The sequence below is a fragment of the Streptomyces sp. MS191 genome, assembly GCF_008042125.1.
In the GTDB taxonomy this organism is placed as follows: Bacteria; Actinomycetota; Actinomycetes; order Streptomycetales; family Streptomycetaceae; genus Streptomyces.
Genome location: NZ_RDBI01000040.1, coordinates 1 through 46715 on the forward strand (window position 1 = coordinate 1; position 46715 = coordinate 46715).

The window sequence follows — 46715 nt, forward strand, 5'->3', positions numbered from 1 at the left end:
GAGCCAGGCGTCCGCCGCGTAGGAGCCGCTCGGCGTCCAGGCCCCGGCGACCTCCGTCGCCGTCTCGTCCTCGGAGGGCCGACCGGAGCTCCGGGCCGCGAGAGGGGGTGGTACCGGTACCCGTTCGGCCTGCGCGTTCTCGTCCAGTACGGCGGACAGCAGCAGCATCCGCCCCGCCACCCGTTCCCCGAGCCGGGTGAGGGCGGCGGCCACGGCCGGCTCCAGCGGCGGTACGGTGACGGGCCCCACGGGCACCTCCGCGGACGCGGGCGGCAGGAGGACGCGCTCCGCTCCCCACAGCGTGTGATGGCCGGCCAGCAGCGCGGCCTGCCAGTCGACGGCCCGCGCCGGATCCTCCCGGGCCCGGACGGATCGGGGCCGTGCCGCCGCGGGGGGCGCCGGTTCGCTCTGGAACTGCGCGAAGGCAGACTCCGACAGCACGAGCGAGTGCCGCAGCAGGCTGTTGAGCGGCGGCGCGGACGGGTCGCGCAGGCCGCCGGCCGCCAGCGCCGAGCTCGTCATGACGACGGCCTCGGCCGCGGACCTCAGGAGCACCGCGGTCGATCGCCGCACCTCGTCCTGCGCTCCGCGCGGCCACGCCAGCAGCCCGAAGACGGCGCCGATCGCGCTGCCGACCAGGACGTCCAGCAGCCGGACCTCGGCCAGCTGCCAGGTGGCGGGAGCCAGCTGGGCGAAGACGAGGGCGACCGTGATCGCGAACAGGGCCTGGGCCCAGCCGACGCCCTTCACCGGTCCCACGGTGAAGGTCAGCAGCAGCACGGGAATCAGGACGGCGGCGTAGATGGTGGTGTCCGAGCCGACGAGGGCGAGGATGCCTGCCGTGGCCAGGGCTCCGAGCAGGGTCCCGGTCACCGCCTGGCGGATTCCGGTCCGGGTGGCGACCAGGGTGGTACGGGTCAGGGACAGGGTCGCCAGCATCGCCCAGAATCCGTGGGGCAGTGTGTCGAGGCCGGCGACGGCGCGGGCGGCGGCCAGGGCCAGGCTGATGCGGACGGCGTTCTGGAAGAAGACCGACCGGCTGCCCGCGTTCCCCACGAGCCGCCGCCACCACAGCTGGGGCGCTCGCATCCGCGCGTACCAGAACCGGTCCAGGGGCACTCCGGACGCGGCCTCCCGTCCCCGTACGGCGAGACCGGAGGCGCGCGCCAGCGCCGACGCGGCGTCGGCGAGTTCGAGCAGGTCGGCGCGGCGGCGCAGGGCCGCCGGGCGCACGCCTCCGGTGGGCAGCGCGGCCAGCGCCGCGCGTTCGCGCCCCGGTGCGGTGTCCGGTCCTCCGGAGGGCGCGCCGCGCAGCAGCGCCGCGCTGTCCGCCGCCGAGCGCCCGACGGCGTGCAGCAGGTCCAGGCCGGACGTCGTGGGGGTGTGGTCCGGCGGCAGCGGGGGCAGGCGGACGAGCCGGTGCAGGAGGGTCCGTGCGGCGAGGCCGGCGTGGGCCAGGCCGCGGGCGCGGACGCCAGGGCCTGCCGGGCGCTCCGCCTCCGGCACGAGTGAGGGTCGAAGGGCCTCGGCCGCGGCGGCCGCGGCCGCCGCCGTCGCCGGGGACAGGACGAAGGGGGCCCGGGCCAGGTCGGCGGCGCAGCGTTCGGCGGCGAGGGCGGCCCGGGCGGCCAGCTCCCGGTACGAGACGGTCGGCGCCTCGGGGAACACGAAGGCCTCGGCGAGGACGAGGAGGAGGATCCCGGTGGTGGCGCCGACCAGCCGCTCGCCCAGTTGCTCCGGTGCGAACGGCGGGAAGGACGGCAGGATGTACAGCAGTTGGAGTCCCGGCGCGGCGCCGGCGGGACGTGGGCCGCCGACGGCGACGAACGCGAGGACGAAGCCGATGACGAGCATGCCGACGACCGCGCTCCAGGTCTGCACGGCGAGCAGGGTGCCGGCGGCGACGAGCAGCCAGGCGACCGGCAGGAGTCGCAGCAGCATGCCCGCGCGCTGGCGCCCGGTGCCGGGAATGCGGGAGAGACCGGCCAGGGAGACCGCCGCGAACAGCGCGTAGGTGGCGGCGACGGGCTGGTCGAGGCCGTACAGGAAGAAGTAGAACGTGATCCCGGCGGCGAGTGTCACCCGCAGCGAGCGGCGGGCCGCGGCGACGTAGGCATCAGGCACCCGGCGCCGGCGTCCTGCCCGGCCGGTGGCCTCGGCGCCCCTGGTGTCCTCGGCGTCGGCACCGTTGGCACTCATGTCACCAGGATCGGCCACCGACGGCACCCCGTCACCCGCGGGCGCGGACGGTCACCCGCGGGCGCGGACGCTCGGTGTCTCCCGCTCGCCGGAACGGCGCAGGCACGAGGCGACGACCACGAAGGGCCAGACGGCCTGGAGGCAGGTCACGAAGCGTTCGGCGACGCCGGCGGGCCCGTGCCCCTGTGTCGCGAACAGGTACCAGGCGGCGCCGAGGGCCATCAGGGCGGAGGCCGTGACGGCGGGCACGAGGCGTAGCCCCCAGGGGGCGCGGCTTTCGCGGCGGGCGGCCAGTACCGGCCAGGCGGCCAGCAGGGCGAAGCCGACCGCGGCGACCGAGCCGTGACGGAGGGAGCCGCCGCTGCTGGGTGCCGGAACGAGTGCCACCGCCAGGGCCGCGACTCCCCCGCAGGCCAGTGCCACCCGTCCGGCGGTCGCGGCGGGGCGGAGCCCCCAGGCGGTGAGGAGGTGGCAGACGCCCAGGGCGAAGAGAGACGTCGTCATCACCCAGAACCCCGCGGCGCCGTAGGCCGCGAGCACGCTGATCGTCTGACTGACGGGATCGTAGGTGGGTCCCTCCAGCGCGGCGGCGACCGTCCAGCCTCCGATGAGCAGGACGGGGGCACAACCCGACGAGATCAGGGACCATCTCGGCACAGATCGCATCGAACCACCGTAGGACGCGCATCGCCCACCGGGGCGGAGGCGGCCCCTGTCCGAGGAACATGAGCCGCCCCCGGACGCCCGGAGGGCGAGCGGTCCTCGACCTGTCCCTCGGTCTGTCGCTCGGCCTGCCCTTCGACCTGTCCCTCGGTCTCCCCTTCGACCTGTCCTCCGGCCGGTGCGCCGGTCAGGACTCCGGGCACAGGGGGCGAGTGGCGGGGCCCGGAGGCACTTCGTCCCGCCAGCGGTCGGCGGTGAAGGCCCCCCGCGCCCATCGGCAGAGGAAACGCACCGGGTCCACCGTGGCTTCGACGTTCCACAGCAGCGCGGTGCCGTCCTCGCTCCAGCTGGTCAGGGTTCGGCCGCCGGGGTCGAAGGCCACACCGGCGACGCCGGCGGTATGCCCTTCGAGCGGATCGGCGATCTGACGCCCGGTGGCGCGGTCCCAGAGCCGGACCGTCTGGTCCATGCTGCCGGTGGCGAGCGTTCTCCCGTCGGGACTGAACACCACGGACGTGACCCCGCTGCGGTGGCCGACCAGCGCGTGCCCGATCTGCTCGCGGGTGGCCGCGTCCCACACCCGGACGGTGCTGTCCCGGCTCGCGGAGGCGAGGGTCTTGCCGTCCGGACTGAACGCGACGGACGAGATGTGCGCCGTGTGATGGGCCGGGGTCTCACCGATGCGCCGTCCCGCACCGTGACGATTCCCTCCGGCCCCGGACGCGGCGTGTACGAATCCCCCAGCGGGGCGGCGGTAGCCGTGGTGCGGTCTCTCAACCCGCACGTCAACCCGAACCGCAACGGGTGGTCGTTCTGGACCGTCACGGCCACGGGGGCGCTCCTGCAAAGCATCCGGTGACGGAGGGCAGCCACGGCTGTGCACGTTGTCTGCCGCTCGCCTGCGTCAGACATCTCCGTCTCCAGTCCGCACCACGTCGGCGGCCTGTCCGAGGAGACTCAACCGCACCCGCCGCTCCGCATTGTCGACGTTCGTGTCCACCGATCTCCGCAAGGACAACCCTCAACGTACGTGTCTTCCTCTCGTGGACCGTCGAGCAGTGCCAGCTCACGGGGCCTCCGCACCCTCGGGCGCGGTCCCGCAGAACGCTCAGCCCTGCAGGCTGAGCGCCGGACGGAAGCTGTGGACCTCTTCGGGGAACCGGCTCCACAGGATGTCCGAGCGCAGTTCACCCGAGAGGACCCGAGACAGGAACTGCGTTGCCGTCATCGCATACCTCTCCCATTCCTCGCCTCCCTCTTCGTTGATCATGAGGGTCCAGTCGTCCGGATTCTGACCGGGGCGCACGAGCCAGAACAGGTACTCGCCGTTGTCGGTGGTCGCCCAGGGGATCAGGCGGTTTCCGGGTTCTTCCATCTCGGCAGGCTTGTCCTCGTACTTCCAGAGTTCTTCGTACGCCTCGTCCCGTTCCTCGGCATGGCGAAGCACGTCGTACACGGAGTTGCCGCATCCGGGCTCCAGCAGCAGCAGGTAGTTGTCGATGAACCCCCCGCCGTACGTGGCCATCAGAGAGGTGTAGTCATGGGGTGGCCGGACGCCGAGCTCCCGCTCCACCGCCTCCCAGTCCTTTGCAGGCGGGGCGGTTTCGGGGCGGGGCAGGAGTTCCGTCAACCGGGCACGTGGCATGTTCGCTGTCGCATCCTATCGATGGGGGCCCGTCCGCCAGGGACGGCAGCCTCACAGAGGGAGATCACCGTTTAGGCACGTTCATGATGGTGACGATGTTGACGCCCGGCCCGCCGGATCCTCTCGGGGTGAACGTGAACCCGTTGTCCCCGTATGCCTCGATGGTGACTCCGAGCGGGATCTTGCTGCTGCTGTCCGCATAGATCGGGGTGACGCTGTACTGGATCATCTCTCCGCCCTTCGCCGCCTTCTTGACCTGGTTCTCGACGGAGCGCATGACCGGAGAGTTGGCGTACGCGTGCATGGTGATGAAATTCCGGGGGTCCTTGTTCGACCCGCCGAGCTGGGCTGCCAGGAGGTGCGTGCGGTTGCAGCCCTGACCGCTGACCCGGCCCGCCGGGGCGACTCCGGGGTTGGTCTTGCCGCCGAGCATGTCCTTGGTGATAGTGGCGTGCATGGCGGCGGCCCGGCTGTGCGGGCCGGGCTTTCCGTATTGGACTCTCCCGTCCCAGCTCGGGCTGGTCTCGTCGCACGGGGAGAGACCGAGCGGATCGGTCTACGCCTGCGGATTGTCGACGTAGGCGGTGGGGTTCGGTGCGGGAGCCAGGCCGAGTGGATCGAGAGTGAGGTACCGGGCTGTTTCGGGGTCGTAGTACCGGAAGTAGTTGTGGTGGAGCCCGGTTTCCCGGTCGAAGTACGGACCGGGGAAGCGCAGAGGGGTGTAGGCGATCGCGTCCCGGTTCCACGTCGTTGCGCCCCACAGGGTGGTGCGTGCCTGCCAGCTGATGTCGCCGTGCTCGTCGATGAGTTCCGTCGGCGTGCCGAGTTGGTCCGTCACCATGGCGAAGAAGCTTGGGTCGACGAGGTCCTGCGGAACGCCGGCCAGTGCCTTGCTCTCCGTCTGGGACAGAGGCGTGTATCCCTCGTGGTCCTACGTCAGCGTCAGGACTTCCGGAGTGCCCGCGAGGGACGTGCTCTGCTCGACGAGGGCGCTGCCGTCCCAGGTGAAGCGGGTGTCCTCCAGGACACGGTCGTCGGTTCCCGGCGTTGCTTGGCGATCCTGCGGCCCAAGGGGTCGTACAGGTAGCGCCATGATGTGCCGTCCGGCGTGACGACGGATACGAGACGATCCTCCGCGTCCTAGGAGAAGCGCCAGGTGTCCGGCTTACGGGAGAGCCGAGTGCGCTGACGCAGGATGACGCGGCCTTGCTGGTCGTACTAGTAGCGGACCCGTCCGGCAGGGGTGATACGGGCCCCCGTGTAAACGCGCTCGCCGCGGGCGTCGGCGCCCGGAAGACTCTCGGGCCATTCGCCCCGCGTCTGGTTACCGGCCTCGTCGTAGGAGTAGGTCTCGCTCCAGCCCCGGGCCGCGTCGACACGGGTGACCCGGCCGGCTGCGTCGAGTTCGTAGCGGCGGTGGCCACCGCGTATGTCGGACGCACCGATCGGCCGGCCGTCGGAGCGATAGGCGTAGGTGCGTCGCTGAAGTGCTTGTGGCGAGTGCCGCGAGGTGAGGACCTGGTCGGTGATGCGCCCGGCGCGATCGTGCTCGTGGGACAGCAGGAACGTCCGGCCCAGACGGCGTTCGACCTCACGTCCGGCGTCGTCGTACCCGAAGGAGAGCGACCGTCCGGCGGTCTCGACCGTCACTCGGTTCCCCGTGCTGTCGTAGCAGTAGGAACTGGCCACACCCGAGGGCGTGGTGCGCCCTGTGCGCCGTCCGGCGGCGTCGCAGGACGTCGTGAGCATACGGCCGTCGACGGCTTCCGCGACGACACGTCCGAGGCGGTCGTACCGGTAGGTGAGGATGCCGTCGAGGCCGGTGGCGCGGAGCAGGCGGCCGCACGGGTCGCTCTCGAAGTTGATGAGCCGATCACCGACGGAGGGCGCCGACAGAGTCATAGCGGTAGCCGACTGTCTGCCCCGCCGCGTTGGTGCGTCGTGCGAGGCGGCCGACGGCGTCGTAGGCGTAGGTGACCGTGTGACCGTCGAAGTCGCGCTCGTGACTGCCCGGGTGGGTGTCCACACGGGGCGCTCGGTACGGACAGACCTCCCGCCCCAAGGTCCCGTGCCGGCGGCCACCGCTACCCGAGGAACGTGAGCCGCACCTGGCGCTCCGGGTTGTCCTTGTTCGTGTCGACCAGGCAGATCGACTGCCATGTGCCCAGTTGCACGCGGCCGGCCACCACCGGGACCGTCGCGTGCGGCGGGACCAGGGCAGGCAGGACGTGGTCGCGGCCGTGGCCGGGGGTGCCGTGGCGGTGCTGCCAGCGGTCGTCGGCCGGCAGGAGGAGGTGGAGGGCGGTGAGCAGGTCCCGGTCGCTGCCCGCGCCCGTCTCGAGGATCGCCAGGCCCGCCGTGGCATGGGGGACGAAGAGGTTGAGGAGGCCGTCGAGGCCCGGGGCCGTCTCGGTGAGGAAGTCGGCGCAGGCGGACGTCAGGTCGGTGACCGTCTCGTTCGTGCCGGTGGTCAGGGTGAGGACGCGGGTCGCGAAAGTGGACATAGGGCCATCCTGCCGTTCGTACCGCAAGATCGCGCATCCACACTCCGAGACACCGTTGACCGCGACCGGAACAGGCCGCTACGTTCGCGCCATGTTGCGTTCAGCCCTGCTCACCACGCGCGGTCACATCGACCTGCTGCGGGTGGCCTCCGCCGCCTGTCGTCGCGGCTGCTGACGCCTTCTCATCTCCTGACGCAGTGACCACCGTGGTCGCGCGGACCTTCCGCGCCCACGGGCGCTGACGCGTACCCCTTTCTCCTCCCTCTCCCGGAGCGCCCCATGACGGTCGGCCACGCCCCGCCCGAATCACCGCCGGACATATCCCCTATTTCAGAGGATCGACCTCTGCCCTCCACCGATCTGGAGGAGCTGACACCCGATCACCGACCCGGCCGCCGCACCGCCGTGCCGCGCTGGCTCCGTCGCGCCGTCGGGCCGCTGCTGCTGCTCGTGCTCTGGCAGGTCTTCAGTTCGACCGGCGTCCTGCCCGCCGACGTGCTCGCCTCGCCCGGCACCATCGCCCGGGCCGCCGGGGAGCTCGTCGGCGACGGGACACTCCCCCACGCGATGGGCGTCTCCCTCCAACGCGTAGCGGTCGGGCTGCTGTTGGGCGGCACGATCGGTGTGTCCCTGGCACTCGTCTCCGGCCTGTCCCGGCTGGGCGAGGATCTGGTGGACGCGAGCGTGCAGATGCTGCGGACCGTGCCCTGGGTCGGCCTGATCCCGCTGTTCATCATCTGGCTGGGCATCGGCGAGGCTCCCAAGGTGGCGCTCATCGCGCTGGGGGTGGCGTTCCACCTGTATCTCAACGTGTACGCCGGAATCCGCGGGGTGGACGCCCAACTCGTCGAGGCGGGCGAGTCGCTGGGGCTCGGACGGTGGGGGCTGATCCGGCACGTCGTGCTGCCCGGCGCGCTGCCGGGCGCCATGACAGGCCTGCGGTACTCGCTCGCCACCGCGTGGCTGGCCCTCGTCTTCGGCGAGTCCATCAACGCCGACGCCGGCATCGGCTTCCTGATGAACCAGGCGCGGGAGTTCTTCCGTACCGACGTCATCGTCGTCTGCCTCGTCGTCTACGCCTTCCTCGGCCTGCTGGCCGACGCCGTCGTCCGCACTCTCGAAAGGCTGCTGCTCCAATGGCGACCGACCTTCACCGGGCAGTGACCCTCAAGGGGCTGACCCGCTCCTTCGACGGCCGTCCCGTCATCGACGACCTCGATCTGACCCTGAACGCGGGTGAGTTCACGGCGCTCCTCGGACACAGCGGCTGCGGCAAGTCCACGCTGCTGCGGGTCCTGGCCGGCCTCGACCGGGACATCTCCGGCACCGTCCTCGTCCCCAAGCGCCGGGCCGTCGCGTTCCAGGCCCCCCGCCTCATGCCCTGGAAGCGGGTGTGGCGCAACGTCCTGCTCGGTCTCCCCGGCAGGCCCGACCGGGCCGTGGCCGAGCGGGCCCTGGAGGAGGTCGGGCTGGCCCACCGGACCGGCGCGTGGCCCAAGACGCTGTCCGGCGGAGAGGCCCAACGTGCCTCACTCGCACGTGCGTTGGTCCGCGAGCCGGATCTGCTGCTGCTCGACGAGCCGTTCGGCGCCCTCGACGCCCTCACCCGCATCAAGGCCCAGCGACTCGTCGCCGACCTGTGGCAGCGGCGCGGCTGCGCGGTCCTGCTCGTCACGCACGACGTCGACGAGGCCCTGCTGCTCGCGGACCGGGCGCTGGTGATGCGTGACGGCGTCATCGCGTACGACACCCCCGTCGCGCTCGACCGGCCCCGCGCCACCGGCGACCCCGCGTTCGCCGCCCTCCGCACCCGCCTGCTCGCCGAACTCGGCGTCGACGAGGACGCCGCCGACGGCGACGCCCTCCGTCCCGCCGCCTGAACACGAAGGAACACACCGTGAAGCGTTCTCTCCTGCCCGCCGCCCTGCTGCTCCCGCTGGCCCTGCTCGCCTCCGCCTGCACCACCGCCTCCGTCGCCGACTCCGCGTCGAATTCCGACGGGAAGGGGTCGCTCGTCCTCAACGTCGGCGACCAGAAGGGCGGCTCCGAAGCCGTCCTGCGCGCCGCCGGAGAACTCGACGACCTCGGCTACCGCATCAAGTGGTCGACCTTCGCCTCCGGACCACCCCTCCTGGAGGCGGTGAACGCCAAGGCGGTCGACATCGGCTCGGTCGGCAACACCCCGCCCGTCTTCGCCGCCGGCGCGAACTCGAAGATCACCGTGGTCGCGGCGACCCACGGGGACTCGGCGGGCGAGACGATCCTGGTCCCCTCCGACTCCCCGCTGCGCAAACCCGAGGATCTGAAGGGCAGGACGGTCGCCGTCGCCCAGGGCAGCTCCGCCCACTTCCAGCTGATCGCCTCGCTGAAGCGGGCCGGGCTCTCGCTCGCCGACGTCAAGGTGACCCTGCTTCAGCCGGCCGACGCACTGGCCGCGTTCACCAGCGGGAAGGTCGACGCCTGGGCCGTCTGGGATCCGTACACCTCGCAGGTCCTGCAGAGCGGCAAGGGCCGCGTGCTGACCGACGGCCGCGGCGTGGTCAACGGGCTCGGCTTCCAGGTCGCCTCGCCGTCGGCGCTCGCCGACAAGGAGAAGGCTGCCGCGATCGGCGACCTCATCGAGCGACTGCGCCGGGCCCAGGACTGGGTCTACAAGCACCCGGAGGCGTGGGCCAAGGTCTGGGCGAAGGAGACGGGGCTGCCGTACGAGGTGGCGCTCGCCGCGGTGAAGCGCAGCAACGGGACCCGTATCCCGGTCGCCCTGGACCAGGCCGCCATCGACTCGGAACAGAAGATCGCGGACACCTTCGCCGAACTGGGCCTGATTCCCCGGCGGTTCGAATTCGCCGATTACGTCGACGCCCGCTTCGACAAGAACCTGCCGCCGTCCACCACCCCGGCGCGGCTCTACGGAAAGGGCAACTCCTGATGACCGTCCATCTGCACTGGTTCCTGCCGACGGGCGGCGACGGCCGCACCCTGGTGGACCGGCACGCCTACACCGACGGCGGGATCACCCGGCCCCGTACGGTCAGCGGGGTCCGGGCGCCCGACATCGAGTACCTCGCGCAGATCGCCAAGGCGGCGGAGCGGCTGGGCTTCGAAGCCGTGCTGACGCCCACCGGGACGTGGTGCGAGGACGCCTGGCTGACGACCGTGGCGCTCGCGCAGCACACCGAACGCCTCAAGTTCCTCGTCGCCTTCCGCCCGGGCGTCATCTCTCCGGTGCTGGCCGCGCAGATGGCGTCGACCTACCAGCGGATCACCCGGGGCCGGCTGCTGCTGAACGTGGTGACCGGCGGCGACTCGATCGAGCAGCGCCGCTTCGGCGACCACCTCGACCACGACCGGCGGTACGCCCGCACCGCCGAGTTCCTCTCGGTCGTGCGGGGCGTGTGGGCCGGGAAGCCGTACGACTTCGAGGGCGAGCACTACCAGGTGGAGGGCGGACTCACGGCGCTGCCGCCGGACCCGCTGCCGGAGATCTTCTTCGGCGGTTCGTCCGAGGCGGCCGGCCCGGTCGCGGCCGAGCACGCGGACGTCTACCTGACCTGGGGCGAACCGCCGTGGCAGGTCAAGGAGAAGATCGACTGGATCCGCCGGCTCGCCGAGGAGCGCGGCCGCACGGTGCGGTTCGGCATCCGGCTGCACACGATCTCGCGTGACTCGTCGCGCGAGGCGTGGGCGACGGCGGACCGGCTGCTCTCCGACCTCGATCCGGAGACGGTGGCGGCGGCACAGCAGACGCTCGGCCGTAGCGAGTCGGTCGGCCAGCAGCGGATGCTCGCGCTGCACCGCGGCGGTTCGCTGGAGCGCGACAAGCTGGAGATCGCACCGAACCTGTGGGCGGGCGTGGGACTCGTACGGGGCGGCGCCGGCACGGCGCTGGTGGGCAGCCACGCGGACGTCGCCGACCGGATCGAGGAGTACCACGACCTGGGCGTGGAGCACTTCGTCCTGTCGGGCTACCCGCACCTGGAGGAGGCGTACTGGTTCGGCGAGGGCGTGACTCCCGAGCTCGCTGCGCGCGGCCTGCTGTCGACCGTCCCGGCGTCGCCGCTGCTCGGTGTCCCCGCGTCCAACGGCAGGCCGGCCTCCGCTCCGGGCGGAGCGCCGCTGCTGGTCGCGGGCGGAAGGTAGGCGGACCGGCCAGGCGGCGCGGGCGCCCGCCCGCGATGCCGGCCGACGAGCGGGCGCCGTACGGGGGCGCCCGGGAGGGCGCCCCGCGCATCCCTGTTCCCGGGGAGCGCGGGGCGCCGCCCGGTCCGGGAAGATCCTCGCGCGCACCACGGTTAGTGGAATCGTGAACGATTTCGAGGCGAAGACGACGGTACGGGACATCGACGTGGTCGTGATCGGTGCCGGTCAGGCGGGCCTCTCGGCCGCCTACCACCTGCGGCGCACCGGCCTGCGGCCCGACCGGGACTTCGTCGTCCTCGACCACGCCCCGCGCCCCGGCGGCGCCTGGCAGTTCCGCTGGCCGTCCCTGACCTACGGCAAGGTGCACGGCATGCACGCGCTGCCGGGGATGGAGCTGACCGGCGCCGACGCGAGCCGTCCCTCGTCGGAGGTGATCGGGGCCTACTTCACCGCGTACGAGGAGCGCTTCGACCTGCGGGTCCACCGGCCCGTGGAGGTGTCCGCGGTGCGCGACGCCGGTGCCGCCCCCGCGTCGGACTCGGCCTCCGGCGTCACGGGGGCACCCGGTCGGCTGCTGGTCGAAACGTCGGAGGGCACGTACCGCGCCCGGGCGCTCATCAACGCCACCGGCACCTGGGACCGCCCGTTCTGGCCGCGCTACCAGGGGCAGGAGACCTTTCGCGGGCGTCAGCTGCACACCGCGGACTACCCCGGCCCGGAGGCGTTCGCGGGCCTGCGGGTGATCGTGGTCGGCGGCGGCGCCTCCGGTACCCAGCACCTGATGGAGATCGCCGAGGTCGCGGCGCGGACCACCTGGGTGACCCGGCGCGAACCGGTCTACCGCGAGGGCCCGTTCGGCGAGATGGAGGGCCGGGCGGCGGTCGCCCTGGTCGAGGAGCGGGTGCGGCGGGGGCTGCCGCCGCAGAGCGTCGTCTCCGTCACCGGACTCCCGCTCAACGACGCGATCAAGCGGGCCCGGGAGCAGGGCGTCCTGGACCGCAACCCCATGTTCGACCGCATCACGCCCACCGGAGTGGCCTGGGACGACGGCCGCACCGTGGACGCCGACGTGATCCTCTGGGCGACCGGGTTCCGCGCCGCCATCGACCACCTGGCACCGCTGAGGCTGCGCGAGCCCGGCGGCGGGATCCGGGTGGACGGCACGCGCGCGGTCCGGGACGAGCGCGTCCACCTGGTCGGCTACGGGCCGTCCGCCTCGACCATCGGCGCCAACCGGGCGGGGCGGGCGGCCGTCGGCGAGATCCGGCGCCTGCTGCGGCGCGAGGAGCAGGAGGAGCACGGGGAGCGCGGGGAGCGCGATCCGGGTGGGGCGCCGGAGCAGGGCCGGGCGCAGGTGCCGGAGGAGAAGCGGGCACAGGTGCCGGAGGAGAAGCGGGCGCAGGTGCCGGAGCAGGCCGGCGGGCCGTTGCGGGAGCGGGCGGAGGCGCGGGGCACGGCGGCGGTCGCCGGCCGCTGACGCGGGTGTCGTCCGCCCCCCGGCCGTCCGGCCTCCGGCCGGGGAGGCCGCCGGTCCGTCAGTCCGCCGTCGCCGCGCGCCGCTGCGCGTTGAAGTCGGCGACATTGGCCTGGTGTTCCGCGTAGTCCGCGGTGAACCGGGTGTCACCCGGCTTCACGGTCACGAAGTAGAGCCAGTCCCCCTTGGCGGGGGCGATCGCGGCCGCCATGGCCTCCTCCCCCGGGTTCCCGATCGGCGTCGGCGGCAGCCCCGCCCGGGTGTAGGTGTTGTACGGGCCGGAGATCCGGGTGTCCGCTCGGGTGACGTCCACGGTCGAGCGTCCGAGGGCGTAGTTCAGGGTCGAGTCCATCTGGAGCGCCATGCCGCGGGCGAGGCGGTTGTGGACGACCCGGGACACCTTGGCCATGTCCCGCGCGCTGTCCGCCTCGGCCTGCACGATGCTCGCCACGATCACGGCCTGGTACACGCTCAGGCCGTTGCGGCGGGCGCCGGCGGCGAACCGGTCGGCGGCGAACCGCTTCTTGGCCGTGTCCACCATGTAGCGCAGCAGGGTCCGCGGCGTCGTCCCGGCCGGCACGGGATAGGTCGCCGGGAACAGATAGCCCTCCGGGTTGCCCGCGGCGGCGGCCGGGAGCCCGAGCGCGGTGCCGTCCCGGCCCGCGGCGCCGCGGGTCGCTCCCGCCGCGAGGCCGAGGGAACGGTCGACGGCCGCGTACACCTGGCCGGCACGCCAGCCCTCGGGGATCAGCAGGGTTCGCGGCTTCGGCACCGCGGGCTCGTCCCGTGTCAGCAGCAGGGGCAGGGTGACCGCGGCGGCCACGGCGACCACGAGCGTGACGAGCAACGTCAGCCGGCCGCGGCGGGTCAGCCGGGTGCGGCGGCGGCGTGCGGGCTGCCAGGACCGGTGCGTCATGCGCGCACGCTAACCCGGTGTCCGGGCGAATCCGCGGAGCCGCACACGCGGCGGCGCCGTCGGCCCCCTGGGACGGGGGGCCGACGGCGCCGTGGCACTGCGATCGTCAGACGAGCCAGCCCAGGAAGTGGAGGACGCCGGCGAGCAGGTTGGTGATCACGTTCATGGTGGTGCTTCTCCTCGTACAGGTGCATCAGTGGGACTGCGCAGTCACGGTCTGCAGCCCGTCGCTTGCGCACCGTCATCATCATGCGACGCACGGGAGTGGGGCAACGGAAAGCGGAACGATCACACGTTCTGGGGAACAACCGCTCCCGCGTTCGTCTGTTCGCTTCCGGAGTCCGGGGCCGCACCGGCTCCGGCCCCTTCGGCGCCTCCACCGGCCCCGGCGCCCCCGGCCCCCGAGGCGCCCGCCGCGGCTCCGACGGTGGCGGATTCCGCGTCCCGGCGCACGAGGCCGGCGTAACGACCGTCCTGTGCGAGGAGCTGCTCGTGCGTGCCGCGCTCGGCAATCCGGCCGGACTCGAGGACGACGATCTGGTCGGCGTCGCGGACGGTGGAGAGCCGGTGCGCGATGGTGATCGTGGTCCGCCCGGCGGAGAGCGCGTCGATGGCCTGCTGCACGGCGTGTTCGGTGCGGGTGTCCAGCGCGCTGGTCGCCTCGTCCAGGATCAGCACGGGCGGGTCGCGCAGGATCGTCCGGGCGATCGCCAGCCGCTGCTTCTCGCCGCCCGAGAAGCGGTAGCCCCGTTCGCCGACGAGGGTGTCGTAGCCGTCCGGCAGGGAGTCGATGTGGTCGTGGATCTGCGCGGCGCGCGCGGCGGCCTCGATCTCCTCGTCCGTGGCGTCGGGCTTGGCGAAGCGCAGGTTGTCGGCGACCGAGGCGTGGAAGAGGTAGGTCTCCTGGGAGACGACGCCGACGGCCCGGGCGAGGGTGTCGAAGTCCAGGTCGCGCACGTCGACCCCGTCGAGCAGCACGCGGCCGCCGGTCACGTCGTACAGCCGGGGCACGAGGTAGCTGAGGGTGGACTTCCCGGAGCCGGTGGCGCCGACGACGGCGAGGCTGCCGCCGGCCGGGACGGCCAGGTCGATGCCGCCGAGCGTCGCCGCGCCGGACGCCTCGCGATCGTAGTGGAAGTCGACGCCCTCGAAGGCCACCTCGCCGCTGATCTTCTCCAGCCGGACGGGCTCCTCCGGCTCCGTGATGTCGACGGGCAGGTCGAGGTACTCGAAGATGCGCTGGAAGAGGGCCAGGGACGTCTGCATCTGCACGCCGGTGGACAGCAGGCTCACGGCGGGCCGGAAGAGGCCCTGCTGGAGCGAGACGAAGGCGACCAGGGTGCCCAGCGATATGGCGGGCCCGCCGGACTGGAGGGCCAGCCCCGCGGCCCAGTAGATGAGGGCGGGCATGGCGGCCATCACGATGCCGATCGTCGACATCCGCCACCGGCCGGCCATGGAGGAGCGCACTTCGAGGTCGACGAGGCGCTCGGACTCCTCGGCGAAGGACGTGGTCAGCGAGTCGGCGCGGCCCATGGTCCGGCCGAGCAGGATGCCGCTGACGGAGAGGGACTCGGTGACGGTGGCGGCCATCGCGGCCATCTGCTTCTGGCGCTGTGTGGTGATCTTCTTGCGCTCGCGGCCGACCCGGCGGCTGATCCAGACGAACACCGGCAGCAGGAGGAGCGAGACGACCGTGAGCCGCCAGTCGAGCGCGAGCATGGCGACGACGGTGGCGACGACGGCGGTGAGGTTGGAGACCAGGGAGGTGGCGGTCGAGGTGACCGTCGCCTGCATGCCGCCGATGTCGTTGGCGATCCGGGACTGGACCTCGCCGGTACGCGTCCGGGTGAAGAAGGCCAGCGGCATCCGCTGGAGCTGGGCGTAGACCGCGGTCCGCAGGTCGTGCATCACCCGCTGTCCGACGGTGGTGGAGATCAGGGTCTGCAGCACGCCGAAGACGCTGGTGACGACGGCCGTCGCGATCATGCCCAGGGCGAGCAGGCTGAGCAGCCCGGTGCGCCCCTGGGGGATGGCGGTGTCGAGGATCTCCTTGAGGAGGAAGGGCGAGGCGACCGAGACCAGCGACGAGGCGCCGACCAGCAGGCCGACGACGGCGAGGCGACCGCGATAGGGCCGGAAGAGGCGCAGGATGCGCCGCACCTGCGCCGGCTCCTTGGGCTCGGCGGGATCGTCTCGGGGAGGTGTCCAGGTGGACTGATCGTGGGGGTGCATGGGCTCCTACGCGAGGTGAGACAGTACGACGGATGAGAGCATAGCTCACTGTTACCTATACTCACAATGAACGTGGTCCTGATATTGTTCCGGGCATGAGCACCCCGGTTCCCGGCATGAATACCCCGGACGCCCCGAGCCTCCCGCAGGGCGCGGAGCTCCCTGGGCCCCGAGGTCAGCAGCGGCGCTCCGGCCCGGGGTCGACCAGAGCGGACAGCAGACCTCCGAGCTCCTCGCGCTGATCGACGGTCAATGGAGCAAGGATGTCCTCTGCGGCGGCCCGGCGCGCGCCCCCCGGCGGCCACCGGCCCGACCGGCGGCACCACCGACGGCAGCGACGGCAGCGGCGGCACCACCGACGGCACCGTCCGCACGGGCGGCACCGACGCCGACGGACTGCTGGCCGAGCAGCTGCTCCGCCTCACCCGCCGCCTGCACCGCATCCAGAAGCGGCACCTGGAACCGGTGGGCATCACCCCCGCCCAGTCCCGGCTGCTGCGCACCGTCGCGCACTACGACCGTCCGCCCCGGATGGCCGATCTCGCCGCCCGCCTGGAGGTCGTCCCGAGGGCCGTGACCAGCCTCGTCGACGGACTCGAGGCCGCCGGCCGGGTGCGCCGGGTCGCCGACCCGACCAACCGCCGGGTGGTGCTGATCGAACTGACCGACGCGGGACGCGCCACGCTGCGGGCCCTGCGCAGCGCGCGCCGGGCCGCCGCAGAGGACATCCTTGCTCCATTGACCGTCGATCAGCGCGAGGAGCTCGGAGGTCTGCTGTCCGCTCTGGTCGACCCCGGGCCGGAGCGCCGCTGCTGACCTCGGGGCCCAGGGAGCGCCGAGGGGAGCCGTGCCATGCCGCTGCTGGAGCCGAACCCGCAGGCCCTGCGTCCCGGTGGGCGGCGCAGACCGGCTCCCGACCGCGTCCCCGACCTCCAGTCCCAGGGCACACCCCGGCACCTGCGGGAGGAGCTGGCCGCGGTCCTCGGCGCGGACAAGGTGCTCGCGACGGTCTCCGACCTGGTGCGGTACGCCTCCGACGCCAGCCCCTACCGGTTCGTCCCGCAGGTCGTGGTGGTCCCGGAGGACATCGACGACGTCTCCGCCGTGCTCTCCTACGCGCACGGCAAGGGCCGCGAGGTGGTCTTCCGGGCGGCCGGCACCAGCCTGAACGGCCAGGCTCAGGGCGAGGACATCCTGGTGGACGTGCGCCGGCACTGGGTGGGCGTCGAGGTCCTGGACGACGGCGCCCGGGCCAGGATCCGGCCGGGCACCACCGTCGTGCGCGCCAACGCCGCCCTCGCCCCGTACGGCCGGGTCCTCGGCCCCGACCCGGCCAGCGCGGTCGCCTGCACGATCGGCGGCGTCGTCGCCAACAACGCCTCGGGCATGACGGCCGGGACCACCCGGAACTCGTACCGGACCGTCTCCTCCCTCACGTTCGTCCTGCCGAGCGGCACCGTCGTCGACACGGCGGACCCGGACGCCGACGAGGAGCTGTCCCGCGCCGAGCCGCGCCTGTGCGCCGGACTGCTGGCGCTGAAGGCCGAGATCGAGGCCGACCCGGAGCTCACGGCCCGGATCCGCGCCAAGCACACCATCAAGAACACCAACGGCTACCGGCTGGACGCCTTCCTGGACGGCGCCACCCCGGTGGAGATCCTGCGCGGGCTGATGGTCGGCTCGGAGGGCACCTTCGGCTTCATCGCCGAGGTGGTCTTCGACACCCTGCCGCTGGACCGCAAGGTGTCGACGGCGCTGCTCTTCTTCCCCTCGCTGCCGGCCGCGGCCGCGGCCGTGCCGCACTTCAACGACGCCGGGGCGGTCGCGGTCGAGCTGATGGACGGCAACACGCTGCGGGCCTCGGTCAGCGTGGCCGGGGTGCCGGCCGACTGGGCGGGACTGCCGCGGGAGACGGCTGCGCTGCTGGTGGAGTTCCGCGCCCCGGACCTCGCGGCCCTGGAGGCGTGCGAGGAGAGGGCGGCGGGTGTCCTGGAGCGGCTGGAGCTGGTCGCTCCGGTCGCCTCGCTCGACAACGCCTTCACCCGCGACGCGAGGACGATCGCCGGGTACTGGAAGGCGCGCAAGGCGTTCGTGACCGCGGTCGGCGGTTCGCGGCCGGCCGGGACGACGCTGATCACCGAGGACTTCGCGGTGCCGCCGGCCCGGCTCGCCGAGGCCTGTGCCGAACTGCTGGAACTGCAGGCCCGGCACGGCTTCGACGCGGCCGTCGCCGGGCACGCCGCGCACGGGAACCTGCACTTCCTCCTCGCCTTCGACGCCGGTGAACCGTCGGACGTCGAGCGGTACGCGGCGTTCATGGACGCGTTCTGCAAGCTGACCGTGGAACGCTTCGACGGCTCGCTGAAGGCGGAGCACGCCACCGGGCGCAACATCGCGCCGTACCTGGAGCTGGAGTGGGGGCCCCGGGCGACGGAGCTCATGTGGCGCACGAAGGAGCTGATCGACCCGGACGGGGTGCTCGCGCCGCGGATCGTCCTGGACCGCGATCCGCACGCGCACCTGCGTGGCCTCAAGACGATTCCGAAGGTCGAGGCGATCGCCGACCCGTGCATCGAGTGCGGCTTCTGCGAACCGACCTGCCCCAGTGGCGACCTGACGACGACTCCGCGCCAGCGGATCGCGCTGCGCCGGGAGATGCTGCGGCAGCGCGACGGGTCCCCGGTCGAGACGCGCCTGCTCGAGGAGTACGGGTACGACGCCGTGGACACCTGCGCCGGTGACTCGACCTGCAAACTCGCCTGCCCGGTGGGGATCGACACCGGGGCGCTGATGAAGGAGTTCCGGCACGAGCGGCACTCCGCGCGCGAGGAGCGGATCGCCGCTCTGACCGCCCGCAACTTCCGTGCCGTGGAGGCGTCCGCGCGGCTCGCGGTCGCCGCGGCCGACCGGGCAGGCGACCGGTTCCTGGCGTCGGTGACCGCCCTGGCACGCAAGGCGGTACGGCCGGACCTCGTACCGGAGTGGCTGCCGGAGATCCCCGGCGCCGCGCGGCGGCGCCTCCCGCGCACCCACCGCCCGGCGGCGGTCGCCGTCTACTACCCGGCGTGTGTGAACCGGATCTTCGGCGGTCCCGCCGACCGGCGCGGCCCCTCGCTGCCCGAGGCGGTGGTGACGCTGTCGGCCCGGGCCGGAAGGCCGGTGTGGATCGCTCAGGACGTCGCCGGTACCTGCTGCGCGACGATCTGGCACTCCAAGGGGTACGTCCGCGGCAACGAGGTGATGGCGAACCGGATCGTCGAGGCCGCCTGGGGCTGGACGGCGGGCGGCCGGTTGCCGCTGGTGGTCGACGCCTCCTCGTGCGCCCTCGGCATCGCGCACGAGGTGGTGCCCTATCTGACCGCGGAGAACCGGGAGTTGCACGCCGAGCTGACCGTGGTCGACTCCCTCGTCTGGGCGGCGGACGAGCTGCTGCCCCGGCTGACGGTGCGCCGCAGGGTCGGCTCGGCGGTCGTCCATCCGACGTGTTCGATGCAGCACCTGGGCGACGAGGACAGGCTGACCGCGCTCGCCGCCGCCTGCGCCGACGAGGTCGTGGTGCCGGCGGACGCGGGCTGCTGCGCCTTCGCCGGCGACCGGGGCATGCTGCATCCCGAGCTGACGGCCTCCGCGACGGCGCGGGAGGCGGCGGAGGTGACGGCGCGGCCGTTCGACGCGCACCTGTCGGCCAACCGGATGTGCGAGATCGGGATGGACCGGGCGACCGGGCGGAGATACGAGTCGGTGCTGCTGGCGCTGGAGCGGGCGACGCGCCCCTGACCGGGGGCGGGTGGCGCCGGGGGGACCGGTACCGGCCCCGCGACCGGCGCGCGGTGAAGGGTCGGGGAGCCTCTGCCCCTGCCTCGCGCCGCGCGGCGGCCGGGGTGTTCAGCAGCGCCGGCGGTCCTCCGTGACCGTGCCCTGGACGGTCGTCAGGCTCCGGTCGTAGCAGCCGTCCGAGCCGTACACCCGGTAGCGCTCGGCCGTCGTCCCGACCGCGTGACGCTGGTCGCGCGGCACTCCGGTGGTGTAGGTGGCGTCGCCGCTGTAGGTGTCGTCGAGGTGCGAGAAGGACAGCGGCCTTCCGTCGCGCAGGACGACGGTGTCGGCTCGGTCCCCGAGGGTGAGGACGGTCCGCAGCCGGTCTCCGGCGCCGACGGTCGTCTCGCCGTCCATGGTGTAGGCGCGGTGGGTACGGGTGCTGGTGCGGCCCACGGTCACGGTCTCGTCGTCGGTCCACCGGGCGGTGAGGGCGTCGGGGTTCTCACCCTCGCCCCAGCGGTGCACGGAGGTGTTCGCGAGGGTACGGGTGACGGTGGTGCGGACGCGGCCGTGCGAGGTGTCCAGGTGGCCGGCGATGGTGAGCCGGCGGCCGCCGTCGGTGTCGAGGCGGTGGATGGCACCCGGCGTGTGCACCGAGGAGTCGCGCGGGGCGGAGACCTCGTACCGGTCGAGCGCGCCGGTGACGACGGCCCGGCCCTCGTCCTGCCACAGGAGCAGGTTGGTGGGGGTGGACCAGCCGGTCTGCCCGGCGGGCACACCGGCCACCGACACCTCGACGCGGTGGGCGCGGCCGTCGTTGAGGAGGGCGGCGAAGGGGGTCAGGTCGTACACGACGGGCCGGACGTCGAAGGCGCGCGGGCCGGGGGTGACGTACCAGAGGAAGGGGTTGGACCAGCCGCCGGTCCACACGGTCGGGAACGGGGCGGCGATGCCCGCGGTGCGGCCGTCGACGGAGATCCGCACCTCGCGGTAGGGGCCGTCGGTCGCCTTGCAGGAGTACGGGGCGGGGTCCGGGACGGTCAGGTACCAGTACTCCTCGCATCCGCCGCCGGATCCGGTGGCGTACACCTCGGCCAGCAGGCGTTCGGTGTTGCGCGGGGTGGTGACGGTCGCGGTGTCGAGCGGTATCACCCGGTCGGGGGTGTCCGCGACGGGTGCCGTCCTCCCCCGAGCGGTGTGGAAGGTGAGGGTGACGCGGACGTCGAGGACGCCGGTGTAGGTCTCGTTCACGACGTTGCCGATGAGCATCTCGACCGGCTGGGGGCGGCTGAGGGTGTCGCGGTAGCGCGTGACGTCCTTCTCCACGGACCAGGTGATGCCCTCGGGCGAGGGCTGCGGAGTGGAGGTGCGGAAGATCTCCACCCCGCCGACCGCGACGTGGCCGAGCCGGTCGTACTGACGCCCCTTCACCTGTCCTTCGAGGCGCAGGACGACCTTGTTCCAGCGGGTGCCGCACTCCTTCGGCGGGCTGTAACTCCCTTTGTACGGGGTGAAGTCGCGGAACTGCGCGGCGGCGAGGACGACCTCGCAGGAGCGGGTGCCGGGGACCGTGACGGGCGGCGCGGCGGTCACCGGGTCGTGCCAGTCGCCGGTGAACTCGGGAGGCGGGGTGCCGGTCGGCCCGTCCGCCATCGCCGGCGGCGCGGTGAGGAGGGCACCGGCGGCCAGCACGAGCCCGCCGATCATGCTCATGATCTTCTGAGGTCTCATGGCAGGCGAGTGAAGCGCGGGGCACCGGGGACGTCCAGAGGGCGTCGGGGGATCTTGGCGCGTTCTGTGCCGATTGCCAGAAAATCGATTGCCGCCCCCGGCGCCGGAGGGCCAACCTTGCACGGTTTGGAGCCCCGGCCACCGTCGGGGACACGCACCGGAAGACCCTGGGACGCCATGCAGATTCGCGATCTACCGTACGCCGACCCAGGGGCCCCCGATGTCCGCTCGGGCACCCGGTTCCTCCTCTGGCTCGGCCGCCGCCAACTCGGCGGTCAGCTCAGGTCCACCCTGTGGGGGCTGCTCCTCCAGCTGTCCATCGCCGCGCTGCCGCTCGCCGTCGGCCTCGCCGTGCAGGCGGTCGTCGACCACGACGAAGGCCGCCTCTGGCAGGCCGGCGGTCTGCTGGCGCTGCTGGGCGTGACCCTCGCCGTCGGCGACATGATGCTGCACCGCACCGCCGTCACGAACTGGATCACGGCGGCCGCCCGGGTCCAGCAGCTGCTCTCGCGCAAGACGGCCGAGCTGGGCTCGCTGCTGACCCGGCGGGTCGCCGCGGGTGAGGTCGTCGCGGTCTCCACCGGGGACGTCGAGAAGATCGGCTGGTTCGTCGAGGCCCTGTCGCGGTTCGCCGCGGCGGCCCTGACGCTGGTCGTCGTCTGCGTCGGCCTGGTGCTCTACCAGCCCGCGCTGGGTGTCGTCGTCGCCGTGGGCGTCCCCGTGCTCGCCCTCGCCGCGCTGCCGTTGCTGCCCCGCGCCACCCGCCGGGCGGACGAGCAGCGCGAGAAGGCGGGCCGCGCCACCGAACTGGCATCGGACACGGTGGCGGGACTGCGGGTGCTGCGGGGAATCGGCGGCGAGGAGCTCTTCCTCGGCCGCTACCGCGCCGCCTCCCAGGAGGTCCGCCGGGCGGCCGTCCGCAGCGCCCGCATGTGGGCGCTGATCGCCGCGATCCAGGTCCTGCTGCCGGGTGCGCTGCTCATCGTGGTGGTGGCGTACGGGGCGCGCCTCGCCCTGGACGGCCGGATCACGGTCGGCGAACTCGTCACCGTCTACGGCGCGGTGATGCTGACCCATCACCCGCTGCGGAACTTCGAGGAGATCGCCATGGCGTTCTCCTTCTCCCGGCCGTCCGCCAAGCGGGCCGCCCGGGTGCTCTCCCTGACCCGGACGACGACCGCGGCCGGGGCCTCCGGGAGCGGGAGGCAGGGGGCGACCGGCGACCTGTACGACCCGGTGACCGGGCTCCTGGCTCCCGCGGGCCGCCTCACCGCGGTCGTGTGCGGGGACCCGGACGCGGCGGGATGGCTGGCGGAGCGCCTCGGCGGCCACCCGGCGGATCCCGGCGAGGGCCATGCCTCCGTGCTCCTGGGCGGGGTGCCGCTCGACGAGCTGGACCTCGACGCGGCGCGGACCGCCGTGCTCGTCCAGGACAAGGATCCGGTGCTCCTCTCGGGCACGCTGCGCGAACTGCTCGACGTCCCTTCCTCGGGGGCCGTCCGGGCGGCGGACGCGCTGGCCGCCGCGCAGTGCGGGGACGTGCTCGACGCGCTCGCCCAGGCGTCCGTGGACACGGACGGCGACCCGATGCGCACCCGGATCACCGAACGCGGCCGGTCGCTCTCCGGCGGCCAGCGCCAACGGCTCGCCCTGGCCCGCTCCCTGGTCACCGACCCGGAGGTGCTGGTCCTGGACGAGCCGACCTCGGCGGTCGACTCGCACACCGAGGCCCGCGTCGCGGCGGGCGTCAGGAAGCTGCGCGCGGGCGGGACGACGGTGGTCCTGACCTCGTCGCCGCTGCTGCTCGACCTCGCCGACCGGGTCGTCCTGCTCGACGGGGCCGCGGTGGCGGCGGTCGGCACCCACCGCGAGCTGCTGCGCGACGCTCCGCTCTACCGGGCGGTCGTCACCCGGGAGACCGACGAGGAACAGGCGGTGTCCGCCGCACCCGGGACACCGGAACCCCCCACGGCGTCGGGTGACCCCGCCGAGGCCGGCACGCTCGACGGCCTCCGCGGCCTCGACGGGATGGAAGAACTCCCCGCACTGGAAGGAGAGTCGGCATGATCGGCCTTGCGCCACCGACGTACGATCCGGCGGCCCCGCAGTCGGCGGCCACCCTGCCCGTCGGGACGGCGACGACCGTCCGCGGGTACGTCCGCGGCCTGCTGCGCCGCCATCGCGGGGCGTTCGCCGTGCTCATCGGCGTCAACGCGGTCGCGGTCCTGGCCTCCATGGCCGGTCCCCAGCTGCTCGGCTCGCTCGTCGAGCGGCTCAGCGACGGCAGCCGGGAGCTCCACCTGGAGCGCACCGTCGCCCTGTTCGCCGTCGCCCTCGTCGTGCAGACCGTCTTCGTGCGGCTGGTACGGCTGCGGGGCGCGATGCTCGGCGAGGAGATGCTGGCCGACCTGCGCGAGGACTTCCTCGTCCGTTCGGTCGGGCTGCCGCCGGGGGTCCTGGAGCGGGCCGGGACCGGCGACCTGCTGTCCCGTATCACCACGGACGTGGACCGGCTGGCCAACGCGATGCGGGAGGCCGTGCCGCAGCTCGCGATCGGTGTCGTCTGGGCGGGGCTGCTGATCGGCGGCCTGACCCTGACCGCGCCCCCTCTGGCGCTCGCGATCGTGATCGCCGCGCCGCTGCTGATCGCGRGCTGCCGGTGGTACTTCCGGCGGGCACCGGCCGCGTACCGCTCGGAGGCGGCGGGGTACGCGGCCGTCGCCGGGGCGCTCGCCGAGACCGTCGACGCCGGCCGCACGGTGGAGGCTCACCGACTCGGCGCGGGCCGGATCGCCCTGTCCGACCGGCGCATCCGGGAGTGGACGGCCTGGGAGAGGTACACCCTCTTCCTGCGGTCGGTGCTGTTCCCCGTCGTCAACCTCACGCACGTCACCGTCCTCGCGGCCGTGCTGCTGCTCGGCGGCGCCTTCGTGCTGCGCGGCTGGATCGACGTCGGGCAGCTGACCACGAGCGCGCTGCTGGCGCAGATGCTGGTGGATCCGATCGGCATCGTCCTGCGCTGGTACGACGAACTCCAGGTGGCACAGGTGTCGCTGGCCCGGCTGGTCGGCGTCCGGGAGATCGAGCCGGACGCGGGCGACGCGGACCTGCGGCCCGAGGGGCGTACGGTCCGGGCGGACGAGGTGCGCTTCGGCTACCGCGAAGGGGTCGACGTCCTGCACCGGGTGTCGATGGACGTCCCGCCGGGCACCCGGCTGGCCCTGGTGGGGCCGTCCGGCGCCGGCAAGTCGACGCTCGGTCGGCTGCTGGCGGGCATCTACGCCCCGCGCACCGGCACGGTGACGCTCGGGTCCGCCGAGCTGGCGGACATGCCGGCGGAGCGCGTCCGCGAGCACGTGGCCCTGGTGAACCAGGAGCACCACGTCTTCGTCGGCTCGCTCCGCGACAACCTGCTGCTCGCCCGCGCGGGTGCCGAGGACGCCGCACTGTGGGCGGCGCTCGGCGCGGTGGACGCGGACGGCTGGGCCCGCGCCCTGGACGCGGGCCTGGACACCGAGGTGGGTTCGGGCGGGCTCGCGCTGACCCCGGCGCAGGCCCAGCAGATCGCGCTGGCCCGGCTCGTCCTGGCCGACCCGCACACGCTGRTCCTGGACGAGGCGACCTCGCTCCTCGACCCGCGGGCCGCTCGTCATCTGGAACGCTCGCTGGCCCGGGTCCTGGAGGGGCGCACGGTCGTCGCGATCGCCCACCGGCTGCACACCGCGCACGACGCGGACGTCATCGCGGTGGTCGAGGAGGGCAGGATCAGCGAGCTGGGCAGCCACGACGAGCTGGTGGCGGCGGACGGCGCGTACGCGGCGCTGTGGAGGTCGTGGCACGGCGGACCGTGACGCGGGTCCGGGCGCCGCGACGGCCCGTCCGGGGTGCCCACCGCGGGCGACCCCGGACGGCCCGGACGCGCACGGCCCGGCGGCGCACGGCCCGGGCGGCCTCTTGCGCTTCCGGGCCCGGGGCGCCCGAGCCCGTCGCGATCGGCCTGTCAGAGGTAGCCGAGGGCGGACGCGGCGCCCACCCCGCCGAGCAGCATGAAGGCCGGCATGAGGACCTTCAGCTCGACCCAGCTGCCGGCGCGGAACCGCAGCGCCTTCGGCGGTCCGACCGGGTACCAGCGCTTGCGGCCCACCGGGATCGGCCAGAGTATCGGGCAGCCGGAGACGGTCAGCGCGTCGCCGATGTCGTGCACCAGCGCGCCGAGGAGGATCGGCGCGCCCAGCCACAGGTACTCCTGCTGCGGGCCGGTGAAGAACCAGTCCGAGCCGTTGCCCGGCTGGTCCAGGACACCGGCGAGGATCCAGGCGCTGGTGGCACCGAGCAGCCAGACCAGGATGTCGCTGGAGACCCGCGCGGCCCGCCACAGCAGGCCCTCGACGGCCAGGACCAGGTGGACGAAGAGGATCGCGAGGACCGCCCAGCGGCCCCCGGTGACGGCCACCGCGGAGGCGCCGGCGCCGATGAGAGCGGCCCACAGCCAGGTGTGGGTCAGGGTGCGGTGTCCCCCGGACCTGCGGGGGTCCGCGGTGGAGCGGGTGGCCTTGTAGACGGCGTACGAGAGCTTGTCGACGATCTCGCACAGGCCCTTGGACACCGGTCCGAAGGCGCGCGAGATGGTCGCGGACTTGTGGTCGAGGTCCGGGGCGAGGGCGGCTCCGGCGCAGATGAGCGCTCCGACGACGAGTACCGGCCACGGCATCGGGTGCCCCAGGGCGGCCGACGCGGCGCCCACACCCAGCCAGGCCGCTGCTCCGGACAGCGAGTGCGCCGGTCCCATCATGGTCGTCCCGCCCCATTCCTCATGCGCCGGCGTGCAGTTGACGACCGGTCGACAAGGCAGCGTATCGTCCGTGATCTTCGTTGCGATGGCCGGTTCCCGCATCCGACCGGAATCCAGGCAAGATGGGGGCGTGACCCTTATCGATCAGCTGCCGCCGAACGCCGACCCCGACGCCCTCTTCGAGGCCTTCACCTCTTGGGCGGAGGGCCGGGGCATCACCCTCTACCCGGCCCAGGAGGAGGCGCTGATCGAGGTTGTCTCCGGGGCGAACGTGATCCTCTCGACGCCCACCGGATCGGGAAAGTCGCTGGTCGCGGCCGGTGCGCACTTCGCCGCGCTGGCCAACGACCAGGTGACCTTCTACACCGCGCCGATCAAGGCGCTGGTCTCGGAGAAGTTCTTCGACCTCTGCAAGCTCTTCGGCACCGAGAACGTCGGCATGCTGACCGGCGACGCCTCCGTGAACGCGGACGCCCCGGTCATCTGCTGCACGGCCGAGGTGCTGGCCTCGATCGCCCTGCGGGACGGCAAGCACGCCGACATCGGCCAGGTCGTCATGGACGAGTTCCACTTCTACGCGGAGCCCGACCGCGGCTGGGCCTGGCAGATCCCGCTGCTCGAACTGCCGCAGGCCCAGTTCGTCCTCATGTCGGCGACGCTCGGTGACGTGGCGATGTTCGAGAAGGACCTCACCCGGCGCACGGGCCGGCCCACCTCGGTGGTCCGCTCGGCCACCCGCCCGGTCCCGCTGTCGTACGAGTACGAGCTCACGCCGATCACGGAGACGCTGACCGAGCTCCTGGAGACCAAGCAGGCCCCGGTCTACATCGTCCACTTCACCCAGGCGCAGGCCGTCGAGCGGGCGCAGTCGCTGATGAGCATCAACATGTGCTCGCGCGAGGAGAAGGACCGGATCGCCGAGCTCATCGGCAGCTTCCGCTTCACCACCAAGTTCGGCCAGAACCTCTCGCGCTACGTGCGCCACGGTATCGGGGTGCACCACGCGGGCATGCTGCCCAAGTACCGCCGCCTCGTCGAGAAGCTGGCCCAGGCGGGTCTGCTGAAGGTCATCTGCGGCACCGACACGCTCGGCGTGGGCGTCAACGTGCCCATCCGCACGGTGCTGTTCACGGCCCTCACCAAGTACGACGGCAGCCGGGTGCGGACGCTGCGCGCGCGGGAGTTCCACCAGATCGCGGGCCGCGCCGGCCGGGCCGGTTTCGACACGGCGGGCTTCGTGGTCGCGCAGGCCCCCGAGCACGTCATCGAGAACGAGAAGGCGCTCGCCAAGGCCGGCGACGACCCGAAGAAGCGCCGCAAGGTCGTCCGCAAGAAGGCACCCGAGGGCTTCGTCGCCTGGAGCGACACCACCTTCGAGAAGCTGATCGGTTCCGAGCCCGAACCGCTGACCTCGCGGTTCAAGGTCACGAACATCATGCTGCTGTCGGTGATCGCCCGGCCCGGCAACGCCTTCGAGGCCATGCGCAAGCTCCTGGAGGACAACCACGAGCCGCGCAAGGCGCAGCTGCGGCACATCCGCCGGGCCATCGCGATCTACCGCTCGCTGCTCGACGGCGGCGTCGTGGAACAGCTCGACACCCCGGACGCCGAGGGTCGCACCATCCGGCTCACGGTCGACCTCCAGCAGGACTTCGCGCTCAACCAGCCGCTCTCCACGTTCGCGCTGGCGGCGTTCGACCTGCTGGACCCGGAGTCGCCGTCGTACGCCCTCGACATGGTGTCGGTGGTCGAGTCGACCCTCGACGACCCGCGGCAGATCCTCGCCGCCATGCAGAACAAGGCGCGCGGCGAGGCCGTGGGGCGGATGAAGGCGGACGGCGTCGAGTACGAGGAGCGCATGGAGCGGCTCCAGGAGATCTCCTACCCGAAGCCGCTGGAGGAGCTGCTCTGGCACGCGTACAACGTCTACCGGAAGTCGCACCCGTGGGTGGGCGACCACCCGGTCTCGCCGAAGTCCGTCATCCGTGACATGTACGAACGCGCGCTGTCCTTCACGGAGTTCACGTCCTGGTACGAGCTGGCGCGGACCGAGGGCATCGTGCTGCGCTACCTCGCGAGCGCGTACAAGGCCCTGGACCACACCATCCCGGACGACCTGAAGACCGAGGACCTCGAGGACCTGATCGAGTGGCTGGGCGAGATGGTCCGCCAGGTCGACTCCTCGCTGCTCGACGAGTGGGAGCAGCTGGCCAACCCGGAGGTCGAGTCGGCCGAGGAGGCCCAGGAGAAGGCCGACCAGGTCAAGCCGGTCACGGCGAACGCCCGCGCCTTCCGGGTGCTGGTGCGCAACGCGATGTTCCGCCGGGTCGAGCTGGCGGCGCTGGACAACGTCGACGCGCTGGGCGAGCTGGACGCCGAGTCGGGCTGGGACGCGGACGCCTGGGGCGAGGCGATGGACGCGTACTGGGACGAGTACGACGACCTGGGCACCGGTCCGGACGCGCGCGGCCCCAAGCTGCTGTCGATCGAGGAGGACGCGGCGCACGGTCTGTGGCGCGTCCGGCAGACCTTCGCCGACCCGAACGGCGACCATGACTGGGGCATCAGCGCGGAGGTGGATCTCGCCGCCTCCGACGAGGAGGGCCGCGCCGTCGTCCGTGTGACGTCCGTGGGGCAGCTGTAGGAGGCGTCCTGCCGGCCGAGCACGGCACGATCGGCAGGACCCCCCGGAACCGACCCGCCTGCATCGAAGGAGCGCAGCCGTGACCAACCCCGCCGAGAGGCTCGTCGACCTGCTCGATCTGGAGCAGATCGAGGCGAACATCTTCCGCGGCCGGAGCCCGCAGGAGTCGCTGCAACGGGTCTTCGGCGGCCAGGTCGCCGGCCAGGCCCTGGTGGCGGCCGGCCGGACGACCGAGGGCGACCGTCCGGTGCACTCGCTGCACGCCTACTTCCTGCGCCCCGGACGGCCGGGGGTACCGATCGTCTACCAGGTCGAGCGGGTGCGGGACGGGCGCTCGTTCACCACCCGGCGGGTCACCGCCATCCAGCAGGGCCGCACGATCTTCAACCTGACGGCCTCGTTCCACCGGCCGGAGGAGTCGGATCTGGAGCACCAGCTGCCGCCGCGGCACGTGCCGGATCCGGAGACCCTGCCGAAGGTCGCGGACGAGATCCGCGACCATCTGGGCGCGCTGCCGGAGGCGCTGGAGCGGATGGCGCGGCGCCAGCCCTTCGACATCCGCTACGTCGACCGGCTGCGCTGGACGAAGGACGAGGTCAAGGGGGCGGACCCGCGCAGCGCGGTCTGGATGCGGGCGGTCGGCCCGCTGGGCGACGACCCGCTGGTGCACACCTGCGCGCTGACGTACGCCTCGGACATGACACTGCTGGACGCGGTCCGCATCCCGGTCGAGCCGCTGTGGGGGCCGCGTGGCTTCGACATGGCGTCGCTGGACCACGCGATGTGGTTCCACCGTCCCTTCCGGGCGGACGAGTGGTTCCTGTACGACCAGGAGTCGCCGATCGCGACGGGCGGCCGGGGGCTGGCCCGCGGCCGGATCTACGACCGCGAGGGCAGGCTGCTGGTGTCGGTGGTGCAGGAGGGGCTGTTCCGGAAGCTGTGAGGCCCGCGCGGGGCGTCCGCCGGGGCCCGCCGTGGCGGGGCGTCCCTCGTCCGTTTCCCTCAGGTGCCGGGCAGCGGGTCCTGCTCGACCTCGTGGCGGCGGGTGCGGACGTCCGGGCCCGGCGGATGGAGTTTGGCGTCGCAGGACGGGCCCAGTCCCGTCCGGCGGGACTCCGTCCCGGTCAGCGGACGGCCGCACAGGCGGCACCGGATCCGCCGGGGTTCCTCGTCCGGTGCGGAATCGATCGTGATTGCCAGCGGTTCATCACCCATGTTGGGATCGAATCCTATGCCCGACCCCGTTCTCACGAGGAGCAGTCCATGAGCCTGTACGACATTCCGCTGCGCACCCTGACCGGCGACCCGATCTCGCTGGCCGACTACCGCGACCAGGCGGTCCTGGTCGTGAACGTGGCCTCCAAGTGCGGTCTGACCCCGCAGTACGCCGGTCTGGAGCGGCTGCAGAAGGAGTACGGGGAGCGCGGCTTCACCGTGCTGGGTGTGCCCTGCAACCAGTTCGCGGGCCAGGAGCCGGGCAGCGCCGACGAGATCCAGACCTTCTGTTCCGCGACCTACGGCGTGTCCTTCCCTCTGCTGGAGAAGAGCGACGTGAACGGTGACGGCCGTCACCCCCTCTACACGGAGCTGACGAAGACGGCGGACTCCGAGGGCGAGTCCGGGGACGTCCAGTGGAACTTCGAGAAGTTCCTGATCGGCCGCGACGGTCAGGTGACGCGCTTCCGCCCGCGCACCGAGCCCGAGGCGCCCGAGGTCGTCGCCGCGATCGAGGCGCAGCTCGCGGTCTGAGCCGCCCGTCGGGCGGWCCRCACGGGACGGATGTCGATCATGTAATGTGTGCGGCTCCAGCAGTGAGACGACCGAGGAGGTGGGACCCATCAACGCCATGCAGGCAGGGTGCTTCCCCTCGACGACCGTGTGGTCCGCCCGACAGAGGTGACCACGGGAGCGCCCCTTCGGCTTCCCGGAAGGTTTCCATGTCGCTCGACCCTTCTCCCTCCCTTCGTTCCGCCACCGTCTCCCGACTGCGCGCCGCAGGCTGCGTGTTCGCCGAGGACGAGGCGGAGCTTCTCTTCTCCGCGGCGCGCAGCTCCGCCGAACTCGACACCATGCTCGTGCGGCGCGCGGCCGGCCTGCCCCTGGAGCACGTCGTCGGCTGGGCGGAGTTCGCCGGTCTGCGGATCGCCGTGGACCCGGGGGTCTTCGTGCCCCGGCGCCGCACCGAGTTCCTCGTGTCCCAGGCCGTGGGTCTGGCCGCTCCGGGCGCCGTCTGCGTCGACCTGTGCTGCGGCTCCGGCGCGGCGGGCGCGGTGCTCCTCTCCGCCGTGGAGGGCGCCGAGGTGCACGCCTCCGACATCGAACCGGCGGCCGTGCGGTGCGCGCGCCGGAACGTCGAGCCGCGCGGTGGGCGGGTCCACGAGGGCGACCTGTTCGCGCCCCTGCCGGACGCCCTGCGCGGCCGGATCGAGGTCCTGGTGGCCAACGTGCCGTACGTACCGAGCGAGGAGGTCGGCCTGCTGCCGCCCGAGGCGCGCGAGCACGAGCCCCTCGTGGCACTGGACGGCGGCGCGGACGGGCTCGCGGTGCTGCGGCGGGTGGCGGCGGAGGCCGCGCGGTGGCTCGCGCCCGGCGGGCATCTGCTCGTGGAGACGAGCGAACGGCAGGCGGACCGGGCGGTCGCCGTGGTGGCCGACCGCGGCCTGAACCCGAGGGTGGTGCGCTCGGGGGAGCTGTACGCGACGGTGGTCGTCGCGACGCGCGACTGATCCGGACCGCCGGGGTGTCCCCGTGCCGGACGGCGACCGTCCGGCACGGGGAGTCCGACAGGGTTCAGCCGCTCCGGGGAATCAGGGTGCAGCGGGCCGGCCCCTCGGCCCGCAGGGTGATCGCGGAGCTGAGCGGGACCTCGGTGTCGATCGCCTCGAAGCCGTACTCCTGCAGGATCATCGCCAGCGCGATCACCGATTCCAGCATCGAGAAGTGCTGGCCGATGCAGGCGCGCGGGCCCCCGCCGAACGGGAACCAGGCGTAGCGGGGGCGGGTGGCCTCGGCCTCCGGCGTGAAGCGGTCCGGGTCGAAGCGCTCGGGGTCCGGCCAGTGGTCGGGGTGGCGGTGGGTGACCCACGGGGCGACGATCACGTCGGCACCGGCCGGAATGGTGTGGCCGTCGATCACCGTGGACTCGACGGCGCGGCGGCCGATGACCGGCGCGGCCGGGAAGAGCCGCATCGCCTCCTTGAGCACCTGGGTCAGATAGGGCAGGGCGTCGAGGTCGGCGGCGGTCGGGGTACGGCCGGCCAGGACGCGGTCGACCTCCTCCTGGGCCCGCTTCTGCTCCTCGGGGTGGCGGCCGAGGAGGTGGAGGGCGAAGGCCAGGGAGGTCGCCGTCGTCTCGTGGCCGGCGAGGAGGAAGACCAGGACCTGTTCGCGCAGCTCGGAGGCGTCGAAGCTGCCGTCCTCGGCGCTCTCGGCCTCGGCCAGCAGGGTCAGCAGGTCCTGGGCGCCGGGGTCCGTGCCGGCGGCGCGGCGCTCGGCGATGATCCGGTCGCAGACCGCGTACAGCTCCTCGTGGACGGCGGCGGCACGGCGGTTGCCGGGGGTGGGCCAGTTCCGGGGCAGCTTCAGGGGCGAGTAGCCGCGGCGCAGGACGTAGTCGCCGAGGGCGGGGAAGCAGCGCTCCACCACCTCGACGGCCTCGGCGACGTCCGTGCCGAAGAGGATGCGGGCGACCGCCCGCAGCGCGAGCACGGTCATCTCGTCCAGGACGTCGACGGAGGTCCTGCCGGAGTCCCGCCAGGAGGCGAGGACGGCGGCGACCTCGACGGCCACGGCATCGGCGTAGCCGTCCACGCGACGGCGGGTGAACAGCGGCTGCACGAGCCGGCGCTGCCGCAGGTAGTCCTCGTCCTGGCTGGTCAGCAGACCGTTGCCGAAGGACTCGCGGACCTCCTGGTAGAAGGCGTTGTCCTTGCGGAAGTTGGCCGACTCGGTGGCCAGGACCTGCTGGGCCCCGGCGGCGGAGAACACGCCGTACACGACGGCGCGCAGTCCGGGAGGGCCCGCGGTGAAGCGGACGACGTCACCGTGCTCGCTCCGGGAGCGCAGGAAGGTGCCGAGCGAGTCCTCCTTCAGGTCGAGCATCGAGCCGAGCAGGGGCGTCCCTGCGGGGCCGGGCACTTCGGTGCTGGTGGTGGCCATGTGTACGGTTTCCCCCTCGTTCGTCACCGTCCCGGCGATTCTGCCGCACCCGGTGACCCACGGGTAGCTTCGCGCGAACACCCGACCGGATCAGGCCGGTTGGCGTGATTGTCAGAGCCCTCTGGGAGGCTCGGACCATGGAACCGATCGAGATGACCGTGCAGCTGACCATCGACTGCGACGAGCCCCGGAAGCTCGTCCCGTTCTGGGCGGCCGCCCTGCGCTACGTCCCGCAGCCGCCGCCGGACGGACACGCGACCTGGCGGGAGTACTGGACGGCCACGGGCGTGCCCGAGGAGGAGCTGCCGGAGGGGGTGGGCGAGCTGCCGGAGTCGATCGTGGACCCGAAGGGGATCGGGCCGCGGATCTGGTTCCAGCACGTCCCGGAGCCGAAGACCGTCAAGAACCGCCTCCACCTGGACCTGAAGGTCGGTGGCGGGCGCGAGGTGCCGCTGGCGGTCCGGCGCGAGCGGGTCGACGGAGAGGTGGCGCGGCTGACCGCGCTCGGCGCGTCGATCCTCTACACGATGGACGAGCCGGACGGCATGGACTACTACGCGGTGGTGCTGCAGGACCCCGAGGGCAACGAGTTCTGCATCGTCTGACGCCCACGGCCCGCGCCGACGAGACACCCGTCGGCGGAAGCGTGTCTTCCTGCGGCCGCGCGGGAAGACCTTGGACTCCTGAGTTTCCCGGGCACGGGGGGTGCGATGGAGGCGGGCGAGCTGGCCGCGGCGGCCGTCGGCGTGCTGGCGGCGGTGGTGACGGGGACGACCGCGGGCATCGGGGAGCAGGGCTGCGCCGCCCTCGTCCCCGTCGTGCGCACGCGTCTCCTGGCGTCGGAGCGGGGCCGGCGTGCCCTGGCGGGCCTCGAGACCGGCCCGGAGTCCCCGGAGGCCCGCGCGGAGGCCGCGGCGGTCCTCCGCGGGGAGGCCGAGGCCGACGCGGAGTTCCGTCGCGCGCTGGCCCTGCTCCTGTCGGAACCGGCGACGGGGCCGCGGGCGCGTCCGGTGCGCACCGGGAGCCGGTTCGGGACGGGCCGGGCGAGGTTCGGCGGACCGTGGGGGCCGGCCCGGCGCGCGCTGCTGGCCGTGCTGCTGGCGGCGGTGGTCGCGCTCCTCGTCTACGGCGGGGTCCGGCTGTTCGGCGGCGATGACGGGACGGGCCGCGGACCGGCCGGGGACCCGCCTCGGTCCACGGCGTACGGGGCCGCCCGTCAAGATCCGCGGGACAACCTCGCGGGCCCCGGACGGGCGGACGGCTGAGCGGCAGGCCCCCGGCTGAGCATGCCGACGGCCCCGCACCCTCCTCCGGGGCGGGGCCGTCGGTGCCTGCGGGCCGTCAGCGGATGGGCATGCCCGAGAGGGTGCGGGCGATCACCAGGCGCTGGATCTCGCTGGTGCCCTCGAAGATCGTGTAGATCGCCGCGTCGCGGTGCATGCGCTCCACCGGGTACTCGCGGGTGAAGCCGTTGCCGCCGAGGATCTGGATGGCCTGGCCGGTGACCTTCTTGGCCGTCTCGCTGGCGAACAGCTTGGACATGGAGCCCTCGGCCGAGGTGAACGGCTTGCCCGCCGTCGCCATCCACGAGGCGCGCCAGACCAGCAGGCGCGCCGCGTCGATCTGGGTGCGCATGTCGGCGAGCTGGAAGGCGATGCCCTGGTTGTCGATGATCGGACGGCCGAACTGCTCGCGCGTCCTGGCGTACTCGAGCGCGTACTCGTACGCCGCCCGGGCGGTGCCGACGGCCATCGCGCCGACCGCGGGGCGGGAGGCCTCGAAGGTGGCCATGGCGGCGTTCTTCACGCGCTCGCCGCCACCCGCCTTCGCCTTCTCGTGGGCACGGGCGAGGCGCTCGTCGAGCTTCTCCTTGCCGCCGAGGAGGCAGTGGCCGGGGATCCGGACGTCCTCGAGGACGACCTCGGCGGTGTGCGAGGCGCGGATGCCGTGCTTCTGGAACTTCTGGCCCTGGGAGAGGCCGGGGGTGTTCGGGGGCACGATGAAGGAGGCGTGGCCCTTGGAGCCGAGCTCCGGGTCGACGACCGCGACGACGACGTGGACGTTGGCGATGCCGCCGTTGGTCGCCCAGGTCTTGGTGCCGTTGAGGACCCACTCGTCCTTGGCCTCGTCGTAGACGGCCCGGGTGCGCATGGAGGCGACGTCGGAACCGGCGTCCGGCTCGGAGGAGCAGAAGGCGGCGACCTTGACGTCGTTCACGTCGCCGTACATCTGCGGGATCCAGGTGCCGATCTGCTCCTCGGTGCCGTTGGCGAGGACGCCGACCGCGGCCAGGCCGGTACCGACGATCGAGAGGGCGATGCCGGCGTCGCCCCAGAAGAGCTCCTCCATCGCCATCGGGATGCCGAGGCCGGTCGGGTCGAAGAACTGCTGGGCGTAGAAATCGAGGGAATAGATGCCGATCTTGGCGGCTTCCTGGATGATCGGCCAGGGAGTCTCCTCACGCTCGTCCCACTCGGCGGCGGCGGGGCGCATGACGTCCTCGGCGAATCCGTGCAGCCAGTCACGGACCTGCTTCTGGTCGTCGTTGAGTTCGAGCGTGAACTCGGCCATGTTCCCTCCCAGCATTGCGTTACTTGCGGTAACAACAGTGTGTTACCGGCAAGTAGGCCCTGTCAACCTGCGGCGGAGCGGTTCGGGGCGACCGGCACCGGGTGCCGCTCGGGTGTTACGTTGCGACAGCCTCACGGAATCGCACGGGCGGGGAGACACGCTATGGAGACCACACACCGGACCACCGACCAGCAGAAGCCTGCCGATCAGCGGCGCCGCGAACTGCTGGAGGCGGCCGACCGCGTGGTGCTCCGGGACGGTCCCCGGGCCTCCATGAACGCGATCGCGGCGGAGGCCGGCATCACCAAGCCGATCCTCTACCGGCACTTCGGCGACAAGGGCGGGCTGTACCGGGCCCTGGCGACCCGGCACACGGACGCCCTCCTCTCCGCGCTTCGGGCGGCGCTCGACGCACCGGCCGACCGGCGCCGGAGAGTCGAGGCGACGCTCGACACGTACCTCGCCTCGATCGAGGCCATGCCCCAGGTCTACCGCTTCCTGATGCACCCGGCGGAGGAGACGCAGCAGGCCGAGCAGGGCTTCGACGTGGGACGGCACTCGGCCCCGCTGCTGCGGCGGATGGGCGAGGAGCTCGGCCAGGTCATCGCCGAGCGGATCGATCTGGGCCCCGGCGGCGACGCCCAGGCCAGGATCTGGGGCCACGGCATCGTCGGGATGATGCACGCGGCCGGCGACTGGTGGCTCGGCGAACGCCCCTGCTCGCGAGCCGAGCTGGTACGCAGCCTCGCGGACCTGCTGTGGGGCCGGCTGGCGGAGGCGGGCGACCGCGTCGGCGGCCAGGCCTTCTGACCCGCCCGGCCTTCGCGGGCCGGCACGACCACCCCTCGCGGGCCGGCCCCGGCGGCCTTCCGGCCCGGCCGAGCCCCGTCGCCCGGTGCCACAGGACCTCAGGCCCCCGTCCCCCACGCGCCCGTGTCGGCGCCCCACGGCTCCTTGTGGATGGCCCGCAGCAGACGTGACCTGCGCCACCCCGTGACGCGGTCCGCGTAGACCCCGCCGTCCAGGTGGTCGCACTCGTGCTGGAGGCAGCGGGCGAAGAAGCCGGTGCCCTCGACGCGGACCGGGGAGCCGTCCGTACGGAACCCCTCGACGACCGCCCGGTCGAAGCGCGGGGTGGGCGCCTCCAGGCCCGGCAGGGACAGGCAGCCCTCCGGGCCTCGGTACTCGCCGCCGTCCGCCTCCACCAGGCGCGGGTTGACCAGATGCCCCAGGTGCCGCGCGTCCTCGTCGTCCGGGCAGTCGTAGACGAACACCCGCAGGCCCACCCCCACCTGGTTCGCCGCGAGGCCGACGCCGTTCGCGGCGTACATCGTGGCGAACATGTCCTCGACGAGCCGGGAGAGCTCCGGGCCGAAGTCGGTGACGGGTTCGCAGGGGGTGTGCAGCACCGGGTCGCCGAGCATGGTCATGGCTCGGACAAGGCCGGAACTGCCGGGGATCGGCCGGTTTCGCATGGGCGCAAGGGTACGGTCCGCCGTGACCTCACTGTTTTCGCCGGGGTCGGAACGGTGCCGCTGTTCAGGGCCCTGGCCTGATCTCGATAGGCTGAGCCCGGACCGACGCAAGGAGGAACAAGGAAGATGTCAGGACACCCCGGGAATCCAGAGCCGCTGTCGCCGCGCGCCAAGCTGGCCGTGACGGCGGGCAAGGCCGCGGCCGCGGTGTCGCGAGCAGCGGGACGCGGCAGCGGATCGGTGATCGGCGGCAAGGTGGCGCTGAAGCTCGACCCGGACCTGCTGGGTCGGCTCGCACAGCATCTGGACGTCGTCCTGGTGTCCGCGACCAACGGCAAGACCACCACGACCCGGCTGATCGCCGAGGCGCTGCGGGCGAGCGGCCCCGTCGTCTCCAACGCGCTGGGCGCCAACATGCCCGCGGGCATCACCTCGGCCCTGGCCGGCGGCTCGGACGCCAAGTACGGCGTGATCGAGGTCGACGAGAAGTACCTCGCCGGAGTCGCCCGGGACACCACGCCCAAGGCGATCGCGCTGCTCAACCTCTCCCGCGACCAGCTGGACCGCGCCGCCGAGACCCGCATGCTCGCCGAGAAGTGGCGCGAGGGCCTCTCCGGCACCAAGGCCGTGGTCATCGCCAACGCCGACGACCCGCTGATCGTGTGGGCCGCCTCCTCCTCCCCGAACGTGGTGTGGGTCGCCGCCGGTCAGGAGTGGAAGGACGACGCCTGGTCGTGCCCCTCCTGCGGCGGTGTCATGCAGCGCCCGGGCGACGACTGGTTCTGCGGCGAGTGCGGTTTCCGCCGCCCCGCGCCGAGTTGGGCGCTCAACGGCGACCACGTGCTGGACCCGCACGGTTCCGCCTGGCCGATCCACCTCCAGCTGCCCGGCCGCGCCAACAAGGCCAACGCCGCGACCTCCGCCGCCGTCGCCGCGGTGTTCGGGGTGCCGCCGCAGGTGGCCCTGGAGCGGATGTACCAGGTGCAGGCCGTGGCCGGCCGCTACGACGTCGTCACCTTCCAGGGCCGCGAGCTGCGTCTGCTCCTCGCCAAGAACCCGGCGGGCTGGCTCGAAACGTTTTCCCTCATCGACCAGCCCCCGACCCCGGTGATCCTCTCCGTCAACGCGCGCGGCGCCGACGGCACGGACACCTCCTGGCTCTGGGACGTGGACTACGGGCGGCTGGCCGGGCACCCGATCATGGTCATCGGCGACCGCAAGCTGGACCTGGCGGTCCGCCTGGAGGTCGCGGGCGTGGAGTTCCGGGTGTGCGACTCGATCGACGAGGCCGTCCGCCTGTCCCCGCCCGGACAGATCGAGCTGATCGCCAACTACACCGCCTTCCAGGACGTCCGCCGCCGCGTCGGCAACTGACCCGTAGAGGACTTGCAGCATGAGTGACAGCAGCCTGCGCCTGGTCTGGGTCTACCCGGACCTGCTCAGCACCTACGGCGACCAGGGCAACGCCCTCGTCGTCGAGCGCCGCGCCCGCCAGCGCGGCCTGGACGTCCAGCGCGTCGACGTCCGCAGCGACCAGCCGGTGCCGACCTCCGGCGACATCTACCTGATCGGCGGCGGCGAGGACCGGCCGCAGCGGCTCGCGGCCGAGCGGCTGCGCCGCGACGGCGGCCTGTCCCGGGCCGCCTCCAACGGCGCGATCATCTTCTCGGTCTGCGCCGGCTACCAGATCCTGGGTCACGAGTTCATCAACGACCTCGGCGAGCGCGAGGCCGGTCTGGGCCTGATCGACGTGATCTCCACCCGCGGCGAGGGCGAGCGGTGCGTCGGCGACGTCCTGGCGGACATCGACCCCCGGCTCGGCCTCCCCCAGCTCACCGGGTTCGAGAACCACCAGGGCATCACCCACCTCGGACCGACGGCCCGCCCGTTCGCCCGCACCGTCCTGGGCAAGGGCAACGGCACCGGCGACGGCACCGAAGGCGCCTACAACGACACGGTGTTCGGCACGTACATGCACGGCCCCGTGATGGCGCGCAACCCGCAGATCGCGGACCTGCTCCTGAAGCTGGCCCTCGACGTGAACGCGCTGCCGCCGACCGACGACCGGTGGTACGAGGCGCTGCGCGCCGAGCGGATCGCGGCGGCGACACAGCCCGCCTGACCGCCCTGCGGACTGCACGTCTGAGCACCCTTACGCCCATTGGATTCGTAAGGAAATCCGGTGTCCAATCTGCGGACATCGGGTTCGGCCCCGCCTCCCGGCACCGATAGGGTGGCGGGGATCCAACCGGACGACGTGGTCCGGGAGTCGGCCCACGTTGCAAAGGTATTTCGGGCTATGCGCATTGGTGTGCTCACCTCCGGCGGCGACTGCCCCGGTCTGAACGCCGTCATCCGTTCCGTCGTGCACCGCGCCGTCGTCGACCACGGCGACGAGGTCATCGGCTTCCACGACGGCTGGAAGGGCCTCCTCGAGTGCGACTACCGCAAGCTCGACCTCGACGCGGTCGGCGGCATCCTCGCTCGTGGCGGCACCATCCTCGGATCCTCCCGGGTCCAGCCGGCCCATCTGGTCGACGGCGTGGAGCGCGCCCGCGGCCACGTCGCCGACCTCGGTCTGGACGCGATCATCCCGATCGGCGGCGAGGGCACGCTGAAGGCCGCCAACCTGCTCTCCGAGGCCGGGCTGCCGATCGTCGGCGTCCCGAAGACCATCGACAACGACATCGCGTCGACCGACGTCACCTTCGGCTTCGACACCGCCGTCGGCGTGGCGACCGAGGCCCTCGACCGGCTCAAGACGACCGCCGAGTCCCACCAGCGCGTCCTGATCGTCGAGGTCATGGGCCGCCACACCGGCTGGATCGCCCTGCACTCCGGCATGGCGGCCGGCGCCCACGCCATCGTCGTCCCCGAGCGCCCCTTCGACATCGACGAGCTGACCGCCCGCGTCGGCGAGCGCTTCGAGGCCGGCAAGCGCTTCGCGATCGTGGTCGTCGCCGAGGGTGCCAAGCCGCGCGAGGGCTCGATGAACTTCGACGTCGGCGCCAAGGACATCTACGGCCACGAGCGCTTCACGGGTGTCGCCAACCAGCTGTCCGTCGAGCTGGAGCGGCGCCTCGGCAAGGAGGCCCGCCCGGTCATCCTCGGCCACGTCCAGCGCGGCGGCACGCCCACCGCGTACGACCGCGTCCTCGCCACCCGCTTCGGCTGGCACGCGGTGGAGGCGGCGCACCGCAGGGAGTTCGGCATGCTGACCGCGCTGCGCGGCACGGACATCGTGATGGTGCCGCTGGCCCAGGCCGTCGAGACCCTGAAGACGGTCCCGGCGGAGCGGTACGCCGAGGCCGAGTGCGTGCTCTGACCCGCACCGCTCAGGTCCTGTCCGGGCGATCTTGGAGGATCGGCCGGACAGGACCTGGCCCCCGAACCGCCCCCGGTCGCATCCGCGAACGGGGGCGGTTCTAGTCTGGTGCGGACAACAAGCGCGAATCGGGCTCCAGGAGTACGCAGATGGATCACAGCGGGCACGGCATGACCACGGATCTGCCGCCGTTCACGCTGGGGCGGGGACTGGAGTTCTCGGCGGACCCCTTCTTCCTGGTCGGATGCCTCGTGGCGCTCGCCCTGTACGGCTGGGGCGTGGCGCGGCTGCGGAGCCGCGGCGACGGCTGGCCGGTCAGCCGGACGGTCTTCTTCGTGACCGGCGTGCTGAGCGTGGCCCTGGTGATGTGCACCAAGCTGAACGACTACGGCATGGTCATGTTCAGCGTGCACATGGTGCAGCACATGGTCGTCTCCATGCTCTCGCCGATCCTGCTGCTCCTCGGTGCGCCCGTGACCCTGGCGCTGCGCGCCCTGCCGGTCGCGGCGCGCGGCACGAAGGGTCCGCGCGAGTGGCTGCTGATGCTGCTGCACAGCCGCTACATGCGGGTCGTCACGCATCCGGCGTTCACGATCCCGCTGTTCATCGCGAGCCTCTACGGCTTTTACTTCACCCCGGTCTTCGACACCCTGATGGGCTCGAAGATCGGGCACATCGCGATGATGGTGCACTTCCTCGCCGTCGGTCTGGTCTTCTTCTGGCCGATCATGGGCGTCGACCCGGGGCCGCACCGCCCCGGCTACGTCATGCGGATGCTGGAGCTCTTCGCGGGCATGCCGTTCCACGCCTTCTTCGGCATCGCGCTGATGATGGCGACCCAGCCGATGGTCAAGGCGTACGAGAACCCGCCGGCCTCGCTCGGGATCGACGCGCTCGCCGACCAGAACGCGGCGGGCGGCATCGCCTGGGCGTTCAGCGAGATCCCCTCGGTGCTGGTCCTGATCGCCCTGGTCTACCAGTGGTACCACTCCGAGCAGCGCCAGGCCGTGCGCAAGGACCGGGCCGCGGACCGCGACGGGGACAAGGAGCTGGCGGCGTACAACGCGTACCTCGCCTCGCTCCGCACCCGCGGACAGCAGTCCCTGCCCTGACCGTCCTCCCGGACCCGCGACGACCGACCGGACAGACCCGGACGTTCGCCTTCCGTGGGTTCCGGCGCACGCCGGGGGCGTCCGGGGAGTAGCGCGCACCCCTCCTGCGGGGTCACGATGGGCTGGACGGCCCCGTCATGAGGAGGGCGGACCCATGTCCGGTCCCACGAAGGCGATGAGCGTGATCACTGTCGCGGCCCTGGTGCTGACGACCGCGTACACGGTGGCACTGGGCAGCAGCGGCTGGCTGTGGTTCGGCTGGGTGGTGCTGGGCGTGATCACGATCGGGATGGCCGCCGCCGACAGCAGCGTGCCGGCCGGGCCCGGCCGGGGCCCGGGGCGGCCCGGGCCGCAGCCCTGACCCCGTCATCCGCGCGGGGCGAGGACCACCCAGACCTGGCCGGGGGCGAAGGTCATCGCCGCCCCGGTCGGGGTGGTGAAGGTGGTGCCCGTCGCACCCGTGGGACGGCTCCAGCGGGCGTCGTGGGCGCGTCCGTCGCGCAGCACGACCGCGTTCCCCGACCCGACGGTCTCGGTGTACGGGGAGACGCTCCCCAGGAAGTCGTGGAACCGCGACGGATGGATGTCGACGTACTGCACCACGACCGTCACCGGCTTCAGCGGGCCGCCGTCCGTGGTCCGCGCGGGCCGGCCGTCCATCGCCACCCGCCAGGCCTTGTCCGCACCGGACCAGGTGAAGGTGTAGCGGGCCGCGGGGTAGCGGACGGTCCGTTCCCGCACCGGGGTGCCGCCGTCCGGCGCCGGGCCGAAGCGGAAGCCGATGTCCTGGGCCGGGCCCGCCTGCGGTGCGGCCGCGAGCGCCCGTCCCGGCAACAGGTAGAGGTTGTGGGGCGCGGGGCGGGCGAAGCTCCGCACGAAGGCCCGTGGGGCGTCCTCCGGGGGCAGCGCCTCCAGGGGGGCGGCCTCGAGGAGTGGTTTCAGCGCCGTCTGGGAGCCGGAGTAGGCCAGCGCCGGGTGGCCGAACTGGGCCAGCAGCTCGATGTCGGACTCCCGGGCACTGCGGACGGGGCCCGTCCGGTCGGGCAGCCGTGAGGAGAAGACGGCCAGCAGCCTGGTCTGACCCGCCTCGACCTGTTCGACGTAGACCAGGTCGGCGGCGCCGAGGCCGGTGTGGGGCCGGGCCGGGCTGTACGGTGCGGGGGTCCCGGAGTCGGCGCACCCGTACAGCCCGGCGGTCATCAGCGCGCACAGCAGCGCGGTGACGGCTGCGCCGGGCCGTGAGCGTCGGCGCGCGGCTGCCATCGGTCCTTGTCTCCCCCACCAGTGGACCACGGGTGCGCGAGTGGTTACAAAGGAGGCCACACAAGTGATCGGGGGCAGCCGGTGTTCTACCACGTGCTCAAGTACGTCCTGCTCGGGCCATTGCTGAGGCTGGCGTTCCGCCCGCGCATCGAGGGTCTGGAGCACGTTCCGGACCACGGGGCGGCCATCGTGGCCGGCAATCACCTGTCGTTCTCGGACCACTTCCTGATGCCGGTCGTCCTCAGGCGGCGCATCACGTTCCTCGCCAAGCAGGAGTACTTCACGGGCCCGGGCCTCAAGGGCCGGCTGACGGCCGCGTTCTTCCGCAGCGCCGGGCAGATCCCGGTCGACCGCTCCGGCAAGGAGGCCGGTCAGGCCGCCATCCGGGAGGGGCTCGGCGTGCTCGCGAAGGACGAACTGCTGGGCATCTATCCCGAGGGCACCCGTTCGCACGACGGGCGTCTCTACAAGGGGAAGGTCGGGGTCGCGGTCATGGCGATCACGGCCGGGGTTCCGGTGATCCCGTGTGCCATGGTCGGGACCTTCGAGATCCAGCCGCCCGGCAAGGTGGTGCCGAAGCTCAAGCGGGTCACGATCCGCTTCGGGGCTCCGCTGGACTTCTCCCGCTTCGCGGGCATGGAGGGCGAGAAGGCCGCGATCCGCGCCGTCACGGACGAGATCATGTACGAGATCCTGGCCCTGTCCGGGCAGGAGTACGTCGACGAGTACGCGGCCCGGGTCAAGGAGGCCGAGGCGGCGAAGCCCGGGACACCCCGGCGGTTCCCGCGCCGGAAGCGCTGACGGGCCCGGGAGCGGGGCAGGGCCGTTCGGCCCGGGCGCGGCGGCCCGGGCTGGTGCGGCACGGCCGCCGAGCGCGGAGGGGCGGCCGTCGTTCGACGGCCGCCCCTCGCTTCTCACCGTGTCACCCGGTGACTACGGCTGCGGCGTGGCGTGCGGCGCGCACGTCACGTCCTTGCCGTCCAGCTGCCCGGTCAGCAGGTACGCCTCGACCTTGGTGTTGAGGCAGGGGTTGACCAGGTTGGTGATGCCGTGCGAGCCGGCGTCCTTCTCCGTGATCAGACGCGATCCCTTGAACCGCTTGTGCAGTTCGACGGCGCCGGCGTACGGCGTGGCCGCGTCCCGCTCGGACTGGGCGATGAGCACCGGCGGAAGGCCCTTGCCGGTGCGGACCTCGGTCGGCCGCTGGCGCGGCGCGGACCAGGTGGCGCAGGGCAGGTTCATCCAGGCGTTGGCCCAGGTCATGAACGGGTACTGCTCGTGGAGCCGGGTGTTGTCCCGGTCCCACTTCTTCCAGCTGGTCGGCCAGGGCGCGTCGGCGCACTCGACGGCGGTGTAGACCGCGTTGCCGTTCTCCGAGGCGATGTTGCCGGCCGTGTCGGTCAGGTCCGCGGCGGCGGAATCGATCAGCGGCTGCGGGTCGCCGGCGGCGTAGGCGCTCCACGCCTCGGCGACCGGGGCCCACATCGAGTCGTAGTACGGGGCGTTCTGGAAGAAGCCGACGAGCTCGGCCGGTCCGACCTTGCCGCCCAGCGGGTTCTTCTTCGCGGCGGCACGCAGGGTGTCCCACTGCTGCCGGACCTCGGCGTAGGTGTCACCCAGGTGGTAGGTGGCGTCGTGCTGGGCGACCCAGGTCATCCAGTCCTTGAGCCGGCCCTCGAAGGCGATGTCCTGGTCGAGGTTGACCTCGTACCAGATCTTGCGCGTCGAGGGGTTCACGACGCTGTCCAGCACCATGCGGCGGACGTGGGTCGGGAAGAGGGTGCCGTACACCGCGCCGAGGTAGGTGCCGTAGGAGACGCCGACGAAGTTGAGCTTCTTCTCGCCGAGCGCGGCGCGGATGACGTCGAGGTCGCGGGCGGTGTTGGGCGTGGTCATGTGCGGCAGCATGTCGCCGCTCTTCTCCGCGCAGCCGGCCGCGTACTCGGCGGCCAGCTTGCGCTGGGCGCGCTTGTCGGCCTCGCTGTCGGGGACCGGGTCGGGCTTGGGGCCCTTGACGAACTCGGTCGGGTCGACGCAGGAGATGGGGGCCGACTTGCCGACGCCGCGCGGGTCGAAGCCCACGAAGTCGTAGGCCTTCGCGGCGTTCGCCCAGATCGCGTTCTTGGTGGTGACCCGGCGCGGGAACCGCAGTCCGGAACCGCCGGGGCCACCCGGGTTGTACAGGAGCGCGCCCTGGCGCTCCGCGGCCGTGCCGGTGGCGGCGATGCGGTCGACGGCGAGCTTGATCTGCTTGCCGTTCGGCTTCGCGTAGTCGACCGGGACGGTGACCCAGCCGCACTGGATCGGCTTCTCCAGGCCCCAGTCGGCCGGACAGTCCTTCCAGTCGATGCCCTGCTTCGCGGCCCGGTCGGCCGCGACGGCGGCGCCGCGCGCCTCCGAGTCCGGACGGTGGTCGCGGCTGTGGGCGGTGGCGGCCGGTGCCGCCAGCGTGGTCGCCATCAGCGTGCCCGCTATCAGAGTGCCGGCCGAGCCGAGCACACGAGCGCGTCTCACGTGGTTCCTCCCCCTCTGTCGGCGCCGCCCCCGTCGCGGCGCCGTGAAGTCGGTCAGTCTGTCCGGTGGATCCTTTCGCCTGACCCGCTCACAACAAAAGGGCGTACACGTGTTTCTTTGCCGAACCAATAACCGGACACCCGAGTACCGCTGAGCGGAGCACTCAGGAGGGGGCCAGCGCGTGCAGGGCCTCGTCGAGGACGCGGCGCAGCCGGAGCGCGTCGGGGGCGATGGCGGTGACGAGCGCCGCGGGTCCGGCGAGCGGGGTGAGGACGGCGTGCTCACCGAGCAGTCTCGTCTCCACCGGCTTCTCCTCGAACTCCGGTGCCACGAAGAGCAGTTGCCCGGTGGCACGGTGGCCGTCCAGGACCGCTCCGCCGTCCCAGCCGTCCGGTGCGCCCGGTCCGAGGCGGAGCTCCTGGTCGAGCAGCGGCCGGCCCCCACGGCGTACGGTCAGCCGGGTGAGGAGCGTGCCGGGTTCCTCCCCGTGGCGGCCGAGGATCTGCTCCTCGCGCAGCACCAGCCGTGCGTCGGGGGCGAGTTCGACGGTCGTCCGCATCCGCAGGTCGGAACCGCGGGCGGAGACGAGCGGCTCGGGGAGCCAGCGCAGGTCACCGTCGGCGCCGACGGTGAGCCGGACGTCGTAGGTCGCGGGCTCGGCGGTGCGACCGGGCAGGGCGATCGTGGCGGCCGCCGAGTCGACCCGCAGTCGCGCCCCGGCGCGCACGTCCGCCTCGATGGCGAGCCGGTCACCGCCGAGCGGAGCGCTCATGGCCCCGACGACGGTGACGTGCGTGTACGGGCCCGCGCCGCGGGTCCGGCGGAGGGCGAGCGGCCCGTCGCTCTCCAGCAGGGGCAGGGCGCCGCCGGCTTCGGCGACGATCCGGGCGGTGGCGCGCAGGCTCATGCGGACCAGGCGGCGAGGCGCTCGCGGACCCAGTCGGCCACCGGGGCGACGCCCTGCTCGCCGGTGAGCGAGGTGAAGGCGACGGGCAGGTCGCCGCGCTGCTCCTTGGCGTCCCGCGCCATCCGCTCCAGGTCGGAGCCGACGTAGGGCGCGAGGTCGGTCTTGTTGACGACGAGCAGGTCCGCGGTGGTGACGCCGGGACCGCCCTTGCGGGGGATGTCGTCGCCGCCGGCCACGTCGATGACGAAGATCTGGGCGTCGACGAGGCCCTTGGAGAAGGTGGCGGTGAGGTTGTCGCCGCCCGATTCGACCAGGATCAGGTCGAGCGGTCCGACGGTGTCCTCCAGCTCCTCGACGGCTTCGAGATTGGCGGAGATGTCGTCCCGGATCGCGGTGTGGGGGCAGGCCCCGGTCTCCACGGCCTGGATCCGCTCGGGGGGCAGGACGGCGTTGCGGAGCAGGAACTCGGCGTCCTCGCGGGTGTAGATGTCGTTGGTGACGACGGCGATGGAGAGCCGGTCGCGCAGGTCACGGCAGAGCGCGGCGACGGTCGCCGTCTTGCCGGAACCGACGGGGCCGCCCAGGCCGATGCGCAGCGCGCGGCGGGTGCCGTCGGGGCGGCGGGCGTCGGCGGAGACGGCGGCGGGGCCGACGGTGCCTTCGTGGGAGTGGTCGAGGTGCATGGGGC

General features: G+C 72.7%; 39 protein-coding genes and 2 pseudogenes. 22 read left to right on the forward strand and 19 right to left on the reverse strand.

Features of this window, described 5'->3' with window-relative positions; all coding sequences use genetic code 11:
• The 6 genes and pseudogenes from EAO71_RS06755 to EAO71_RS06780 form a co-directional block, all read right to left on the reverse strand.
• Positions 1 to 2199: FUSC family protein (locus EAO71_RS06755; RefSeq protein WP_147976879.1), on the reverse strand; the 2199-nt coding region annotated here is incomplete at its 3' end.
• Positions 2200 to 2250: 51 nt separating this feature from the next.
• Positions 2251 to 2865 (reverse strand): DUF998 domain-containing protein, encoded by a 615-nt coding sequence (locus tag EAO71_RS06760; protein WP_147976880.1) that lies wholly within the window; start codon positions 2863 to 2865, stop codon positions 2251 to 2253.
• Between the two features lie 184 nt (positions 2866 to 3049).
• Positions 3050 to 3646 (reverse strand): WD40 repeat domain-containing protein, encoded by a 597-nt coding sequence (locus EAO71_RS06765; RefSeq protein WP_261992042.1) that lies wholly within the window; start codon positions 3644 to 3646, stop codon positions 3050 to 3052.
• A 324-nt stretch (positions 3647 to 3970) separates the two neighbouring features.
• Entirely contained in the window at positions 3971 to 4507 is a 537-nt protein-coding gene (locus tag EAO71_RS06770; protein ID WP_147976882.1) for an SMI1/KNR4 family protein, read from the reverse strand.
• A 64-nt stretch (positions 4508 to 4571) separates the two neighbouring features.
• Positions 4572 to 6509 (reverse strand): annotated as a pseudogene (locus EAO71_RS39925) (RHS repeat-associated core domain-containing protein); the annotation flags it as partial.
• Positions 6510 to 6591: 82 nt separating this feature from the next.
• Complete coding sequence (locus tag EAO71_RS06780; RefSeq protein ID WP_147976883.1) at positions 6592 to 7011, reverse strand: YjbQ family protein; 420 nt, start codon at positions 7009 to 7011, stop codon at positions 6592 to 6594.
• A 279-nt stretch (positions 7012 to 7290) separates the two neighbouring features.
• Here EAO71_RS06780 and EAO71_RS06785 point away from each other — a divergent pair, with 279 nt between their 5' ends.
• The 5 genes from EAO71_RS06785 to EAO71_RS06805 all read left to right on the forward strand — a co-directional run bounded on the left by EAO71_RS06785 (position 7291) and on the right by EAO71_RS06805 (position 12628).
• Complete coding sequence (locus EAO71_RS06785; RefSeq protein WP_187282587.1) at positions 7291 to 8175, forward strand: ABC transporter permease; 885 nt, start codon at positions 7291 to 7293, stop codon at positions 8173 to 8175.
• On the forward strand, positions 8148 to 8891 hold the full coding sequence (locus EAO71_RS06790; RefSeq protein WP_147976884.1) for an ABC transporter ATP-binding protein: 744 nt from the start codon (positions 8148 to 8150) through the stop codon (positions 8889 to 8891). Before EAO71_RS06785 ends, EAO71_RS06790 begins: the two co-directional genes overlap by 28 nt.
• Positions 8892 to 8908: 17 nt before the next feature.
• Positions 8909 to 9940, forward strand: coding sequence for an ABC transporter substrate-binding protein (locus tag EAO71_RS06795; protein ID WP_147976885.1), 1032 nt, complete (start codon positions 8909 to 8911; stop codon positions 9938 to 9940).
• Positions 9940 to 11151: an LLM class flavin-dependent oxidoreductase gene (locus EAO71_RS06800; protein WP_147976886.1), complete on the forward strand. Its 1212-nt coding sequence runs from the start codon at positions 9940 to 9942 to the stop codon at positions 11149 to 11151. Before EAO71_RS06795 ends, EAO71_RS06800 begins: the two co-directional genes overlap by 1 nt.
• A gap of 163 nt (positions 11152 to 11314) precedes the next feature.
• The gene (locus tag EAO71_RS06805; RefSeq protein WP_261992046.1) at positions 11315 to 12628 is read left to right on the forward strand and encodes an NAD(P)/FAD-dependent oxidoreductase; all 1314 of its coding nucleotides are present in this window, start codon (positions 11315 to 11317) and stop codon (positions 12626 to 12628) included.
• 58 nt (positions 12629 to 12686) lie between these two features.
• On the opposite strand, the gene mltG is transcribed toward EAO71_RS06805, so the two are convergent.
• From mltG to EAO71_RS38620, 3 genes and pseudogenes are all read right to left on the reverse strand, one after another.
• A complete protein-coding gene (mltG, locus tag EAO71_RS06810; RefSeq protein WP_147976887.1) occupies positions 12687 to 13541 on the reverse strand; it encodes an endolytic transglycosylase MltG in 855 nt (284 codons plus the stop codon).
• A gap of 288 nt (positions 13542 to 13829) precedes the next feature.
• Positions 13830 to 15776, reverse strand: a complete 1947-nt coding sequence (locus tag EAO71_RS06815) for an ABC transporter ATP-binding protein (protein WP_147976888.1) — start codon at positions 15774 to 15776, stop codon at positions 13830 to 13832.
• Between the two features lie 175 nt (positions 15777 to 15951).
• Positions 15952 to 16065, reverse strand: a pseudogene (locus EAO71_RS38620) (MarR family transcriptional regulator); the annotation flags it as partial.
• Between the two features lie 107 nt (positions 16066 to 16172).
• On the opposite strand from EAO71_RS38620, the gene EAO71_RS06825 reads away from it, so the two are divergent.
• Both EAO71_RS06825 and EAO71_RS06830 read left to right on the forward strand, forming a co-directional pair.
• A complete protein-coding gene (locus EAO71_RS06825; protein ID WP_147979152.1) occupies positions 16173 to 16592 on the forward strand; it encodes a MarR family winged helix-turn-helix transcriptional regulator in 420 nt (139 codons plus the stop codon).
• 36 nt (positions 16593 to 16628) lie between these two features.
• Entirely contained in the window at positions 16629 to 19553 is a 2925-nt protein-coding gene (locus EAO71_RS06830) for an FAD-binding and (Fe-S)-binding domain-containing protein (RefSeq protein WP_147976889.1), read from the forward strand.
• 108 nt (positions 19554 to 19661) lie between these two features.
• On the opposite strand, the gene EAO71_RS06835 is transcribed toward EAO71_RS06830, so the two are convergent.
• Complete coding sequence (locus tag EAO71_RS06835; protein ID WP_261992047.1) at positions 19662 to 21266, reverse strand: peptide-N4-asparagine amidase; 1605 nt, start codon at positions 21264 to 21266, stop codon at positions 19662 to 19664.
• Between the two features lie 177 nt (positions 21267 to 21443).
• Here EAO71_RS06835 and EAO71_RS06840 point away from each other — a divergent pair, with 177 nt between their 5' ends.
• Both EAO71_RS06840 and EAO71_RS06845 read left to right on the forward strand, forming a co-directional pair.
• Positions 21444 to 23333: an ABC transporter transmembrane domain-containing protein gene (locus EAO71_RS06840; RefSeq protein WP_147976890.1), complete on the forward strand. Its 1890-nt coding sequence runs from the start codon at positions 21444 to 21446 to the stop codon at positions 23331 to 23333.
• The gene (locus EAO71_RS06845) at positions 23330 to 25117 is read left to right on the forward strand and encodes an ABC transporter ATP-binding protein (RefSeq protein WP_147976891.1); all 1788 of its coding nucleotides are present in this window, start codon (positions 23330 to 23332) and stop codon (positions 25115 to 25117) included. The genes EAO71_RS06840 and EAO71_RS06845 overlap by 4 nt, the downstream gene beginning before the upstream one ends.
• 149 nt (positions 25118 to 25266) lie before the next feature.
• Here EAO71_RS06845 and EAO71_RS06850 read toward each other — a convergent pair whose 3' ends face one another.
• Positions 25267 to 26058 (reverse strand): metal-dependent hydrolase, encoded by a 792-nt coding sequence (locus tag EAO71_RS06850; protein ID WP_147976892.1) that lies wholly within the window; start codon positions 26056 to 26058, stop codon positions 25267 to 25269.
• 70 nt (positions 26059 to 26128) lie between these two features.
• Here EAO71_RS06850 and EAO71_RS06855 point away from each other — a divergent pair, with 70 nt between their 5' ends.
• Both EAO71_RS06855 and EAO71_RS06860 read left to right on the forward strand, forming a co-directional pair.
• Positions 26129 to 28702: a DEAD/DEAH box helicase gene (locus EAO71_RS06855; RefSeq protein WP_147976893.1), complete on the forward strand. Its 2574-nt coding sequence runs from the start codon at positions 26129 to 26131 to the stop codon at positions 28700 to 28702.
• A 79-nt stretch (positions 28703 to 28781) separates the two neighbouring features.
• On the forward strand, positions 28782 to 29645 hold the full coding sequence (locus EAO71_RS06860; protein ID WP_147976894.1) for an acyl-CoA thioesterase: 864 nt from the start codon (positions 28782 to 28784) through the stop codon (positions 29643 to 29645).
• Positions 29646 to 29704: 59 nt separating this feature from the next.
• On the opposite strand, the gene EAO71_RS06865 is transcribed toward EAO71_RS06860, so the two are convergent.
• The gene (locus EAO71_RS06865) at positions 29705 to 29917 is read right to left on the reverse strand and encodes a DUF6011 domain-containing protein (RefSeq protein WP_147976895.1); all 213 of its coding nucleotides are present in this window, start codon (positions 29915 to 29917) and stop codon (positions 29705 to 29707) included.
• A gap of 48 nt (positions 29918 to 29965) precedes the next feature.
• Between EAO71_RS06865 and EAO71_RS06870 the strand changes: the two genes are divergently transcribed.
• The gene (locus EAO71_RS06870; protein WP_147976896.1) at positions 29966 to 30451 is read left to right on the forward strand and encodes a glutathione peroxidase; all 486 of its coding nucleotides are present in this window, start codon (positions 29966 to 29968) and stop codon (positions 30449 to 30451) included.
• Positions 30452 to 30639: 188 nt separating this feature from the next.
• Positions 30640 to 31428, forward strand: a complete 789-nt coding sequence (locus tag EAO71_RS06875; RefSeq protein WP_147976897.1) for a putative protein N(5)-glutamine methyltransferase — start codon at positions 30640 to 30642, stop codon at positions 31426 to 31428.
• A gap of 64 nt (positions 31429 to 31492) precedes the next feature.
• Here the strand turns inward: EAO71_RS06875 and EAO71_RS06880 are convergent, their stop codons facing one another.
• Complete coding sequence (locus tag EAO71_RS06880) at positions 31493 to 32860, reverse strand: cytochrome P450 (RefSeq protein WP_147976898.1); 1368 nt, start codon at positions 32858 to 32860, stop codon at positions 31493 to 31495.
• A gap of 137 nt (positions 32861 to 32997) precedes the next feature.
• On the opposite strand from EAO71_RS06880, the gene EAO71_RS06885 reads away from it, so the two are divergent.
• Together EAO71_RS06885 and EAO71_RS06890 are read left to right on the forward strand one after the other, a co-directional pair.
• Positions 32998 to 33465, forward strand: coding sequence for a VOC family protein (locus EAO71_RS06885; RefSeq protein ID WP_187282588.1), 468 nt, complete (start codon positions 32998 to 33000; stop codon positions 33463 to 33465).
• A 105-nt stretch (positions 33466 to 33570) separates the two neighbouring features.
• The gene (locus EAO71_RS06890) at positions 33571 to 34125 is read left to right on the forward strand and encodes a hypothetical protein (RefSeq protein WP_147976899.1); all 555 of its coding nucleotides are present in this window, start codon (positions 33571 to 33573) and stop codon (positions 34123 to 34125) included.
• A gap of 76 nt (positions 34126 to 34201) precedes the next feature.
• Here the strand turns inward: EAO71_RS06890 and EAO71_RS06895 are convergent, their stop codons facing one another.
• Positions 34202 to 35431 carry an acyl-CoA dehydrogenase family protein gene (locus tag EAO71_RS06895; protein ID WP_147976900.1) on the reverse strand — a complete coding sequence of 410 codons (1230 nt, stop codon included), beginning with the start codon at positions 35429 to 35431 and terminating at the stop codon, positions 34202 to 34204.
• A gap of 162 nt (positions 35432 to 35593) precedes the next feature.
• On the opposite strand from EAO71_RS06895, the gene EAO71_RS06900 reads away from it, so the two are divergent.
• Positions 35594 to 36241, forward strand: a complete 648-nt coding sequence (locus tag EAO71_RS06900) for a TetR family transcriptional regulator (RefSeq protein WP_147976901.1) — start codon at positions 35594 to 35596, stop codon at positions 36239 to 36241.
• Between the two features lie 98 nt (positions 36242 to 36339).
• Here the strand turns inward: EAO71_RS06900 and def are convergent, their stop codons facing one another.
• The gene (gene def, locus EAO71_RS06905; RefSeq protein WP_147976902.1) at positions 36340 to 36906 is read right to left on the reverse strand and encodes a peptide deformylase; all 567 of its coding nucleotides are present in this window, start codon (positions 36904 to 36906) and stop codon (positions 36340 to 36342) included.
• Between the two features lie 126 nt (positions 36907 to 37032).
• On the opposite strand from def, the gene EAO71_RS06910 reads away from it, so the two are divergent.
• From EAO71_RS06910 to EAO71_RS06930, 5 genes are all read left to right on the forward strand, one after another.
• Complete coding sequence (locus EAO71_RS06910; protein ID WP_147976903.1) at positions 37033 to 38280, forward strand: Mur ligase family protein; 1248 nt, start codon at positions 37033 to 37035, stop codon at positions 38278 to 38280.
• Between the two features lie 19 nt (positions 38281 to 38299).
• Entirely contained in the window at positions 38300 to 39028 is a 729-nt protein-coding gene (locus tag EAO71_RS06915; RefSeq protein ID WP_147976904.1) for a type 1 glutamine amidotransferase, read from the forward strand.
• Between the two features lie 177 nt (positions 39029 to 39205).
• Complete coding sequence (locus tag EAO71_RS06920) at positions 39206 to 40231, forward strand: 6-phosphofructokinase (RefSeq protein ID WP_147976905.1); 1026 nt, start codon at positions 39206 to 39208, stop codon at positions 40229 to 40231.
• 149 nt (positions 40232 to 40380) lie between these two features.
• Positions 40381 to 41343, forward strand: a complete 963-nt coding sequence (locus tag EAO71_RS06925) for a cytochrome c oxidase assembly protein (protein WP_147976906.1) — start codon at positions 40381 to 40383, stop codon at positions 41341 to 41343.
• A gap of 154 nt (positions 41344 to 41497) precedes the next feature.
• On the forward strand, positions 41498 to 41704 hold the full coding sequence (locus tag EAO71_RS06930) for a hypothetical protein (protein WP_147976907.1): 207 nt from the start codon (positions 41498 to 41500) through the stop codon (positions 41702 to 41704).
• A 5-nt stretch (positions 41705 to 41709) separates the two neighbouring features.
• On the opposite strand, the gene EAO71_RS06935 is transcribed toward EAO71_RS06930, so the two are convergent.
• Entirely contained in the window at positions 41710 to 42606 is an 897-nt protein-coding gene (locus EAO71_RS06935; RefSeq protein ID WP_147976908.1) for a DUF3048 domain-containing protein, read from the reverse strand.
• An 81-nt stretch (positions 42607 to 42687) separates the two neighbouring features.
• Here EAO71_RS06935 and EAO71_RS06940 point away from each other — a divergent pair, with 81 nt between their 5' ends.
• The gene (locus EAO71_RS06940) at positions 42688 to 43407 is read left to right on the forward strand and encodes a lysophospholipid acyltransferase family protein (protein ID WP_147976909.1); all 720 of its coding nucleotides are present in this window, start codon (positions 42688 to 42690) and stop codon (positions 43405 to 43407) included.
• Between the two features lie 132 nt (positions 43408 to 43539).
• Here EAO71_RS06940 and EAO71_RS06945 read toward each other — a convergent pair whose 3' ends face one another.
• From EAO71_RS06945 to ureG, 3 genes are all read right to left on the reverse strand, one after another.
• On the reverse strand, positions 43540 to 45120 hold the full coding sequence (locus EAO71_RS06945; protein ID WP_147976910.1) for an alpha/beta hydrolase: 1581 nt from the start codon (positions 45118 to 45120) through the stop codon (positions 43540 to 43542).
• A 163-nt stretch (positions 45121 to 45283) separates the two neighbouring features.
• Entirely contained in the window at positions 45284 to 46027 is a 744-nt protein-coding gene (locus EAO71_RS06950) for an urease accessory protein UreD (RefSeq protein WP_147976911.1), read from the reverse strand.
• The gene (gene ureG, locus EAO71_RS06955) at positions 46024 to 46710 is read right to left on the reverse strand and encodes an urease accessory protein UreG (RefSeq protein WP_147976912.1); all 687 of its coding nucleotides are present in this window, start codon (positions 46708 to 46710) and stop codon (positions 46024 to 46026) included. Before ureG ends, EAO71_RS06950 begins: the two co-directional genes overlap by 4 nt.
• Positions 46711 to 46715 lie beyond the last annotated feature (5 nt).

Excerpts from the sequence above, each read along its gene's own strand:
- EAO71_RS06880 (WP_147976898.1), bottom strand. The coding sequence starts at position 32,860 with ATGGCCACCACCAGCACCGAAGTGCCCGGCCCCGCAGGGACGCCCCTG.
- EAO71_RS06900 (WP_147976901.1), top strand. The coding sequence starts at position 35,594 with ATGGAGACCACACACCGGACCACCGACCAGCAGAAGCCTGCCGATCAG.
- EAO71_RS06770 (WP_147976882.1), bottom strand. The coding sequence starts at position 4,507 with ATGCCACGTGCCCGGTTGACGGAACTCCTGCCCCGCCCCGAAACCGCC.
- ureG (WP_147976912.1), bottom strand. The coding sequence starts at position 46,710 with ATGCACCTCGACCACTCCCACGAAGGCACCGTCGGCCCCGCCGCCGTC.
- EAO71_RS06865 (WP_147976895.1), bottom strand. The coding sequence starts at position 29,917 with ATGGGTGATGAACCGCTGGCAATCACGATCGATTCCGCACCGGACGAG.
- EAO71_RS06890 (WP_147976899.1), top strand. The coding sequence starts at position 33,571 with ATGGAGGCGGGCGAGCTGGCCGCGGCGGCCGTCGGCGTGCTGGCGGCG.
- def (WP_147976902.1), bottom strand. The coding sequence starts at position 36,906 with ATGCGAAACCGGCCGATCCCCGGCAGTTCCGGCCTTGTCCGAGCCATG.
- EAO71_RS06800 (WP_147976886.1), top strand. The coding sequence starts at position 9,940 with ATGACCGTCCATCTGCACTGGTTCCTGCCGACGGGCGGCGACGGCCGC.
- EAO71_RS06835 (WP_261992047.1), bottom strand. The coding sequence starts at position 21,266 with ATGAGACCTCAGAAGATCATGAGCATGATCGGCGGGCTCGTGCTGGCC.
- EAO71_RS06925 (WP_147976906.1), top strand. The coding sequence starts at position 40,381 with ATGGATCACAGCGGGCACGGCATGACCACGGATCTGCCGCCGTTCACG.
- EAO71_RS06850 (WP_147976892.1), bottom strand. The coding sequence starts at position 26,058 with ATGATGGGACCGGCGCACTCGCTGTCCGGAGCAGCGGCCTGGCTGGGT.
- EAO71_RS06840 (WP_147976890.1), top strand. The coding sequence starts at position 21,444 with ATGCAGATTCGCGATCTACCGTACGCCGACCCAGGGGCCCCCGATGTC.
- EAO71_RS06915 (WP_147976904.1), top strand. The coding sequence starts at position 38,300 with ATGAGTGACAGCAGCCTGCGCCTGGTCTGGGTCTACCCGGACCTGCTC.
- EAO71_RS06785 (WP_187282587.1), top strand. The coding sequence starts at position 7,291 with ATGACGGTCGGCCACGCCCCGCCCGAATCACCGCCGGACATATCCCCT.
- EAO71_RS06870 (WP_147976896.1), top strand. The coding sequence starts at position 29,966 with ATGAGCCTGTACGACATTCCGCTGCGCACCCTGACCGGCGACCCGATC.
- EAO71_RS06935 (WP_147976908.1), bottom strand. The coding sequence starts at position 42,606 with ATGGCAGCCGCGCGCCGACGCTCACGGCCCGGCGCAGCCGTCACCGCG.
- EAO71_RS06790 (WP_147976884.1), top strand. The coding sequence starts at position 8,148 with ATGGCGACCGACCTTCACCGGGCAGTGACCCTCAAGGGGCTGACCCGC.
- mltG (WP_147976887.1), bottom strand. The coding sequence starts at position 13,541 with ATGACGCACCGGTCCTGGCAGCCCGCACGCCGCCGCCGCACCCGGCTG.
- EAO71_RS06885 (WP_187282588.1), top strand. The coding sequence starts at position 32,998 with ATGGAACCGATCGAGATGACCGTGCAGCTGACCATCGACTGCGACGAG.
- EAO71_RS06830 (WP_147976889.1), top strand. The coding sequence starts at position 16,629 with ATGCCGCTGCTGGAGCCGAACCCGCAGGCCCTGCGTCCCGGTGGGCGG.
- EAO71_RS06815 (WP_147976888.1), bottom strand. The coding sequence starts at position 15,776 with ATGCACCCCCACGATCAGTCCACCTGGACACCTCCCCGAGACGATCCC.
- EAO71_RS06780 (WP_147976883.1), bottom strand. The coding sequence starts at position 7,011 with ATGTCCACTTTCGCGACCCGCGTCCTCACCCTGACCACCGGCACGAAC.
- EAO71_RS06950 (WP_147976911.1), bottom strand. The coding sequence starts at position 46,027 with ATGAGCCTGCGCGCCACCGCCCGGATCGTCGCCGAAGCCGGCGGCGCC.
- EAO71_RS06760 (WP_147976880.1), bottom strand. The coding sequence starts at position 2,865 with ATGCGATCTGTGCCGAGATGGTCCCTGATCTCGTCGGGTTGTGCCCCC.
- EAO71_RS06875 (WP_147976897.1), top strand. The coding sequence starts at position 30,640 with ATGTCGCTCGACCCTTCTCCCTCCCTTCGTTCCGCCACCGTCTCCCGA.
- EAO71_RS06930 (WP_147976907.1), top strand. The coding sequence starts at position 41,498 with ATGTCCGGTCCCACGAAGGCGATGAGCGTGATCACTGTCGCGGCCCTG.
- EAO71_RS06895 (WP_147976900.1), bottom strand. The coding sequence starts at position 35,431 with ATGGCCGAGTTCACGCTCGAACTCAACGACGACCAGAAGCAGGTCCGT.
- EAO71_RS06910 (WP_147976903.1), top strand. The coding sequence starts at position 37,033 with ATGTCAGGACACCCCGGGAATCCAGAGCCGCTGTCGCCGCGCGCCAAG.
- EAO71_RS06920 (WP_147976905.1), top strand. The coding sequence starts at position 39,206 with ATGCGCATTGGTGTGCTCACCTCCGGCGGCGACTGCCCCGGTCTGAAC.